Source organism: Streptomyces sp. SudanB25_2051, assembly GCF_964272635.1.
Taxonomy (GTDB): domain Bacteria; phylum Actinomycetota; class Actinomycetes; order Streptomycetales; family Streptomycetaceae; genus Streptomyces.
Genome location: NZ_OZ186787.1, coordinates 3692817 through 3746783, shown reverse-complemented (window position 1 = coordinate 3746783; position 53967 = coordinate 3692817). Strand labels below are relative to the sequence as shown.

Below are 53967 nucleotides of genomic sequence, written 5' to 3'. Positions count from 1 at the left end.
CCGGCCGTGCGGCCCTCGGCGTCGGTCAGGAGGTCCAGGACGAGCGCGTTCTCGATGGTGCGGACGGCGCGCTCGCGGACCGCGTCCACCAGGGCGCGGGAGATCTCGGCACCCGTCGCGTCGCCGCCCGCGTGCGCGATGCGGCGGCGGTGGTGGCCGCCCTCGCGGGTCAGCTCGATCGTGCCGGAGGCGTCCTTGTCGAACCGGGCACCCGTCTCGATGAGCCGCCGTACGGCGTCGGGGCCCTCCGTGACCAGCGCGCGCACCGCGGTCTCGTCGCACAGGCCGGCGCCCGCGACGAGCGTGTCGTCCATGTGCTGCTCGGGGGTGTCGCCCTCGCCGAGCGCCGCGGCGATCCCGCCCTGCGCCCAGCGGGTGGAGCCGTCGTCCAGGCGTGCCTTGGTGACGACGACCGTACGGAGCCCGGCCGCCGTGCAGCGCAGGGCGGCGGTGAGGCCCGCGACGCCGGAGCCCACGACGACCACGTCGGCGTCGATGGCCCAGCCGGGCGCCGGGGCATGCAGTCGTATGCCGGTCATGCGGGGGCTCCGAAGGTGAGGGGCAGATTGTCGATCAGCCGGGTCGTGCCGACCTTCGCGGCGACGAGCAGCACCGCGTCGCCGGTGTGGTCGTCGGGCACCTCCGTGAAGTCGGCCGGGTCCACGAGGGCGAGGTAGTCGAGTACGAGCGGCGGCTCCGCCTTGGCGGCCTCGTCCAGCACGGCACGCGCGGCCGCCCGTACGGCGTCGGCGCCCCCGGCGGGCCCGTGCTGGGCCACCTGGGCGACGGCGTGCGCGTCGGCGGCCGCCCGGGACTCGCCGAGCCTGGACAGGGCCTCGGCGCGGCTGGGCGAAGCGGGCAGGGTCTCGGCACGCGCGCGGAGCGCCTGCTGCGCGGCGAGCCGGTCGCGCGCGGCGAACAGCGCGGCGGACAGGGCGAGCGCGGTGCGGCGCTCCTGCGGCGACAGGTAGCGGTTGCGGCTGGACAGGGCCAGGCCGTCGGGCTCGCGGACGGTCGGCACGCCGACGATCTCCACGCGGAACGCCAGGTCGTGCACCATGCGCCGGATCAGCGCCAGCTGCTGGGCGTCCTTCTGGCCGAAGAACGCCACATCGGGGCGGGTGAGGTGCAGCAGCTTGGCCACGACCGTCAGCATGCCGTCGAAGTGGCCGGGGCGTGAGGCGCCTTCCAGCCGCTGCCCCATGGGGCCCGCGGAGATCCGGACCTGTGGCTCGCCGCCCGGGTACACCTCGTCCACGGAGGGCGCGAACACCGCGTCGGCGCCCGCCTCCCCGGCGACCCGCACGTCGGCGTCCAGGGTGCGGGGGTAGCGGTCGAGGTCCTCGCCCGCGCCGAACTGCAGCGGGTTGACGAAGACGGTGACGACGACGAAGCCGTCCCGCCCGACCCGCTCCCGCGCGGTCCGCACGAGCGTGGCGTGCCCCTCGTGGAGCGCGCCCATGGTCATGACGACGGCGAGCTGCGGGGCGGCGGTCGCGGGGGCTTCGGCGGTGGCGGGGGCCTCGGCTGCCGCGGGGGCTTCGGCGGTCGCGGGGGCTTCGGGGGTGGTGGCCGGGGCCGTGGGGTGGGGCGTGCGGGTGCGGACCCGGTCCACGAGCCGGTCGAGGGCCTCGCGGGTGTGGACGAGCGTGACACCAGGGCGTGCGCCGGTGGTGCCGTCGGACGTCCGGGGGGCGTGCGACGTCGGGCTCATCGGCTGGTGTCTCCTTCCGGGCCCTCGGTCTCGGGGCTTCCTTCGCCTGCCGGGCCCGCGGCGAGTACCCCGAGGAGGTCCTCCGCGAGCTCGGGCTTGAGCAGACCGTGCGCGAGAGCCCGGTCGGCCGTGGAGCGGGCCATCGCCAGGTAGCCGGCGACCGTGGCCGGGGCGTGCTTGCGCAGCTCGGCGACGTGCGCGGCGACCGTGCCGGCGTCGCCGCGCGCGACGGGGCCGGTGAGGGCGGCGTCACCGGAACGCAGCGCGTTGTCCAGCGCGGCGCCGAGCAGCGGGCCGAGCATCCGGTCGGGCGCGCCCACTCCGGCCCGGCGGAGCAGCTCCATCGACTGGGCCACCAGGGTGACGAGGTGGTTGGCGCCCAGGGCGAGGGCCGCGTGGTAGAGGGGGCGGGACTCCTCGGCGATCCACTCGGGCTCGCCGCCCATCTCGATCACGAGCGCCTCGGCGGCCAGGCGCAGCTCCTCGGGCGCGGTCACCCCGAAGGAGCACCCGGCGAGCCGCTGCACGTCGACGCTCGTACCGGTGAACGTCATGGCGGGGTGCAGGGCGAGCGGCAGCGCGCCGGCCCTGCGGGCCGGGTCGAGCACGCCGACGCCGTACCGGCCGGACGTGTGGACGAGGAGCTGCCCCGGGCGTACGGCCCCGGTGTCGGCGAGGCCCTGGACCAGTCCGGGCAGGGCGTCGTCGGGCACGGTCAGCAGGACCAGCTCGGCGCGCTCCATCACCTGGGCGGGCGGAACCACGGGCACACCGGGCAGCAGCTCGGCCGCGCGCTTCAGGGACGCGTCGGACACACCGGAAACGGCGACCGGGCGGTGTCCGGCGAGCTGCAGGGACGCGGCCAGGGCGGGTCCGACCCGGCCGGCGCCCACGACGCCGACGGTGAGCCGGGCGGGGCGGGGTTCTGGTGATGGGTTCACGTGGCGACGGCCTTCCGTTCCAGTCCTCGGCGGGTACCGGACGATTTCTGGTCATGCTACGCCAGCGTTTCGCCGCCGCTTCCGCACCGTCCACAGCCACCCACGCTCAGTCCGATAATCACACGCGCCTGTGGATAACGCCCGTGCATGATCGCGGCATGACTGGTGCGATGGACGACGACGGCAAGCCCGTCGGCCGACGGGACGAGACCGTGACGGACGACCGGGAAATGGCCGGAACGGGAGCCGGACCGCGCCCCGCGAAGGCAGCGGAGAAGGGGGTAGAGGGGCGCGCGGGCGGCGTGGGCGAAGCGGGCGGCGCGTGCGGCGCGGGCGGCGTCGGCGGGGAGGGCTCGATGAGGGCTCGGGCAGAGAGCCCGGACGATGACACGGTGGAGGAGCCGGCGGAGGAAGGGACACCGGGAGAAGGGCGAGAAGGGGGAGGAGAAGAGGAACGGGAAACCGGGGCGGGCGGCGCAAGCGGCGATGACGACGCCGGGCGGAGACGGCGGATCGCGGCATGGCGGGCGGCGGGACGGCTGCTGCACCGGACGTCGGCGGAGGCGACACCCGCCGAATGGCTGGCGCGGCTGACCGGCGAGGGACCGTCGGTGTACGACCTGGACGACAGCGTCGACACATACGGGAACGGCGTCGTCGAACACCTGGAGCGGCGGGTGGCGCAGCTGCTCGGGTTCCCGGCGGCGGCGTTCTTCCCCACGGGGACGATGGCGCAGCAGGTCGCGCTGCGGTGCTGGGCGGGACGGACCGGCAACCCGGTCGTGGCGCTGCACCCGCTCGCCCATCCCGAAGTACACGAGCGGGACGCGCTGTCGGTGGTGAGCGGGCTGCGGACGGTGCACCCGACCCACGCGGCCCGGCTGCCGACAGCGGACGAGGTACGGGAGGTGGCGGAGCCGTTCGGGACGCTGATGCTGGAGCTGCCGCTGCGCGACGCGGGGTTCGTGCTGCCGGCCTGGGAGGAACTGGAGGAGGTGGTGGAGGCCGCGCGCGAGCGCGACGCGGTGGTGCACTTCGACGGGGCGCGGCTGTGGGAGACGACCGCCCACTTCGGGCGGGACCTGCCGGAGATCGCGGGCCTGGCGGACAGCGTGTACGTGTCCTTCTACAAGTCGCTGAACGGCCTGTCGGGGGCGGCGCTCGTGGGGCCGGAGCCATTCGTGGAGGAGGCACGGGCGTGGCGCCACCGGTACGGGGGCAACGTGTTCCAGCAGCACCCCGCGGCGCTGGCCGCCCTGCTGGGCCTGGAGCGGGAGCTGCCGAGGCTGCCGTCGTACGTGGCGCACGCGCGGATGGTGGCGGGCGCGCTGCGGGACGGCTTCGAGGCGGCGGGCGTGCCGTGGTACCGGGTGCACCCGGAGGAGCCGCACACCCATGAGTTCCAGGTGTGGCTCCCGTACGGGCCCGACGTCCTGACGGAGGCCGCGGTCCGCCTGGCCGAGTCGGGGACGCTCCTGTTCCGCCGCTGGTTCGAGGGCAGCGCGGGCGGCCCGCCCGGTGTCGCGATGACCGAGGTGACGGTCACGGGACCGGGGCTCGAGTGGACGGCCGACGACGTGAAGGAGGCGGTGCGGCGCTTCATGGACCTGGTGCGGCAGGTCGCCAACGAAGGCTGAGCGGGTGGGGTGGGTGGGGCAGGGGTGGACGGGGTGGGGGGTGGATGGGGGCGGGGAGGGGCGGGGGCGGGGGGGGGAGGGGCCCCCGAGGGACGGTCGGCGCGGCGCGAGCGCCCAGGGGTGTGGTTCTCGCCCGGGCCGCACCTCACCCCGCCGGTACCGTCTCGCCAGTCAGCGCCCCGCCGGTCGCCTGCCCCTCCGTCACCGCCCGGCCGGACCATGCCCTTACGCACATCGCCCGGCCGGACCGCCCCCCGCTGGTCCCGGCCCCGCCGGTCGCCGCCCGTAGGCTGCCGGCCCCTCCGCCAACCTCGCCGGTCGCCGCCCCGTAGACGCCGCTCCCTCCGCAACCTCGCCGGTCGCCGCCCCGCCGGTCGCCGGTCGCCGGTCCGTAGGCGCCGCCCCCTCCGCCAACCTGGCTGGTCACCGCCCGCCAGTCGCCGCCCGCCGTCGCCGGCCCCTCCCTCATCGCCGTGCCCGTCCTCGGGGCGGGGGCGGGGCCGGGGTCGGGTTCGGCAGGGTGTCGTGGGGCGGGGTGGGGGTCCGGCGGGGTGGGGTGCCCGGGGCCGGGGGGAGCGGGACGCCGTGCTGGGCGGCGCGGTAGGAGTCGAGGAGGTGTTGCTGGGTCGCGTTCATGGGACCAGGCTGCGGTGGACGTCCTTCGGTCCGTGCGTCGATTGACGAGGGTCGTCAAGCGACGGTCCGGGGGTCGCGGCGCACCGCACCATAGGGGCGTGAGCGTGACGATAGACATCACCGGCCTGCCGCCCGAGCGGATCACCTTCGCGATCTCGCCCCTCGCGGAACTGGGCGTGGCCCTGCACGCGCTGGCCGAGCCGGCGCACCATCCGGGGCTGCACGGGTGGGCGACGGCCACCGCCGCGGGCCTCAAGCCCGACCTGGCCGACCGGCTCCATGAGGCGGACTTCCTGTGGACGGCGACCATGTCCGATGTGTTCCTGCCGTACGCGGGGCTGCCGGGCGGGGACGGGCGGCCCGGCGGGACGCTCGCGGAGGAGCTGGACCTGCTGGACCGGCTGGACGAGGAGCGGTTCCTGCGGGCGGCGCTGGAGTTCAACTGCTCCACGTACACGACGGGCGCGCCGGTGGTACCCGACCGGGCGCTGGAGTGGGCCGCGAACCGGGGGCCCCGGCAGCTGGACTTCACACGCCGGCTGCTGGACGACCCGAGCGGGGCGCGGGCGTGGCTGCGGCGCCTGTTCGAGGACTGCGAGGAGGCGTTCTTCGCGGACACCTGGCGGCGGGTCGGGCCGGGGCTGGTGGTGGACGCGCGGGAGAAGAGCGAGCTGCTGCGCCGCAAGGGGCTCGCCGAGGCGGTGCGCGCGGTGTCCCCGGCCGTCGCCGTCGAGGAGGACGGGGCGCGGCGGCGCCTCAGCGTGGACAAGATGGCGCACGGCGGGACCACGGCGGTGGACCCGGAGGTCGGGCCCGGTGTGACGTTCGTGCCGACCAGCTTCGGCTGGCCGCACCTGCTGGTGCTGCACGCGCCGGGCTGGCGGCCCGTGGTGCAGTACCCGGTGGGCGGCCCCACCGTGGCGGGTCCGGCGTCGGTGGACTTGCTCCAGCGGCGCATGGAGGCGCTGGCCCACCCCATGCGGATGCGCCTGTGCCGGCAGCTGGCGCGCGGTTCGTACACGACGAGCGAGCTGGCCGACACGTACGGGATCACCGCGCCCGAGGTCTCGCGGCATCTGTCGGTGCTGAAGAAGGCGGAGCTGGTGTCGGTCCGCCGCCGGGGCCGGTACGTGCTGCATCAGCTGGACGTGGCGGCGGTGGCCAGGATCGGCAGCGACTTCCTGGAGACGGTGCTGCGTTAGGGCGGTGATCGGGAAGCCGGGCATCCGGTTGCGCTGCTGTTGCTGGGCGGAGACGGCCTTTCCTCCGGAGCGGGGCGGCGGGATCGCGAGGGTGGGCGACGGGGGGCGGCTCTGCGGGGCTTCCGTCGAACCCCGCGTCCGGGTCTGCCGCCGACCGGGAGTATCTTGAACGCGTTCAAGAACGAGTTCCGGGGGCGGCCATGCGGGACACCGCGCGCGAGAGTGTTCATCCGTGGCAGATCGGCCTGGCCGTGTGCGCCGTGGTCGTCCCGCTGCCTCCCGTCATCGGCTCCGGCTACCCGTCGTTCTTCGCGCTGCCCCTCGTGGCCGCGACCACGGCGCTGACCGGCGTACCGCTGTTGCTCCACGCCCGGCCCGCCGCCTTCCGGTGGGCCGCCGGGGTCATCGCGGCGGTGCTGCTGCCGTGGTCGCTGATCGGCTCCTGGTTCGGGATGTTCGTATTCTTCCCGTCCGTCCCCCTCCTGCTCCTCTCGGTCCTCTCGGACCCGCGGCGGCGCCCCAGGGCCGCGAGATTCCTGGCGGGGGCCGGCTTCCTGCTGGTGGCGGCGCTGACGCTGCTCTGGTGAGGCGACGGGCACTGAGGTCCCCGTCTGCGGACCACCCGCTCCGTACGTGGCAGGGGCGGCGGCAGGGCACCCGCGCCGGTCGAGTGCCGTGAGCGGCCGCGCCGCCGGCCTCACGACACCACGGCACCCGTCTCAGGACAGGGAGCCTCCGCCCGCGCGGACCAGGCCCGTCTCGTACGCGAGGACGACGACCTGGACGCGGTCGCGGAGCTCCAGTTTGGTCAGGATGCGGCCGACATGGGTCTTCACCGTGGCCTCCGAGAGGACCAGCCGGGCGGCGATCTCGCCGTTCGACAGGCCCTGGGCGACGAGCAGCATCACCTCGCGCTCCCGCTCGGTGAGCCGGGCCAGGGCCTTGTGCTCGGGCTCCCGGCCGGTGCTGCTGGGCAGCATCGGGGAGAACCGGTCGAGCAGGCGGCGGGTCGTGGACGGGGCGACCACCGCGTCGCCGCTGTGGACGGCGCGGATCGCGGCGAGCAGCTCGCCGGGGGGCACGTCCTTGAGCATGAAGCCGCTGGCGCCGGCCTTCAGCCCGGAGAAGGCGTACTCGTCCAGGTCGAACGTGGTGAGGATGAGGACGCGGGGCGCGCCCGGCTGCGAGCAGATGCGGCGGGTCGCCTCCACACCGTCCAGCTTCGGCATGCGCACATCCATCAGCACGACGTCGACCTGGGTCGAGGCCAGCACCTGGAGGGCCTCCACGCCGTCGCCCGCCTCGGCGACGACCTCCATGTCCGGCTGGGCGGCCAGCACCATGCGGAAACCGGTGCGCAGCAGCACCTGGTCGTCGACGAGCATCAGACGGATGGTCATATCCGGGGTCCTGTTCCTGGCGAGGCGGGAGGGGCGAGGCGTGAGGGGCGAAGCGAGAAGGGGCGGGGAGGGGTGAGACGGGGGAAGCGGGGCGTGGGGGCGGGGGGCTGAGGCTAGTGGGCGGGTTTCAGGGGGAGCAGCGCGCTGATCCGGAAGCCGCCGCCGGGGCGCGGGCCCGCGTCCAGGGTGCCTCCGACCATGCCGACGCGCTCGCGCATGCCGATCAGGCCGTGTCCCCTGCCGTCGGCGCCGCCGTCCACGTACATCTCCTGGGCGGCGCCCCGGCCGTCGTCCTCGACCAGCAGGCCGAGGCCGTCGTCGAAGTACGTGAGCCGGACGCAGGCGCCCACGTCGGGGCCGCCGTGCTTGCGGGTGTTGGTGAGGGCCTCCTGCACGATGCGGTACGCGGTGAGCTCGACGCCGCTGGGCAGGGGCCTCGGGGTGCCCTCGATCTTGAAGTCGACGGGCAGTCCGGCGGTGCGGACCTGTTCGACGAGGTCCTCGATCTGCTGCACGTCCGGCTGCGGGACGTACTCGCCGGCCTCCTCCGGCTCGCCGGTGCGCAGGATGCCGAGCAGCCGCCGCATTTCGGCGAGGGCCTGGCGCCCGGTGGAGGAGATGGTCTCCAGCGCCTGCCGTGCCTGGTCCGGCGAGCCGTCCAGGACGTAGGCGGCGCCGTCGGCCTGGACGACCATGACGGACACGTTGTGCGCGACGACGTCGTGGAGTTCCCGCGCGATACGGGCCCGCTCGGCGGCGACCGCGACCTTCGCCTGCGCCTCCCGCTCCCGTTCCAGCCGGTCGGCGCGCTCCTCCAGCTGGGCCAGGTAGGCGCGGCGGGTGCGCATCGAGTCGCCGAGCACCCAGGCGAGGACGAACGGCACGGACATCACGACGGTGAAGAAGACCCGCCCGGCGGTGGAGACGCCCTCCAGCGGCCACCTGAGCTGCGCTATCGGGGCCGCGCACGCCCCGCCGACCAGCGCGAGCCGCGACGCCCAGCGCGGCCCGTCGTGCGCGGCGACGGTGTAGATGACGACGAGCATCGCGAAGTCGGCCGGGTTGGGCTGCAGGCCGATCAGCAGTTGGGCCAGGCCGAGGGCGACGGCCAGCAGCAGCATCGCCCCGGGCCGGCGTCGGCGCAGCGCCACGGCCAGCGCGAGCAGCCCGACGACCGCGACGCCGATCAGGTCGTTCGGCCCGCCGTGCGGGACCGTCGCCACCCACAGGGAGGAGAACCCGAACAGCATCACCGCCCAGAAGCTGTCGACGCCCGTCGGGTGCCTGCGGAGGAAGTCGTAGAGGCGCTGCACGTAGCAAGCGTAGGGAAATCCGATAGGTGCACGGGTCAACCAGGAGTGCGATCCGGGCGCCGACCTCCTACTCCGCAGGGTGGACCCCCGCGGGGGAGACTGTGCCCGTGGCGGATGAGACGACGGACGGGACCTCCGGGACGCGCGCGGAAGGCGCGGCCGACAGGCCGGTGACGGGCGGGGCCTCCGGGGCGAGCGCGGCCGACAGGGCGGTGACGGGCGGGGCCCCGGCCAGGACGCGCGCAGCCGACAGGCCGGTGGCGGGCGGCGCCCGGGAGGCGGACGCGGGGCGGGGCGGCGGCGGGGAGTGGCGGCGCTGGCGGGTGGCCGCGGAGGAGGCGCTGTACGGGCCGGGCGGCGGGTTCTACCTCCGTCCCGAGGGTCCCGCGGGTCACTTCCGTACCTCCGTGCACGCCTCCCGCCTGTACGCCGCCGCCGTCGCCCGGCTTCTGGTGCGGGTCGCCGCCGAACTGCGCGCGGCGGACGGCGCCGAGGCGGGGGCGGACGGCGTCGAGGTCGCGTTCGTCGACATGGGCGCCGGCCGGGGCGAGCTGGTGACCGGTGTGCTCGACGCGCTGGACGCGCGGGGCGCGGGCGGGTCCGAGGGGCTGCCGCCGGGCGTGCGCGTACGGGCGTACGCCGTGGAGCGAGCGCCCCGTCCCGCCGGTCTGGACCCGCGCGTGGAGTGGGTCGCCGAGCCGCCCGCCGGGGTGCGGGGCCTGCTGTTCGCGAACGAGTGGCTGGACAACGTCCCGGTGGACGTCGCCCAGGCCGACGAGGAGGGGACGCCCCGGTATGTGGAGGTGCGGCGGGACGGCGCCGAGCGGCTCGGCACTCCGGTGACCGGGGCGGACGCGCGGTGGCTGGACCGCTGGTGGCCGCTGCGCGAGCCGGGTGGGCGCGCCGAGATCGGCCGTCCGCGGGACGAGGCGTGGGCGGCGGCGGCCGGCACCGTGGAGGCGGGGCTGGCCGTCGCGGTGGACTACGCGCACTCGGCGGGGGCGCGGCCCCCGTTCGGTACGCTCACCGGTTTCCGCGCGGGCCGGGAGGTGCCGCCCGTGCCCGACGGGACCTGCGACATCACGGCGCACGTGGCGCTGGACGCGTGCGCGGCCGCCGCGCCGGGGGCGGCGGAGCTGCTGTCCCAGCGGGACGCGCTGCGGGGGCTCGGGGTGTCCGGGGAGCGCCCGCCGCTCGCGCTGGCCTCCAGCGATCCGGCGGCGTACGTGCGGGGCCTCGCCGCCGCCGGGGAGGCCGCCGAGCTGACCGCCCGGGGCGGGCTCGGCGACTTCACCTGGCTCCTGCAGCGGCGGCCCGGCGGGGGATACTGAGCGGCATGACGGAGACCACCCAGTCCAGGGAGACCACGGTCGGCATCGGCGGTGCCGCCGAGAGCACCGACATGGTGCTGAACATCGGCCCCCAGCACCCCTCCACCCACGGTGTGCTCCGCCTGCGCCTGGTCCTGGACGGCGAGGTGATCCAGCACGCCGAGCCGGTGATCGGGTACATGCACCGCGGCGCGGAGAAGCTGTTCGAGGCCCGTGACTACCGGCAGATCATCATGCTGGCCAACCGCCATGACTGGCTGTCGGCGTTCTCGAACGAGCTGGGCGTCGTCCTCGCCGTCGAGCGGATGCTGGGCATGGAGGTCCCGGAGCGGGCCGTGTGGACCCGGACCCTGCTCGCGGAGCTGAACCGGGTGCTGAACCATCTGATGTTCCTCGGCTCGTACCCGCTGGAGCTGGGCGGGATCACGCCGATCTTCCACGCGTTCCGGGAGCGGGAGGACCTCCAGCACATCCTGGAGGAGGTCTCCGGCGGCCGCATCCACTACATGTTCAACCGGGTCGGCGGGCTGAAGGAGGACCTGCCGGCGGGGTGGCTGGGCCGCACCCGCGAGGCCGTCGCGGCCGTCCGTTCGCGGATGGACGTGTACGACCGGCTGGTCCTCGGCAACGAGATCTTCCGCGGCCGGACCCGCGGCGTCGGCGTCCTGTCCCCCGAGGCCGTGCACGCGTACGGGGTGAGCGGCCCGATCGCCCGCGCGTCCGGCGTCGACTTCGACCTGCGCCGGGACGAGCCGTACCTCGCGTACGGGGAGCTCCAGGACACGCTGAAGGTCGTCACCCGGCAGGAGGGCGACTGCCTCGCGCGGTTCGAGTGCCTGCTGGAGCAGACCCACAACGCGCTGGACCTGGCCGACGCGTGCCTGGACCGGATCGCGGAGCTGCCGCCCGGCCCGATCAACCAGCGGCTGCCGAAGGTCCTCAAGGCCCCGGAGGGCCACACGTACGCCTGGACGGAGAACCCACTCGGCGTCAACGGCTACTACCTGGTGTCCAAGGGCGACAAGACCCCGTACCGGCTGAAGCTGCGCTCCGCCTCGTACAACAACATCCAGGTGCTGTCGGAGCTGCTGCCGGGGACGCTGGTCGCCGACATGGTCGCGATCCTGGGGTCGTTCTTCTTCGTCGTGGGCGACATCGACAAGTAGGCGCCACGCCGTCGGCACACGGGCGCCCGCCCGCGGCGCCGGTACGTCCGCGCCGGGGAGACGGCGGTACGTCGGTACGGCGAGGCGGCGTACGGCGAGGCGGCGGTACGGCGAAGCGGTGGCGGTACGGCGAAACGGCGGCCGGGATGTGCTCCCGGCCGCCGTTTCACGTGTCGTCCGCCTCCCGTCGCCCCGTCCCGCGACCTGCCGGGGCGCCCTGCGCCCTGTGGGGCCGTCCTGCGGGTGACGGGTCGTCCTACGAGCTGACGGCGTCGCGCAGTTGCGCCACGTCGAGCTGCTCGGTCTCGTCGTGCGCGGTGAGGTCGATGACCTCGCCGACGGCCTGCTGGCCGTCGCTCCCGGCCGTCGCCGGGCGGGCCTCGGCGAGCGCCTCCTCGCCGACGACGTCCGCCAGGTCCTCGTCCTGCACGGCCGCCTCGATCGCCGCGGGCTTCTTGCCGGTGCCCTGCGCGCGGGTGCCCTTCTGCGTGCCGAAGAAGTCGAAGCTGCCCGCCGGGCGCGGGACGGGGCGGCGCCGGGCGGCGTACGGGACGATGGTCGCCGCGGCGGGGACGGGCCGCATCGCCAGGGCGGACGTGCCGGTTCCGCCGGCGGTGGCGCCGGAGGGGCGGGCCGCGGCCCCGGCGGCGCGGCGGGCCTCCTGGGCGGCGGCGTTGCGGGTGAGGCCGGCCAGGGCCTGCGCGGCGCGGAGGTAGTCGGCGCGGGTGGGCGCGGTGGACGTGGTCGCCAGTTCCCTGCCGCCGCCCGCCGGGGCGCCCTTGCCCTCGGCGTGCGCCGGGGCGTTGGTGCCGAGGGCGAGCCGGCGGCGGCCCTCCAGGGCGCTGGCGCGCTCGGTCTCGGCGGTGGCGTACCGGCGCAGCAGCTCGGCGTGCTCGTTGCGGAGGCCGGCCAGCTCGACCCGCTTGGCGCGCAGCTTCGCGTCGAGCTTGGCGCGCAGTTCGCGGGCCTCCTCCAGGTCGGCCTCCAGCTCGGCTATGCGCTCCTCGGTCTTCCACTGGTCGCTGGCGCGGGCGCGGGTGAGTTCGGCGACGCGGCGGCCCGCCGTGCGGTCCCAGGCGCGCATGAGGACCGCGCCCGTGACGGCGGCGGCCGCCGCCGCGGCGACGAGCAGGCGCAGTCCGAGCGGATCGGCCAGGAGCCAGGCGCCCGCGGCGCAGAGGATGGACGCGCCGGCCACCGCGGAGGGCGGCAGCAGCCGGTGCAGGGGTGGGGAATGGCGGTGGCGTCCACGTGGCATGGCCTGAAATTTACCGTGCGTACGGGAACTTTGGGGTGTCGGCCCGGCAATGTTTTGACCACCGGATCGCCGGGCCGGCCGCTCCACTTACCGTACCGGCGGAACGTCAGCCGCCGATCAGTCCCTTCTCCCGCAGGTAAGCCTTGGCCACGTCGGCGGGCTTTGCGCGCTCGGCGTCGACCTTCCGGTTCAACTCGACCAGATCTGCGGTCGACAGCACCTTGGTGATCTTGCCGAGGGCGGCGGCGATCTCGGGTGAACCGGCGTCCTTCGCATTGACGACGGGCAGGACGTTGTCGGCGTTCTGGAGCTTTTTGTCGTCCTTCAGCAGCACCAGTCCGAACGCGTCGAGGGTGGCGTCCGTGGTCGTGGTGAGGACGAGCTGGTCGACGCCGTCCTTCACGGCCTGCTTGGCCTGCGGCGTGCCCACGCCCTTGGGATCGACACCCGCCACGTCGATTCCGTAGACGGACTTCAGACCGGGTGCGCAGAACGGCCGCACGGTGCACTCGTCGCCCGCCGCGATCTTCACCCTCACCTTCGAACGGCCCAGATCCGAAAGGGTCTTCAGCTTGTGCCGGGCGGCGAATTCCTCGGTGACCGCGAATGCGTTCTGGTCGACGGCCTCACCGGCCGGAAGGACCTTCAGTCCGCGCGGCGCCGCGAGCTTCTCCAGGGCGGCCACGGTGGCGTTCACATCGCTGGACGCGACGGGCTTCTCCTCGGGGGCCTTGGGGCCGTTCGCCTTCGCGTTGAGGAATTCGGCAAGCGTAGCGGCGTATTCCGGTACGACGTCGATCTCGCCCTTCTCCAGGGACGGTTCGTACAGTTCGCGGTTCTCCACCGTCCGGATGGAGGTGCGGTATCCGGCGTCGGTGAGGACGCCCGCGTACAGCTCCGCGAGGACCTGCGACTCGGTGAAGCCGGCCGAGCCGACGACCAGCGCGCCCTTGCCGGCCGCGCCGGACGGGTCGCCCGTGGACCCGCCGCGCTCCTCCAGGCTGCTGCCGCCGCATGCGGTGAGGCCGCCGGTCAGGGCGAGCGCGCCCAGGACCGCCCCGGCCAGGCGGGTGCTTGTGCTCATCACGATTGAGGTCTCCGTCCGTTCGGTCCATGGCCCGCGAGCACCCTGCCCGCCGCCACCAGTACGCCCTCGACCAGCAGGGCGAGCGCGCCGACGAGCAGCGCCCCCGCGAACACCTGCGCCGTGTCGTAGGTGTGGAAACCGGCGGTGATGATCCGTCCGAGGCCGCCCTCGCCGGCCATCGCGGCGAGCGTGGCCGTCGCGATCACCTGCACCGCGGCCAGCCGCAGGCCGGTCATCACCATCGGGAACGCCAGGGGCAGTTCGACCGTGCGGAACAGCTGCCCGCCCGACATCCCCATGCCGCGCGCCGCCTCCACCACCGCCCGGTCCACTTCCCGCATCCCCAGATACGTGTTGGTGAGCAGCGGCGGCACGGCGAACAGGACCAGCGCGACCACCGTCGGTATGCCGCCGTGCCGGCCCAGCGGGGTGAGCGTCAGCAGCACCAGCACCGCCAGTGTGGGAACGGCCCGCCCGACGTTCGACACGTTCACCGCGAGGGCGCCGCCCCGGCCGATGTGCCCCAGCCAGAAGGCCAGGGGCAGCGCGATCAAGCAGGAGAGCAGCAGCGAGACGCCGCTGAACCACAGGTGCTCGCCGAGCCGGTGCCACACCCCCGCCTCGCCCTGCCAGTTGGCCCCGGTCGTCAGCCACGCCCAGGCGTCGCCCACCACGCCCATCGCTCAGCCCGCCTTCCCGACGCCACCCGGCGCCCCGCCGCCCGGGCCCCCGCCACCCGGCGCCCCGTCACCCCGGCTCCCGCCACCCGGCGCCCCGCCGCCGGCAGCGCCCGTCCCGCCCGCCCTCGCAGCGCCCGGCCCCACGCCGGCGGGCACCGGCTGCTGCTCCGACACCGGCGGCGGCACGCGCCCGCGCGAGGCGCGCGTCCACGGCGTCAGCAGCCGCTGGAGGCCCAGCAGCAGCACATCGGCGGTCACCGCGAGCAGCACGCACAGCACCGAGGCGGTCAGCACCTGGGCCTTGAAGAAGCTCTTGAGGCCGCTGGTGATCAGCGTGCCCAGACCGCCGTAGTCGACGAGCGCGCCGACCGTCGTCAGGGCGACCGTCGAGACCGTCGCCATCCGCACCCCGGCGAGCAGGGCGGGCAGCGCCAGCGGCAGCTCGACCTCCCACAGCAGCCGCCCCGGCCCGTATCCCATCCCCAGCGCGGCCTCCCGCGTCTCGGCGGGCACGGCGGCGAGCCCGGCCAGGATGTTCCGCACGAGGATCGTCAGCGAGTACAGCACCAGCCCCGTCACCACCAGCGCCGCCGACAGCCCGAAGAGCGGGAGCAGCAGCGAGAACATCGCCAGTGACGGGATCGCGTAGAGCACGGTGGTCAGCCCCAGCACCGGTCCCGACCACGCCGGCCGGGCCCGGACGAGGAGGGCCAGCGGCAGGGCGACGGCGATCCCGATGAGCACCGAGACGCCCGTGATCCACACATGCTGCACGGTCGCGTCCACGAGCTCCTGGGCGCGGGAGCGCACGTACTCGGGGCAGACCCAGTCGTTGGCCGCCAGGCAACCGCTCATCGCTCCCCACCTCCCCCGCTTGCCGGACGGGGCGTCAGTCCCCTGCCGTCGCTGTGGTGTTCGATGGAATCGACCCTAACGCCCGGCACCGACAATCGCCCGGAGGACGCTCCGGCCCGGCACCATGGGCCCCAACGCCACCACGCGCCACAAGGGGGAGCAGTGATCCGCTTCGAACACGTCACCAAGCGGTACGCGGACGGCCGGGCGGCCGTCGACGATCTGTCGTTCGATGTGGCGAGGGGCGAGCTGGTCACCCTCGTCGGCCCGTCCGGCTGCGGCAAGACGACGACCATGAAGATGGTCAACCGGCTGGTGGAGCCCACCTCGGGCCGGGTCCTGGTGGACGGCCGGGACGTCGCGGAGGCCGACCCGGTCGAGCTGCGCCGGGGCATCGGGTACGTGATCCAGCAGGTCGGCCTCTTCCCGCACCGCACGGTGCTGGAGAACACCGCGACCGTGCCGCGCCTCCTGGGCACCCGCCGGGCCGCTGCCGACGCGCGCGCGGCGGAGCTGCTCGACCTGGTGGGCCTCGACCCGCGGGTCTTCGGCGACCGGTACCCGGACCAGCTGTCGGGCGGCCAGCGGCAGCGGGTGGGCGTCGCCCGCGCCCTCGCCGCCGATCCGCCGGTCCTGCTGATGGACGAGCCGTTCGGCGCGGTCGACCCGGTCGTGCGGGAGCGCCTGCAGAGCGAGTTCCTGAAGCTCCAGGCGCGGATGCGCAAGACGGTCCTGTTCGTCACGCACGACCTGGAGGAGGCGGTCCGCCTCGGCGACCGGATGGCCGTGTACGGGCAGGGGACGATCGAGCAGCTGGACACGCCGGCCACGGTCCTGGGCGCCCCGGCCACCCCGTACGTCGCGGACTTCGTGGGCGCCGACCGGGCGCTGCGGCGGCTGTCGGTCACCCCCGTCGAGGAGGGCCACCTCGACCGCCCGCCGGTCCTCCGGCTGGACGACCCGCTCCCCCGCGCGTGGGACGGGGCCCGGGCGGTGGTCCTCGACGCCGACGGGCGCCCCTACGGCTGGCTGCCGGCCGCCGGTGAGCCGGGCGGCGGTCCCGGGGCCGTACGGGAGGAGCCGCCGGGCCCCGGAGCCGTGCGGGAGCGGGCGCGGCCGATGGAGGCGCGGGTGGAGCTCGGCGGGTCGCTGAAGGACGCGTTCTCGGCGATGCTGCGGTACGACGCGGGATGGGTCGCCGTCGTGGACCCGGCGGACGGCGGCCGCTACCTGGGCGTCCTCACGCCCGAGCGGCTGCACGAGGCGCTGCGACGCTCCCTGGGCGGCGGGGGCGGGGTCACGCCGCGCTGAGGCGGGCGCCCAGCCACACCAGGGCGGGCGGTATCTCGCGGTTCCAGGTGCCGAAGTTGTGGCCCCCGCTGTCGAGCGTGATGGACGACACGCGCGCGGGGGCCTTCACCTTGGCGATGAACTCCCGCGTCCCCTTCAGGTTCCCCTCGCCCTGCCGGGACGTGGTCACCAGGAACGACGTACGGCCCTGCGGCAGGTGGTCCAGGCTCCACAGCAGGTCGGCGCGGTTGCGCAGCTTCGCGTCGCCGCGGAACAGGTCTCCGGTCGTCACGTCCTCCGCCGCCTTGTAGTACGCCGAGAGGCCCGCGCCCGCCGCGAACCGGTCCGGGTGGTGCAGGGCGATCTTCAGCGCGCAGTAGCCGCCGGTCGAGTTGCCGATGAAGCCCCAGTTCCGCGCGGCACCGCCCACGCGGTACGTCTCCGAGACGGCCTTCGGCAGGTCCTCGGCGAAGTACGTCTCCGTGCGCGGACCGCCCGGCACGTCCACGCACTCCGTGTCGCGGGGCGGCGCGACCGTCGGGCGGAGCATCACGAGGACCATCGGCTGCATCCTGCCGGCCTTGGCCTGCTCGTACGCGGTGCGCGGGTAGCGCAGGCCCTTCAGCAGGTTCTCGGCGGTGCCCGGGTAGCCGGTGAGGACGACGGCGGCGGGGAAGGTGCGGCGCGCGTGGGCGGGCTGGAAGTACTCCGGGGGCAGGTAGACGTAGGCGGGGCTGTCGATGCCGGACTTCTCGCCGGAGATGACGACCTTCTGGATCTGCCCGCCGATGTGCGGGTGGTGGCCGCCCGGCACGTCCATCGGGCGCTTCTCCACCACCTTCACGTGCTGGCCGCCCGCCGAGTGGTCGACCACCACGCCGAGCTCCTGCTCCTGGCCCAGGAGGTCCGCCCAGGAGCCGTAGAAGAGGAAGTAGTTGTTCGCGGCCAGGCCGACCGCCGAGAACAGCGACAGCTGGGTCGCCAGCAGCAGGCCGACGCGTCCCAGGACGGCGCGCCAGGACCGCCGGGCGAGCCGCGGCCACAGCCAGACCGTGACCGCGAACAGCGCGACGGCCGCGAGGACCGCCAGCGCGAGGACCTTGTTGCTGGTGAGACCCATGCGTCGTCCAAGCCTTCTTCGATGTCGGTGCGCCGAGAATTTCCGGGCCGCGAATGAACCCGCCGCGCGGACGTGTCGTCCTAGAGGGCGCACATCGTCCGCCTGTCCGGCCCCGACCCTGAGGGCCGAAGGGACGCGTCAATCGTTCGCGAAGCCACGGGAAGCCATGTCTGTCACGGTAGATGGGGATAAGTCGGCATCGGTTCCGACTCGGGTGCGCCGGATCCTGCGCGGGCCGCGGCCCGAGAAGGTGCCCTCGCTCGTCGGCGCCGCCTGCACGTTCATCGGACTCGTCGACATCGCGGCCGGGGTGTTCCCCCGCTTCCGGGCGAGCCGGTTCCACGACTTCGTGGAGGTGCTGCCGGGCACGCTCGGACCGCTGTCCGCCGCGCTGTCCCTCAGCGCCGGCGTCCTGCTGCTGCTGCTCGCGCACGGGCTGAAGCGCCACAAGCGCCGCGCCTGGCGGGCCGCGGTGGTGCTGCTGCCCGCCGGCGCGGTGGCGCAGTTCCTGTACCGCCACTCGGTCGTCGGGGTACTGCTGTCGCTTGCCCTGCTGGCGCTGCTGCTGCGGCACCGCAAGGAGTTCGCCGCCCTGCCGGACCCGCGCAGCCGCTGGCGGGCGCTGGCCAACTTCGTCCTCATGGGCGCCGGGTCGCTGGGCCTCGGTCTGGTCATCGTGAACGCCCACCCCGGCAAGGTCGTCGGCGACCCGAGCCTCAGCGACCGCCTGGAGCACGTGCTGCTGGGCCTGGTCGGCGTGGAGGGGCCCGTCGCGTACGGCGGCAGCGTGTCCTGGACGGTCGGCTACTCGCTCGGCGCGCTGGGCCTGCTCACCGCGGTCACCACCGTCTACCTGGCGTTCCGTCCCGAGCACCCGGTGGCCCGGCTCACCGAGGACGACGAGGCGCGGCTGCGGGAGCTGCTCGCCAGGCACGGCGGGCGGGACTCGCTGGGCCACTTCGCGCTGCGCCGCGACAAGGCCGTCGTGTTCTCGCCGAGCGGCAAGGCGGCGGTCACCTACCGGGTCGTCTCCGGGGTCATGCTGGCCAGCGGCGACCCGATCGGCGACGTCGAGGCGTGGCCGGGGGCCATCGAGCGGTTCATGGACGAGGCCAAGGCGCACTCCTGGACGCCGGCCGTCATGGGCTGCTCGGAGACCGGCGGCCAGGTGTGGACCCGCGAGACCGGGCTGGACGCGCTGGAGCTGGGCGACGAGGCGGTGGTGGACGTCGCGGATTTCTCGCTGTCCGGGCGCGCCATGCGCAACGTGCGCCAGATGGTGAAGCGCATCGAGCGCAACGGCTACGAGACCCGGGTGCGGCGCGCCCGTGACCTGTCGGACGGCGAGCTGGAGCGCATCCGGCGGGCCGCGGCGGACTGGCGGGGCACCGACACGGAGCGGGGCTTCTCCATGGCGCTGGGCCGCATCGGGGACCCGGCGGACGGCGACGCGGTCATCGCGACCGCCCACAAGGCCGACGAGTCGGCGGACTCGTCCCCGTACGGCGACCTGAAGGCGATCATCCACTTCGTGCCGTGGGGGACGGACGGCATGTCGCTGGAGCTGATGCGGCGCGACCGGTCCGCCGACCCCGGTATGAACGAGCTGCTGATCGTCGCCGCGCTCCAGGCGTCCCCGAAGCTGGGCGTGGCGCGGGTGTCGCTGAACTTCGCGATGTTCCGCTCGGCGCTGGCGCGCGGCGAGAAGCTGGGCGCGGGCCCGGTCCTGCGGGTGTGGCGCGGGCTGCTGGTGTTCCTCTCCCGCTGGTTCCAGATCGAGTCGCTGTACAAGTTCAACGCGAAGTTCCAGCCGCGCTGGGAGCCGCGTTTCGTCGTGTACCGCAACGCGCGCGACCTGCCGCGCATCGGGTTCGCCGCGATGCAGGCGGAGGGCTTCGTGAACGTGGCGCCGCCCCGCCCGTTCCGCCGCAAGGAGCGCCCGGCCCGGCCGTGCGCCCACATCACCCCGCCGCCGGCCGCGCCGGAGCAGGGCATGCGCGCGGCCTGAGCCCGCCGACCTCGGTCCTGGGGCGCCACCCGGCCGGACCCGCCCGTCCGGCCCGGTCGGCGCCCCCTCGCACGTACGGGCCTAGGCTGGGGGCATGAGTACGTTGCGCGGGCGGGGCACGGTCCAGGGGCTGCCGGAGTGGGACCGCTGTGCGGTCATGGGGGTCGTCAATGTGACGCCCGACTCCTTCTCCGACGGCGGGCGCTGGTTCGACACCACCGCCGCCGTCAAGCACGGCCTGGAGCTGGTCGCCCAGGGCGCCGACCTGGTGGACGTCGGCGGCGAGTCGACGCGGCCGGGCGCGACGCGGGTGGACGAGGACGAGGAGCTGCGGCGGGTCGTCCCGGTCGTGCGGGGCCTGGCGTCCGAGGGTGTCGTGGTGTCCGTGGACACGATGCGCGCCTCGGTGGCGCGCAGGGCCGTGGAGGCGGGCGCGGTACTCGTCAACGACGTCAGCGGCGGACTCGCCGACCCGGAGATGGTGCCGTCCGTGGCCGCGGCCGAGGTGCCGTTCGTCGTGATGCACTGGCGCGGCTTCAGCGCGGACATGAACAGCCTCGCCGTGTACGACGACGTGGTCGCCGAGGTGGTGGCGGAGCTGCGCGCGCGCGTGGAGGCCGTCGTCGAGGGCGGTGTGGCCCCGGAGCGGCTGGTCGTGGACCCGGGGCTGGGCTTCGCCAAGCAGGCCGAGCACGACCTGGCCCTGGTGGCGCGCCTGGACGCGCTGCGGGCCCTGGGGCGGCCCCTGCTGGTCGCCGCGTCGCGCAAGCGGTTCCTGGGCCGCGTACTGGCGGGTGAGGGCCATGCCCCGCCGCCGGCGCGGGAGCGGGACGCCGCGACCGCCGCGGTCTCCGCGATCGCCGCGCACGAGGGCGCCTGGGCGGTGCGCGTCCACGAGGTGCGGGCGACGGCGGACGCGGTCCGGGTGGCCCGTGCCGTCGAGGGCGCCGCCTCGTGAGCGGGGCGGGCACGGACACCGAGGCGGTGGAGCTGGCCAACACGGCCTTCTACGAGGCGGTGGAGCGCGGCGACTTCGAGGCGGTCGCCGACCTGTGGCTGGACGAGCGGGACGGCGCCGTCTCCTGCGTCCATCCGGGCTGGCCGGTGCTGTCGGGGCGGGGCGAGGTGCTCCGCTCGTACGCGCTGATCATGGCGAACACCGAGTACATCCAGTTCTTCCTGACCGATGTGAAGGTGGCGGTCGCCGGGGACACGGCGCTGGTGACCTGCACGGAGAACATCCTCAGCGGCGGCCCCGCCGAGGACGGCGCCGAGCTGGGCCCACTGGTCGGGCAGCTGGTCGTCGCGACGAACGTGTTCCGCCGCACCCCGGACGGCTGGAAGGTGTGGTCCCACCACGGTTCACCCGTCCTGGCGGAATCCGACGACGACGAGGGCGACGACGGCGCGGTGTGATCGCCGTGAGTGGGTAGACGAGCGGTGGGGAGACCGCCGGAGGGACCGTGCGCGGCCGTGTCAGAGGGCGCGGGTAGATTCGGGGGGTGGCGTCCGGACCGACCGCACCCGGCCGGGAGCCGCCCAGACCTACGAAAGCAGGAGTGATTCGCGTGGATCGTGTCGCGCTGCGCGGCCTCAAGGCCCGCGGGCACCATGGCGTCTTCCCCAAGGAGCGGGAGGAGGGCCAGACGTTCATCGTGGACGTCGTGCTGGGCCTCGACACCCGGCCCGCCGCCGCGGAGGACGACCTCGCGAAGACCGTCCACTACGGCATCGTCGCCGAGGAGGTCGTCGACGTGGTGCGCGGAGAGCCGGTCGACCTGATCGAGACGCTGGCCGAGCGCATCGCGCAGAGCTGCCTCAAGCACGAGGGTGTCCAGGAGGTCGAGGTGTGCGTGCACAAGCCGGACGCCCCGATCACCGTCCCGTTCGACGACGTGACCATCACGATCACCCGGAGCCGCGTATGAACCGCACGCCCAGCGACCCGACGGTACAGCCGGTGCCCGCCTCCGTGACGGAGCAGGTCGACGCCGCCGACACGACCCTGTCCAATCCGAAGCTGGCCGTCCTCTCCCTCGGCGGCAACCTCGGCAACCGTCTGGAGAACCTGCAGGGCGCCATCGACGCCCTGGAGGACACGCCCGGTGTCCGCGTCAAGGCCGTGTCGCCGGTCTACGAGACCGAGCCGTGGGGCGTGGACCCGGACACCCAGCCGTCGTATCTGAACGCCGTGGTGGTGGTGAAGACCACGCTGCCGCCCGCGTCGCTGCTGGAGCGGGCGCACGCCGTCGAGGAGGCCTTCGACCGCGTCCGTACGGAGCGGTGGGGCGCCCGCACGGTCGACGTCGACATCGTGACGTACGCCGACGAGATCTCCGACGACCCCGTCCTCACCCTGCCGCACCCGCGCGCCCGCGAGCGGGCCTTCGTGCTGCGCCCGTGGCTGGACGTGGATCCGGAGGCGCAGCTTCCGGGCACCGGGCGGGTCGCGGACCTGCTGGCGGGCGTCGGCCAGGAGGGCGTCTCCGTCCGCCACGACCTGGAACTCCGCCTGCCCGACTGACCGTTGCCCCTACGGGCACGGCAAGCGACGGCACCGACAGACGCGAAGGACACCGGTGAAGCAACTGAGGGTCAAGGTACTGGCCGGAATCTTCGTGGTGGCCGGCGTCCTGTCCTGGGGCGGCGCGCAGCTGTGGAACGCGCTGGGCACGCTGCCGAGCGTCCCGCTGGCCGCGCCGATCGTGCTGGGCGCCATCGCTGCGGTCCTGGCGGCGACGGCGCTGTCCCTGCGCGCGCGGCTGAAGGCGCAGCGGGAGCGCCGCCCCGGCGCCAAGGGCGTGGAGCCGCTGATGGCGGCCCGCGCGGTGGTGTTCGGCCAGGCCAGTGCGCTGGTCACGGCCGCGGTGAGCGGGATGTACGCCGGTACGGGCGTGTTCCTGCTGGGCTCGCTGGATGTGCCGGCCCGCCGTGACCAGGCGATCTACGCGGGCTTCGCCGTGCTGGCGGGCTTCGCGGTGATCGCGGCGGCGCTGTTCCTGGAGCGGGTCTGCCGCCTCCCGGAGGACGACGAGCCGCCGGGCGCCTCCCCCACGACCGCGTAGCCCTCGCGCCGCCCGGCCGGCGGCTGATGGACGAATACGGGCACGGGGGCCGCACCGCGGCCCACGTGCCCGTACCGGAGCTGTCGGGCGGGTCAGTTCGCCATGATGAGGCTCATCGCCTCGGCGCGGGTCGCCATGTCCCGCAGCTGTCCGCGGACGGCGGAGGTGATGGTCTTCGCGCCGGGCTTGCGGATGCCGCGCATCGACATGCACATGTGCTCGCACTCGATGACCACGATCACGCCGCGCGGTTCGAGGATCTTCATCAGCGAGTCCGCGATCTGGGTGGTCAGCCGCTCCTGCACCTGCGGGCGGCGGGCGTACACGTCCACCAGGCGGGCCAGCTTCGACAGGCCGGTGATCTTGCCGGTCGTCGAGGGGATGTAGCCGACGTGGGCGACGCCGCGGAACGGCACCAGGTGGTGCTCGCAGGTGGAGAACACCTCGATGTCCTTGACCAGCACCATCTCGTCGTGGCCGAGGTCGAAGGTCGTCGTCAGGACGTCCTCCGGCTCCTGCCACAGGCCGGCGAATATCTCCTTGTAGGCCCGCGCCACCCGCGCCGGGGTCTCCCGCAGGCCCTCTCGGTCCGGGTCCTCACCGACGGCGATGAGGAGTTCGCGCACGGCGTTCTCGGCGCGCTTCTCGTCGAACTCGCCGATCGTGCCCTCGCCGTCCAGCGTCACCGCGTCGGTCATGTGTGCCTCGTTCCGTCTTGCCTGGGTGCGCGCCTGCCCTGAGATGCGCGAATGCCGGGGATACGCGAATGCCGCGCCCCCACAGGCTAGAACCTGGGGGGCGCGGCATCCATTCCGGGTGGGGTCCCGCGTCAGGACTCCGGACGATCCTCCGGGACCGCCTCGGCGGTCTTCGTGGTCTCCACCGAGGTGACCGTGGTCGCCGTCGACGGGGTGGCGCCGTTGGTCAGCGCCAGCTCCTTCGGGGAGAGCACCGGCGGCCGCGTCGACGGCGTGCGCCGCGAGGAGCCGGTCCACGCCGGGCGCGGCGGGCGCTTGACGATCGGGGCGAAGATCTCCGCGATCTCCTCCTTGCCGAGCGTCTCCTTCTCCAGGAGCTGCAGGACGAGGTTGTCGAGGACGTCGCGGTTCTCGACCAGGATCTCCCAGGCCTCGTTGTGCGCCGTCTCGATGAGCTTCTTGACCTCCTCGTCGACCAGCGCGGCGACCTCCTCGGAGTAGTCGCGCTGGTGCGCCATCTCACGGCCGAGGAAGGGCTCGGTGTTGTCGCCGCCGAACTTGATCGCGCCGAGGCGCTCGGTCATGCCGTACTGGGTGACCATCGCGCGGGCCGTGGCGGTGGCCTTCTCGATGTCGTTGGCCGCGCCCGTGGTCGGGTCGTGGAAGACCAGTTCCTCGGCGGCGCGTCCGCCCAGCATGTAGGCGAGCTGGTCGAGCATCTCGTTGCGCGTGGTCGAGTACTTGTCCTCGTCCGGCAGGACCATCGTGTAGCCCAGGGCGCGGCCGCGGGACAGGATGGTGATCTTGTGGACGGGGTCGGAGTTGGGGGACGCCGCGGCGACGAGGGCGTGACCGGCCTCGTGGTACGCGGTGATCTTCTTCTCCTTGTCCGACATGATCCGGGTCCGCTTCTGCGGGCCCGCGACCACGCGGTCGATCGCCTCGTCCAGCATCTCGTTGTCGATGAGCTTCTTGTCGCTGCGCGCCGTGAGGAGCGCCGCTTCGTTCAGCACGTTCGACAGGTCGGCGCCGGTGAAGCCCGGCGTGCGGCGGGCGACGGCGGCCAGGTCGACGTCGGGCGCGACCGGCTTGCCCTTCTGGTGGACCTTGAGGATCTCCAGACGGCCCTGCATGTCGGGGCGGTCGACGGCGATCTGGCGGTCGAAGCGACCGGGGCGCAGCAGGGCCGGGTCGAGGATGTCGGGGCGGTTCGTGGCGGCGATCAGGATGACGCCGCCCTTCACGTCGAAGCCGTCCATCTCGACCAGCAGCTGGTTGAGGGTCTGCTCGCGCTCGTCGTGGCCGCCGCCGAGGCCCGCGCCGCGGTGCCGGCCGACGGCGTCGATCTCGTCGACGAAGACGATCGCCGGGGCGTTCGCCTTGGCCTGCTCGAAGAGGTCGCGGACGCGGGACGCGCCGACACCGACGAACATCTCCACGAAGTCGGAACCGGAGATCGAGTAGAACGGCACCCCCGCCTCGCCGGCGACGGCGCGCGCGAGGAGGGTCTTGCCCGTGCCGGGCGGGCCGTAGAGCAGCACACCCTTGGGGATCTTGGCGCCGACGGCCTGGAACTTGGCCGGCTCCTGCAGGAACTCCTTGATCTCGTGGAGCTCCTCGACGGCCTCGTCGGACCCGGCGACGTCGGCGAACGTCGTCTTGGGGGTGTCCTTGGTGATCAGCTTGGCCTTGGACTTCCCGAAGTTCATGACGCGGGAGCCGCCGCCCTGCATCTGGTTCATCAGGAAGAGGAAGACCAGGACGATCAGGACGAAGGGCAGCAGCGAGAGCAGCACGGAGACGAAGGCGCTCTGCTTCGTCGGGGAGACCGTGTAGCCCTTGTCGATCTCACCGGCCTCGTACTTCTGCTGCAGCGTCGTGGCGAGGTCGGCACCCTGGGTCCCGATGTAGCTCGCCTGCACCTTGTCGCTGCCGTCGATCTTCTGGCCGCCCTTGAGGTCGACCTTGATCATCTGTTCGTCGCCGGTGGTCAGCTTGACCTGGTCGACCTGGTTCTGGGCGATCGCCTTGACGACCTTGCCGGTGTCCACCGTCTTGTAGCCGCCCGACGAGCCGACGACCTTCATCAACACGACCACGGCGAGGACGGCCAGCACGATCCACATGACCGGCCCACGGAAGTATCGCTTCACGTCCATCCATACGGAGCGATGCCGCCCCGTCCCTCCTGCCCGTAGGTAAATGCTGCTGTGAGAGTGTGAGACTACGTGCTGGCTTCTGGGTCAGCACGGGTGTGAGAAAAGCTGTTCTTCGGACGGTACCCCAGCAATGCCGCCGGTGGCCGCCTTCCCCACGTCCAACGCGAAGAAGGCGGCCAGGGTTCCCGGACCGCTCCGGTCCGGTGCGTCAGCCGCCGTAGACGTGGGGTGCGAGCGTCCCGACGAACGGCAGGTTCCGGTACTTCTCGGCGTAGTCCAGCCCGTATCCCACGACGAACTCGTTGGGGATGTCGAAGCCGATCCACTTCACGTCGATCGCCACCTTGGCCGCCTCGGGCTTGCGCAGCAGCGTGCAGACCTCCAGGGAGGCCGGCTCGCGCGAGCCGAGGTTGGACAGCAGCCAGGACAGGGTCAGCCCGGAGTCGATGATGTCCTCGACGATCAGGACGTGCTTGCCCTTGATGTCGGTGTCCAGGTCCTTGAGGATCCGGACGACGCCCGAGGACTGGGTGCCGGCCCCGTACGAGGAGACGGCCATCCAGTCCATGGTGACGGGGGTGGACAGGGCGCGCGCCAGGTCCGCCATCACCATCACGGCGCCCTTGAGGACCCCGACGATGAGCAGGTCCTTGCCCGCGTACTCCGCGTCGATCTTCGACGCCAGCTCGGCCAGCTTGGCGTCGATCTCTTCCTTGGTGATGAGCACCGACTTGAGGTCGGCACCCATGTCGTTCTGGTTCACCCGGGTCACTTTCGTTGCAGCCTGCGTCAGCCTGGATACGGCCTGGACGGCCTCCTGACCGACGCTTCGGCCGGTTTCGGTCAGCCTTGCCGGATGACCAGTCTGCCACCCTGGCGCCGGGCGACAACGCGGCCGGGCAGATTGATGGCGCCCTGGCCCCGCCAGCCGGTGATCAGCCGGTCGACTTCCTCGATGTGCCGGGCGAACAGCGAGCCGGCCGGGGCGCCCTCGGCGATGGCCGCCCGGCGCAGGACGCGGCGGCGCACGGCGGGCGGCAGCGCGTACAGCTTGGCGCAGTCCAGCAGGCCGGCCTCGTCGCGGACGGTGGCGTCGGCGTCGGCGGCCCAGCGGTCCAGGGCGTCGGCGTCGTCGCGGCACAGCTGGGCGGTACGGGCGAGGGCCTCGACGACGCCCTTGCCGAGCGACTTCTCCAGCGCGGGCAGGCCCTCGTGGCGCAGCCGGGACCGGGTGTAGGCCGGGTCGGCGTTCATCGGGTCGTCCCAGACGGGCAGGGACTGGACCAGGCACGCCTTGCGGGCGGTCTGCCGGTCGAGGTGCAGGAAGGGGCGGCGGTAGCGGCCGGCGGCGCCGGAGACGGCGGCCATGCCGGACAGGGACCGGATGCCGGAGCCGCGGGCGAGGCCCAGCAGCACGGTCTCGGCCTGGTCGTCGCGGGTGTGGCCGAGCAGGACGGCGGCGGCGCCGAGGCGCTCGGCCGCCTCGTCCAGGGCGGCGTACCGGGCGTCGCGGGCGGCGGCCTCGGGTCCGCCCTCGCGGCCGACGGTCACGGCGATGGCCTCGACGGGGTCGAGCCGCAGGGCGGTGAGCCGGGCGGCGACCTCGGCGGCGCGCAGGTCGGAGCCGGCCTGGAGGCCGTGGTCGACGGTGACGGCGCCGGCGCGGACGGGCAGCTTGCGCGCCTCGAAGGCGAGGGCGGAGGCGAGCGCCATGGAGTCGGCGCCGCCGGAGCAGGCGACCAGCACGAGCGGGGGCTCGCCCGCGCGGGCGGGGCCCTCCGGGCCGTCGTGGGGGGCGCCCGCCGGGTGGGCGGTGGTGGTGCGGGAGACCTCGTTGAGTACGTCGTGGAGTACGCGGCGAACCGCCAGGCGTATCGCCGCGACCGCAGGATGGGGACCCATGTCCGGTGCCCTTCGTGGAAGTTGGGGGTGCCTCGGTCGGAGTCTTAACGGTCGGAACGGGGGGTTCGGTCACTCAGGCCGTCACTGAGGCCGCCCACTCGGGTCGTCACTCAGAGTGCGTCGATGGTGACAGAACACGGCCGCTACCCGAGCATCGCACGCCTATCCCTCGCCCACGGTCCCTCGGATGGGTGAATAGGCGACGCCGTTCGGAACCGGAAGCTCCGAATCCTCAGTCTGCCTTGCGGTGCACCCTCCCCACCCAGTCGGCGGGCTTGGCGATCTCGGCCTTGGTGGGCAGGGTGTTCGGCGAGGTCCACACCCGGTTGAAGCCGTCCATGCCGACCTGCTCGACCACGGCGCGGACGAACCGCTCGCCGTCGCGGTACTGGCGCAGCTTGGCGTCGAGCCCGAGCAGCCTGCGCAGCGCCATGTCGAGGCGGGACGCCCCGCGGGCGCGGCGCTGCTGGAACTTCTCGCGGATCTCCGCGACGGACGGCACGACCTGCGGGCCCACGCCGTCCATGACGTAGTCGGCGTGGCCTTCCAGCAGCGACATGACGGCCGTGAGGCGGCCGAGGATCTCCCGCTGCTCCGGCGTCTGGACCAGTTCCACCAGGGAGCGGCCGCCCTCGTCCTCCTCGGCCTCCGGGCGGGCGCCGGTGAAGGTCTGGACGGCGTCGCGGAGACGTTCCAGCACGGTCATCGGGTCCATGTCGGTCGCGCCGAGGAACGCCTGGATCTCGCCCCGGAGGTGGTCGCGCAGCCAGGGGACGGCGGTGAACTGGGTGCGGTGGGTCTCCTCGTGGAGGCTCACCCACAGCCGGAAGTCGTGCGGGTCGACGGCGAGCTCCCGCTCGACGTGGACGATGTTCGGCGCGACGAGGAGGAGCCGGCCGCCGCCGTTCTCCCCCGCGGGCAGCTCGCGGGTGGCGGGGGCGAAGGTCTCGTACTGGCCGAGGACGCGGGAGGCCAGGAAGGACAGCAGCATGCCCAGCTCCACGCCGGTCACCTTGCCGCCGACCGCGCCCAGGACCGCGCCGCCGGGGCCCCCGGAGCGGCGCTCGGCCATCTTGTCCAGCAGCGGCCCCAGCAGCTCGCGGAAGCCCGCCACGTTCGCCTTGATCCAGCCGGCCCGGTCGACGACGAGGACCGGGGTGTCCTCCGGCTCATGGCCCTCCGGGACCATCCGGGTGAACCCGCGGACGTGCTCCTCGGACGCCTTGGCGTGCCGCCGCAGCTCGGCGACGACCTCCCGCGCCTCGTCGCGGCTGACCTCCGGCCCCGGCCGCACGAACCGCGTCGCGGTCGCCACCGCGAGGTTCCAGTCGACCATCTCCGCACCACCGATGCTCGTCATGCGTCAACCGTACGTGCTCCACGCCACAAGGGAGACCCCGCGGACGGCGGGCTCCCTGCGGACCCGGTGGCCCGTCACTTCGCGGTGAGGGCGGTCGCCAGCGCGTCGAGGGCCGGCTGCGCCTCGTACGGGGACGGGGTGCCGGACGCCAGGAAGGCGAACGCCAGGAGGCGGCCGTCGCGGGTCACCGCCGTGCCGGCCAGGGCGTTCACGCCGGTCAGGGTGCCCGTCTTGGCGCGGACGAGCCCGGCCGCCGGGGAGCCGTCCGCGTAGCGGTCCTCCAGGGTGCCGCTGAAGCCGCCGACGGGCAGCCCGGTCAGGACGGGCCGCAGCTCCGGGTGGGCGGGGTCGGCGGCGCGGGCCAGCAGGGCGGTGAGGAGGCGCGCGGAGACGCGTGCGCGGCGGTCCAGGCCGCTGCCGTCGCGCAGGGCGGCCCCGTCGAGCGGTACGCCGAGCTTCCGCAGCCGCTCCCGCACCGCCGCGCCGGCGCCGTCGAAGGAGGCCGGGTGCCCGGTGGCGCGGGCGGTGGCGCGGGCCAGGGCCTCCGCGAGGTCGTTGTCGCTGTCCGTCAGGGTGCGCTCGACCAGCGAGGACAGCGGGGCGGAGCGTGTCGTGGCGAGGTGCGGGCCCCCCTTCGGGGCGCGGCCGGGCGCGGGGGCCGCCGCGAGCTTCACGCCCTGGCCGGCGAGCAGCCGCGCGAAGGTCCGCGCCGTCTCGGCGGCCGGGTCGAGCGCGCGGGGGGCGGGGCCGCGCGTGGAGCCGTCGAGGCGGCCCGCCGCGGTCATGAGGGACGTGACGGGGGCGATGTTGTCGTTGACGCCGATGCGGTGCCGTACGGGCCCCTTGTAGAGGCTCGTGTCGTACCTCAGGGCCGTGGGGGCGGCGCCTCGCGCGCGCAGGGCCTTCGCGGTGTCCGCCGCCAGCGCCTTGAGGCGCGTCGGGTCCAGCGTCGGGTCGCCGCCGCCGACGAGGGTGAGCGTCCTGCCGTCGGGGGTGGCGACGACGGTGGTGGCGAGGCGGTGGTCGGGGCCGAGGGCCGAGAGGGCGGCCGCCGCGGTGGCGATCTTGACGGTGGAGGCGGGCGCCATGGGGGTGGCGGCACCGTGGCCGTACAGCGGGCGTCCGGTGGCCACGTCCACGACGGAGGCGGTACGCGCGCTGCCGAGGCCGGGGGCGCGCAGCAGCGGATCCAGCGCCCCGGCGAGCGCGGGCGCGGCGGCGGCCTGGGCGCGGGCGGGCGCCGCCAGGGGCGCGAGGACGGCGGGGGCGCTCGGCGCGGGCGCCGGGGCGGCCGGGCGGGGCGCGGGGGCGCCCGGAGCGGGGCCGCGGCCGTGATGTGCGCCACCTGTCGCCGCCGGGGCAGCGGCGTGGCGGCGTTCGGCCGTACGCTGGCCCCCGTCCCAGGGACCGGCGAGACCCGCCGCCGTGGCGGCCAGGGCGAGACCGGCGACGGCGGAGCCCGCGGCCAGCCGCAGCACGTTCGGCTCCAGCACGGCTGACCAGCCCCTTTCGCGAGCACTCGGTTGCGTGAGGGACACTTAACCACTGAGCTGGGCCACGAGCACGGCACCCCGGTGATCACGGCGGTCCAGTGACCCGACATTGTGATTGATCTTGGAGGAGCCACCCGTGGAGTTCGACGTCTGCATCGAGATTCCGAAGGGTTCGCGGAACAAGTACGAGGTGGACCACGAGACCGGTCGCATCCGGCTCGACCGCCACCTGTTCACCTCGACCGTGTACCCGGCGGACTACGGCTTCGTCGAGGGCACCCTGGGTGAGGACGGCGACCCGCTGGACGCGCTGGTCATCCTGGACGAGCCGACCTTCCCCGGTGTCCTGGTCAAGTGCCGCGCCATCGGCATGTTCCGCATGACCGACGAGGCCGGCGGCGACGACAAGCTGCTGTGCGTCCCGGCGTCGGACCCGCGCATGGAGCACCTGCGCGACATCCACCACGTCTCCGAGTTCGACCGCCTGGAGATCCAGCACTTCTTCGAGGTCTACAAGGACCTGGAGCCCGGCAAGTCCGTCGAGGGCGCCGACTGGGTCGGCCGCGCCGAGGCCGAGGCCGAGATCGAGGCGTCCATCAAGCGCCTGAAGGACCAGGGCGGCGCCCACTGAGGCAGCCCCTCACCGCGTTCCGCCGGCGGGCGGCGCACCCGGATCTCTCCGGGGTGCGCCGCCCGCCGTGCTGTGCGGACCGCGCCGCGTGCCCATACTGGGCGGGACGGGCGCGCACGCGCGCGTAGGGGCGTACGGCCGGAAGCCGGGCCCGCGGTGGTGCGCGGTCCGGGAGTACGGGGCGGCGCGCCGGGCAGGCGGACACGACGCGACGCGACGACCAGTCAGGAGTGGGCAGCAAGTGGTGGCGGAGCCGCACGGTCCGGAAGAGGACCGCAAACCGCAGTCGGACGAGGCGCACAGCGCCTTCACCCCGCCTGCCGGTGTGGAGCCGCCGGCCCCGCCGGAGGACGACCACCCCAGCTCGGAGTTCGCCATCCCGGAGGGACTGGCGACGGAGCCGTCGGAGGAGCCCGAGGGCTCCGCGTTCGCGCGGCCCTCCACGTTCGACGCGCGGCTGGCGCATCCGGCGTACACGCCCGCGCCGGGCGTCCCCGCGGTCCGGCTGTCGAAGGACGCGCCGTGGCAGGACCGGATGCGGACCATGCTGCGGATGCCGGTCAGCGAACGGCCGCTGACCGAGCCGGCGCAGCGGCACGAGGAGGGCGGCGGCCCGGCCGTCCCGCGCGTCCTCGACCTGACGCTGCGCATCGGGGAGCTGCTGCTGGCGGGCGGCGAGGGCGCCGAGGACGTCGAGGCGGCCATGTTCGCGATCTGCCGGTCGTACGGGATGGACCGCTGCGAGCCGACGGTCACCTTCACCCTCCTGTCTGTCACCTACCAGCCCTCGCTGGTCGACGACCCGGTGACGGCGAGCCGGATCGTGCGGCGGCGCGGCACGGACTACACGCGGCTGACGGCCGTGTACCAGCTGGTCACCGACATCAACACCGAGGGCGTCGACGTCACCCTGGAGGAGGCGTACCGGCGTCTCGCGCTGATACGGCGCAACCGGCACCCGTACCCCGGATGGGCGCTCACCCTCGCGGCGGGCGGTCTCGCCGGGGCCGCGTCGGTGCTGCTGGGCGGCGGCTGGGCGGTCTTCCTGATCGCGGCCGCCGGGGCGATGCTCGGCGACCGGCTGGCGTGGCTGGCGGCGGGGCGCGGACTGCCGGAGTTCTACCAGTTCGCCGTGGCCGCGGTGCCGCCCGCGGCGCTGGGCGTCGCGGTGAGCCTGCTGCACGCGGGGCTGCGGCCGTCGGCGGTGATCACCGGTGGGCTGTTCGCGCTGATCCCGGGGCGGGCGCTGGTCGCGGCGGTGCAGGACGGCCTGACGGGTTTCTACATCACCGCGTCGGCGCGGCTGCTGGAGGTCGTGTACTTCTTCGTCGCGATCGTGGTGGGCGTGCTGACGACGCTGTACGTGGGCGTGCAGCTGGGCGCCGAACTGAGCCCGGAGGGGACGGCCGTGCCGGTGGAGCGGCCGGTCGTGTCGATCCTGGCGGCGATGGCGCTGTCGCTGACCTTCGGCGTACTGCTCCAGCAGGAACGTTCCACGGTGGTGTTCGTGATGCTGAACGGCGCCGTGGCCTGGGTGGTCTTCGGGGCGGTCGCGGTGACCGCGGAGGGTTCGGCGGTGCTGGCGACGGCCCTGGCGGCCGGCCTGGTCGGCCTGTTCGGGCAGCTGATGGCCCGGTACGAGCGGTCGACGTCGCTGCCGTACGTGACGGCGGCGATCGGGCCGCTGCTGCCCGGTTCCGCCATGTACTACGGCGTCCTGAACATCGCGCAGAACAACATGGACGCCGGTTTCGCGTCCCTGGCGCGGGCGGCGGCGCTGGCGCTGGCCATCGCGATCGGGGTGAACCTGGGCGGCGAGCTGGCCCGGATGTTCCTGCGCGCCCCGGCGACGGCGGCGACCCGCCGCGCGGCCAAGCGGACCCGGGGCTTCTGAGGGGCTGTCCGAAGCGCTCTGCGCGACGGTCCTTCGCGAGGTCTCCGGGGCTCCGGGGCTCCGGCGGGCTCTGCGACGCGGCCCTTTGGGGCCCGGAAAACGGCTGCGGCCGGCCGGGGAGTCCCGGCCGGCCGTCGTGGTGCCGTCGTACGGCGCCCGCGTGGGCGCCGGGGGCTCAGCGCCTGGCGTGGCGGCCGCGCTGGACCGGCGCGGCCGGGTCGACGGGGGCGGCCGGGTCGAACGGGGCGGCGGCGTTGAGCGCGGCCTCCTTCTTCGCCTGCGAGCGGCCGCGCACGAACTCGATGATGATCGGGACCACCGAGAGCACGACGATCAGGACGAGGATCGCCTCGATGTTCTCCTTGATGAAGCCGATCTGGCCGAGGAAGTACCCGGCGACCGTGATGCCGGCGCCCCACAGCACACCGCCGACGATGTTGTACGCGATGAACGTCCGGTACTTCATCCGGCCGGCGCCCGCGACGATCGGCGCGAACGTCCGCACGATCGGCACGAAGCGGGCCAGCACGATGGCCTTCGGGCCGTACTTCTCGACGAAGTCGTGCGCCTTGTCCAGGTTCTCCTGCTTGAAGACCTTGGAGTTCGGCCGGTTGAACAGCTTCGGGCCGAAGAACCGGCCTATGGCGTAACCGACCTGGTCTCCGGTGATGGCGGCGATCACGATCAACGTGCAGACCAGCCACAGCGGCTGATCGATGTAATTGCCCTCCGCGACCAGCAGACCCGCTGTGAACAGCAGCGAGTCACCCGGAAGGAAGGCGAAGAAGCCCGATTCGGCGAAGACGATCAGAAGGATGCCGGGCAGGCCGTACTCGGAGATCAGGTAGTCCGGGCTGAGCCACTCCGGGCCAAGCGCAAGGGTCATCACGGGTTCCGGGCTCCTGGGTCGATGGGCGGGGAGGCTGCCCAAAAGTATCAACGCCGCCGACGCCTCCTCGGTTCCACCGGGCTTTCCGGGTGCGGACGGCCCGCTCCGCCGTGAAGCTGGGGCCATGGGCATCGAGGAGTACGGAGGCGGCCAGGCGCCGCACTCCGATGTGCTGGTGGTCACCACGAACGACGTCCCCGGGCACGTGGTGCGGCAGGTCGTGGGCGAGGTGTTCGGCCTGACCGTGCGCTCCCGGCACCTGGGCAGCCAGATCGGCGCGGGTCTGAAGTCCCTGGTCGGCGGTGAACTGCGGGGCCTGACGAAGACGCTGGTGGAGACGCGGAACCAGGCGATGGAGCGGCTCGTGGAGCAGGCCCGCGCACGCGGTGCCAACGCCGTGCTCGCCTTCCGCTTCGACGTGACGGAGGCGGCGGACGTGGGCACGGAGGTGTGCGCGTACGGCACGGCGGTGGTCGTCTCCCGCGCGTAGGGCGGCGTACGGGTGTACGTACGCCGGCATGCGCGCGTGGAGCGGCGTACGGGTGCACGCGCGCGTAGGGCGGCGTACGGGTGTACGCACGTCGGCACGCGCGCGTAGGGCGGCGTACGGGTGCACGCGCGCGTGGAGCGGCGTACGCGGCACGGGTGGGCGGAGGGGCGGGAGGCGCACGCGCACCCGGGCACCCGGATGCACGTGCGCGGACGGTCCGGCCGGCGGGTGCCGTGAACCGGACGACCGGTTTCCGCCCCCGTCCGTCACAGCGGGTCACCCCCGCGCGGGGCCGGGGAGCCGCACGGGCCCGGTGGGGCGCCGGGCGGCCGCCACCGTGACGGGGGCCGGCCGGGTCGGAGGCGCTGGTACGCCCCCGCGGTCCCGGCCCGCCGGCCGCGCCGCCCCGGGGCGTCCCCTGTGCGTCCCGGGGCGGTGCGGCCGGCCTTGTGCGCGGGCCGGAGGCCCTACGCCTCGTGGCGGGCGGCGTTCGCGTGGATCGCGTCCCGCAGGTGCTCCGCGAGACCGGGGCGCATGGCGTCGTAGAACGCCTTGAAGCGCTCGTCGTCGACGTACATGGCGCCCAGGCAGCGGTGCATCTCGTAGGGGCACTCGTAGAACCAGCGGCAGATGTGCTGCCGGTGCTCCTCCGCCATGTCCATGGCCCGCTCGCCGGAGGGCTCCTCGCCGTCCTCCATGAGCGCCTGGTAGCGGACGCCCCACTCCTTCGCCTCGTCCTGGATGCGCTGCCAGTCCGCCTTGGTGTAGCGGGCGGTGCGGCGCTGGGACTCGCGGTAGGCGTCGGTGTCGCCCCACCGCTGCTCGACCTCGTCGTTGTACTTCTCCGGGTCGTCCCCGAAGACCTCGAACTTCTCCTCGGGGGTGAGGTTGATACCCATCTTCTTGGCCTCCATGGCGTGTTCGACGGCCTCGGCCATCTTCTGCAGTTCGGCGATCCGGGTGGTCAGCAGGTGGTGCTGGCGCCGCAGGTGCTCCTGCGGGTCCGTGTCCGGGTCGTCGAGCAGGACCGCGACCTCGTCGAGCGGGAAGCCGAGCTCCCGGTAGAACAGGATCTGCTGCAGCCGGTCGAGGTCGTCGTCCCCGTAGCGCCGGTGTCCGGCGTGGCTGCGGCCGCTCGGGCTGAGCAGCCCGATCTCGTCGTAGTGGTGCAGGGTGCGCACCGTGATCCCGGCGAGGCGGGCGACCTGTCCGACGGAGTAGCCCATGTGGCTCACCGCTCCTTCCTTCGGTACGCCCCTCAGCCTGGGTCCTCACGCGACGTGAGGTGCAAGCCGCTTTTCCCCGGGGTTTTTCGCGAAGGCGTCAGCCCCGGTCGCCCGGGTGCGGCGTGCCGGTCGCGTACGGGTTCTCCTGGCCCTCCGCGAGGACGCCGACGAAGGGCTCGCCCTCGCCCGCGAAGGTGTACGCCCCGGCCTCGATCCGCTCGATCAGGCCGCGGGTCCAGGCGGCGCCCGCGTCGGCCTGGTGGATCCACAGGTTCATGATCTCCCCGATGTGGCCGAGCTGCCCGGGGCCGTCCTCGGGCGTGTAGTGCCCGGTGACGGTCGCCCGCCAGTGCTCCAGGCCCGCGACGCGCTCGCGGAGCAGCCGGGCGGCCTCGTCGCGCGGCAGGTCCACGATGAAGCCGAGCGCGGCGCTGAGGCTGTCGGGCTTCTGGTCGTGCGCCGTGAGGGCCTCGCGCAGCAGGGCGAAGTACTCCTCGGTGCCGCGCTCGGTGATCTCGTACTCGGTGCGGGGCGGCCCGCCGGCGGTGCTGGGCGCGGTCTCGTGGGCCCGCAGCAGGCCCTGCTTCGCCATCTGCTTCAGGGCGTGGTAGATCGAGCCGGGCTTGGCGTTGGACCACTCGTGGGCGCCCCAGTACTCCAGGTCGTTGCGCACCTGGTAGCCGTGTGCCCGCCCGTGCTGACGGACCGCGCCGAGCACCAGCAACCGGATCGCTGACATCCGCTTCCCGCCCTCCGTACCATGACGTCAATTTTGACTAGGGTACGGGCAGCAGGGAGGGCACATTCCGGCGCCCCGCGCTACCCCTCCCCCTCGGCCTCCATCGCGATCAGCTCGTACGAGGTCTTGCCGTCCAGGGTCTCGCGGATGATGTCGGCGTGCCCGGCGTGCCGGGCGAACTCCTGGACCAGGTGGAGGGCCAGCCACCGCATGGAGACCCGGCCGTCCTTGGGGAACCACGGCGCCTCCGGCAGCGGGAACGTGTCGTCCAGGCTCGGCACCGTACGGATGAGTTCCTCCGTCTCCTTGACGATGCCGTCCCAGGCGGCGAGCACGCTCACGATGGTCTCGTCGCCGGTCAGGCGGAAGCCGTCGGCATAGGAGGAGTCGCGGAGGTACTCCTCCTTCAGGGCGCCCTGCCGGGCGTAGCGGAGCCAGGTGAGCTCGGCCCGCGCCGCGTGCTTGAGCAGCCCGGACAGCGACAGTTCGCCGGCGGTGGGGCGGCTCGCCGCCTGTTCCTCGGTCAGTCCGAGGACGGTGCGGCGCAGAGCGGCGCGCTGCGCCTCGATGAAGTTGAGCAGCGCGCCGCGCTCATCGCCGTGTGCCTCCGGGGGAACGAGAGCGACCATGTCGGGTCCGCCTTCCGGTGGGGTGTGCTCCGATCTGACGCCCCCACGCTACGGACCCTCGCGGTCGGCTTCCGTCCGCGAGGCCGCCGGCCGGTCAGATCGGGAAGGTGCTCCGCCCGTGCTGGACGGAGATCCACTTCTGGGTGGTGAACGCGTCGACGGTCGCGTCGCCGTTGAGCCGCCCCACACCGGACTGCTTCTCGCCGCCGAAGGGCACGATCGGCTCGTCGTGGATGATGCCGTCGTTGACGTGGATCATGCCCGTGTGGACGCGCTGGGCGAACCGCACGCCGCGCTCGATGTCGCGGGTGTGGACGCCGCCGCTCAGGCCGTACGGGGTGTCGTTGGCGATGCGGATCGCCTCCTCCTCGCCGTCGACCGGGATGATCAGCGCGACGGGCCCGAAGATCTCCTGGCCGAGGACCGGGGCGTCGGCCGGGATGTCCGTGAGGACGGTCGGGGCGACGACATTGCCCTCGGACGTGCCGCCGGTCAGCACCCTGGCGCCGGCCTCCACCGTCTGCTGGACGGCCGCCATGACGGACTCGACCTGCGAGGAGTTGATCAGCGGGCCCACATGGGTCTCGGGCTGGGACGGGTCGCCCGTCTTCAGCGTCCGCACCTTCGCGACGAACTTCTCCGTGAACTCCTCCACCACGGACCGGTCGACCAGCAGGCGGTTGGCCGCCATGCACGCCTGGCCCTGGTGGATGAAGCGGCTGAACACGGCCGCGTCGACGGCGTAGTCGATGTCAGCGTCGTCCAGGACGACGAGCGCGCTGTTGCCGCCGCACTCCAGAACGGCCCGCTTGAAGTGCTTGGCGCACACCGTGGCGACGTGCCGGCCGACGCGGTCGGAGCCGGTGAAGGAGATGACCCGCGGGACGGGGTGCTCCAGGAGCGCGTCGCCGATCTCGGCGATGTCGGTGACGACGACGTTGAGCACGCCCGGCGGCAGACCGGCGTCCTCGAAGACCTTGGCGACCATGGTGCCGCCGAGGATCGGGGTGTTCTGGTGCGGCTTGAGCACCACGGCGTTGCCGAGCGCCAGCGCCGGGGCGACGGACTTCAGCGAGAGCAGGAACGGGAAGTTGAACGGGCTGATCACCCCGACGACGCCGACCGGCAGCCGGTACAGCCGGTTCTCCTTGCCGTTGATGGGCGACGGGAGGATCCGCCCCTCGGGCCGCAGCGACAGGTGGATCGCCTCGCGCATGAACTCGCGCGCGAGGTGGAGCTCGAAGGCCGCCTTGCCGCGCGTGCCGCCGAGCTCCGCGACGATCGCCTCGATCAGTTCGGGCTCGCGGTCCTCGATGATCCGCAGGGCCCGCTCGAAGACGCCGCGCCGCGTGTACGGGTTGGTCGCGGCCCAGCCAGGCTGCGCCCGCTCGGCGGCGCGATACGCCTGGTCCACCTCGTCGACGGTCGCCACCGTTATGGAGGCCAGCTTCTCGTCGTTGTACGGGTTGAAGTCGATGATGTCCCACGAGCCGCCGCCGGCCCGCCACTCACCATCGATGTACTGCAGGGCCAGATCTCTGAAGTAGGACATGGCATCCCTTCGGAAGGCCGTGTGGCCCCGCAGAGCCACGCACGGGCAGTCACTGACGGGACGTCATCCTACTTACGCACTAGATAAGTTGGAGGAGTCCTCTGAGCAGATCCCGACTCTCCTCCGGCCCCGGGCTCTCCTCCTGGAGCCGCTCCATGGCCCGCTCGTACTGGGTCACCTCGTCGCGCTTGTCGATGTACAGCGCGCCCGTCAGCTGCTCCAGGTAGACGATGTCGGAGAGGTCCGACTCGGGAAAGCGCAGCATGGTGAAGGCGCCGCTCTCCCCGGAGTGGCCACCGAAGCTGAACGGCATCACCTGCAGCGTGATGTTGGGCCGCTCCGACATCTCGATCAGGTGCTTCAGCTGTTCCCGCATGACGGCGCGGTCGCCGTACGGGCGGCGCAGCGCCGCCTCGTCGAGAACGGCGTGAAATCGCGGGGCGCGCTCGGAGACGAGGACCTTCTGCCGTTCCAGGCGCAGGGCCACGCGGCGGTCGATCTCGGCGGACGACGCCGTGGGGCACGCCCCGCGGGCGACGACCGCGTGCGCGTACGCCTCGGTCTGGAGCAGCCCGTGCACGAACTGCACCTCGTAGATGCGGATGAGCGAGGCGGCGCCCTCCAGCCCGATGTACGTCTGGAACCATCCGGGCAGCACATCGCCGTAACTGTGCCACCAGCCCGCCAGGTTGGCCTCCCGGACGAGGCCCAGCAGCGCCTCCCGCTCCTTTTCGTCGGTGACTCCGTAGAGCGTGAGCAGATCCTCCACGTCCCGTGCCTTGAAGCTCACCCTTCCCAACTCCAGCCGGCTGATCTTGGATTCGGACGCCCGGATCGAGTAGCCGGCGGCCTCCCGGGTGATGCCGCGCGATTCGCGCAGCCGCCTCAGCTGTGAGCCCAGCAGGATGCGCCGCACCACGGAACCGCCCGCTTCAGTCGCGGTCACGTCTCCAACCCTCCCCATCGCTGATGTGTACGACGGAGCGCCCCCAAGCCCCGAGTTGCGGATTCTGCCACCAAAACGCTTCACCCCGTACGCGAACGATTACAGAACGGCGAACACTTCGGCCACCGCCACCCGAACCACCCGGGGAAGATATGGCCAAGAACCATCACGGGGCGGGACAGCTCGGGCGCGTGCACGTGCATCTGCCCTTGCATCTGCCCCTGCCTTTCGGAACCATGGTCCCCGCGCACCTGCGTAGTCGTTCGTGTTGTAGCACCACAGCCGCGAATCCGGGGAGTGCCTCGCATGGGGACGAATGGATCGACCATGCTCGAGCCGTTAAGGCAGGGGCTTCCTCCGATCGACGCCGCGTCCGTGTCGAGTTCGGCCTCGTGCGCTCTGCCCGCCCGGTACGAGGCGGTGCGCGGGGCCCGCCAGTTCACCAGCACCACCCTCTCCCAGTGGAACCTCAGCGACCGGTTCGACGACGTGGCACTCGTCGTCTCCGAGCTGGTCACCAACGCGCTGCGGCACGCGCTGCCCGCGGACACCCCGCGCGACCACCCGCTCGACCCGCCCGTCCGGCTGCACCTGATGCGCTGGGCGGGACGGCTCGTGTGCGCGGTGCGCGACCCCAGCCCGGAGACGCCGGCGGCCCGTACGTCCGGCGAGGACTTCGCCGCCGAGTCGGGGCGCGGGCTATTCCTGGTGGAGTCGTTCAGCGACAGCTGGGGGTGGCACCCGCTCGCCGGCGCGCTGCACGGGAAGGTCGTGTGGGCGCTGTTCCGGCTCGCGGACCATCCGTAGGCCGGTACGCGCGTACCGGAAGAGACGTCGGCCCGAGGCCACGGGGGACTCGCCGCCGATGAAAAGGGGCTCCGTTCGCGGAGCCCCTTTTTCCGTGCGGCGGGGCGGCACACCGCGCCCGCGGGCGCGCGCGGAGCCGTGGACCCGCGCCGCCGGACGGGCGCGGCGTCGGCCTTCGTGTTCCCGCCCGGCGCCGGCCGTGCCGTTCAGCCGCCGACGAGGTGGTCGAATTCCCCGTCCTTCACGCCCAGCAGCATCGCCTCGATCTCCGCGCGCGTGTAGACCAGGGCGGGCCCGTCCGGGAAGCGCGAGTTGCGCACCGCCACCTCTCCCCCGGGCAGCTTGGCGAACTCCACGCAGGAGCCCTGCGAGTTGCTGTGCCGGCTCTTCTGCCAGACGACCCCGTGAAGCTCCGTGGCCGCCATGCCGTTGTACACGTTCAACACGTGGTGCACAGGACGCTCCCCGAGTCACATGAGTTGCATGAGTGAGTGATGTTGCCGGTGTCAACTATCCCGGATCATAGCTGCGTTCACCTGCGGATGCATGAGCAGATGCACGTGCACGGGGGGTGTCCCTTCGACTACTGAGACGCGCGCCGGACGTCCGAGGCTCCCTTTCGCCGGCGGGAATACGAAAAAAGAGGGCTCCCCACGCGCGCGCGGCGCGGGAGAGCCCCCTGCGGGCGGGGCCGCGGCCTCAGCGGGAGGAGGACGCGTACGGCAGCAGCGCCATCTCGCGGGCGTTCTTCACCGCGCGGGCCAGCTGCCGCTGCTGCTGGGCGGAGACGCGGGTCACCCTGCGGCTGCGGATCTTGCCCCGGTCGGAGATGAACTTCCGCAGCAGGTCGGTGTCCTTGTAGTCGATGTACGTGATCCCGGCCCGGTCCAGCGGGTTGGGGCGGGCCTTCGGGGGCTTGCGGTCGGCGGCGCGGCGCGGGGACATGGGGTCAGACCTCCAGGAGGGTGTCGAAGTCGGAAGCGAGCCGCTGCCAGGCCGTACGGCCCGCCGCGTACTCGGCGTCGGTCAGCAGGCAGGAGCCGAGCAGCTCGGCGAGGCCCTCGCGGTCCAGTCCGGGCGAGGTGAAGACCAGGTGCTGGCACCGGTCGCCGAGCTCCGGGTCCCAGTCCAGCGCGGCGGCGGCCCGGCGTACCGGCGGGACCATCTCCCAGGCCGCGTCGGGCAGCGACGCCAGCCACGGGCCGGCGCTCTCGACGCACAGCGCGCCGCCCGCCGCGTCCCACGCCAGCAGCGTGTCGGGCCGGTCGGCGAGCCAGAAGCGGCCGCGGCTGCGGGCGGCGGCGCAGGTCAGGTCCTCCAGCGCCGCGTACAGCCGCCCCGGGTGGAAGGGGCGCCGGGCGCGCCAGACGTACGTGCCCACGCCGGCCGCGTCGGCGTCCTGCGGCAGCAGCGCGCAGGCCGGGTGCTGGGCGGCGGCCGCGGCCTCCACGTCGAACCCCTCCAGTACGGCCGCGGCCAGGTCCCCGTCCGGTACGGGGACGTGGCGGGCGGTGGGGTGGAGCTGGGCGAGCAGCGCCCGGTCCTCGTCGTCGGCCTCCGGGCTGTCCACGACCGCGAGCACGGGCGCGTACTCCAGCTGGCGGGCCCACGTGTCGGCGATGGTGCGCTGGTCGGTGGCGGCGGCCGCGAGTCCGGCCTCGGCGAGGTCGTCGCCGTTGCCCAGGTACGGCAGGACCAGCGCCGGGTCCACGGCGGTGACGACACCGGTCAGGTCGAGCCCGGCGGCGGCCACCACCTCGGCCATGGCCTTGGGTTCGACCGAGTCCCACAGCTCCACGACGGCGAGCCGGGTCAGGCCGGCGTCCGCCAGCCGCTCCAGCTCGGGCACGAGGTCCTCGCGCAGCGCGCAGCAGGCGCAGTCGTTGACGAGCGGGGTCTCACCGGTGGACAGGACGCCGGTCGCGTCGCGGACCGTCCGGACGACCGTTCCCCGCCCGGCGGCGGTGGACAGGTCGTGGTGGAGCGCCACGCTGCCCGGCACGGACGCGAGAAGCCGGTCGACGGCGGCGCGCCGGGCGTCGGAGTGCAGCCCGCCGACGATCGCGACGGAGAGCGGGACGGACGGCATCAGCGCACCCCGCGCCGCCCGGCGGCACCCGCGGCGCTCTCGGCACCGCCCGCGGCCGCGGTCCCGGAAGCCCCGGTGGCCTCACGGGCCGCGGTGGCCCCGCGTGCGGCGGCGCCCTTCGCGCCGCCGTAGCGGCGCTCGAAGCGCTCCACGCGCCCCGCCGTGTCGAGGACGCGCGCCTGACCGGTGTAGAAGGGGTGGCTCGCCGAGGAGATCTCGACGTCGACGACGGGGTAGGTGTTGCCGTCCTCCCACTCGACCGTCTTGTCGCTGGTCATCGTGGAGCGGGTGAGGAAGGCGAAGCCGCCGGCCTTGTCGCGGAAGACGACGGGTTCGTACGCGGGGTGGATTCCGGGCTGCACGGCGGTCAGCGCTCCTCTCGGAAGTCGACGTGCCGGCCGACGACCGGGTCGTACTTGCGCAGGGTGAGGCGGTCGGGGTCGTTCCGGCGGTTCTTGCGGGTCACGTAGGTGTAGCCGGTGCCGGCGGTGGACCGGAGCTTGATGATCGGGCGTAGTTCGTCACGGGCCATGCCGGGTACAGTAGGTGAAAATGGTTTCCATTACCAAGCTCGCCCCATGAGAGGCAGGTCACCCTTGTCCGCCCACTGCCAGCTGACCGGCGCCCAGCCGGGCTTCGGCAACCGCATCTCGCACTCCCACCGGCGCACCTCCCGCCGCTTCGACCCGAACATCCAGCGCAAGCGCTACTGGCTGCCCAGCGAAGGCCGCTACGTGCGGCTCACCCTGAGCGCCCGCGCCATCAAGACGGTCGACGTGATCGGCGTCGAGGCGGCCGTGGCCCGCATCCGCGCGCGGGGAGGGAAGGTCTGATGGCGAAGAAGAGCAAGATCGCGCGCAACGAGCAGCGCCGGACGGTCGTGGAGCGGTACGCCGCCCGCCGCGCCGAGCTCAAGGAGCTGATCCGCCGCCCTTCCACGCCGGAGGCGGAACGGCTCGCCGCGCAGGCGGAGTTGCGCCGCCAGCCGCGCGACGCGAGCGCGACGCGCGTCCGCAACCGGGACGCCGTGGACGGCCGACCCCGCGGCCACCTGCGGAAGTTCGGCATCTCGCGGGTGCGGCTGAGGGAGCAGGCGCACGCCGGCTTCCTGCCCGGCGTGCGCAAGTCGTCCTGGTAGCCGGGTGCGGCCGTCCTGGTAGCTTGGCGCGGTCTGATCAACCGACAAGGGGGACTTGATCGTGCGGAAGCTGGTACGGAAGGGCGCGGCGGTCACCGCCGTGCTGGTCGCGGCCGTCGCGCTGAGCGCCTGCGGCTCGGACGACAAGAGCGCGAAGCCGCAGCACAAGGGCGGCGCCACGCCGTCCGCGGCCGACCCGCAGCCCGCCGAAGCCGTGGCGCTCGCCGACGCCGTGGGCACCTGGCTCGGCAAGGCGGACGACAAGTCGGTGACCCTGACCATCAGCAAGGGCGGTCAGACCGTGGTCATCAGCGACGCCCACGTCTGCCAGGGCACGGCGAAGGAGGGCGACGCCCTGACCCTCGCCCTCACCTGCAAGGACGGCAACACCGACCGCTCCTCGGGCAAGGTCACCTCGGCGGACGGCAAGCAGCTGGTCGTGGCCTGGGAGTCCGGCAGGACGGACACGCTGACCAAGCTGGACGTCAGCGGCCTGCCGACGAACATGCCCTCCATCCCGTCGCTCCCCTCGCTGCCGCCGCAGTCGTAGCACCGCTCTGCCGCACGGCGTACGGCCGTACCGCCTCGCTGCACGGCCGCACGGGTGGCCACTGCCGCTGTGCGGCCGTACGGCGGTACGGCCTTGCTGCACGGCCGTACGGCGGTACCGCTCCGCTGTGCGGCCGTACGGGACCGGGTGCCGCTGTGCGGTCGTACGGCCCTGGCCACCGCCCCGGTGCCGCGCGGCGCCGGGGCGCCGCTGTGCGCGACGGCACCGCTGCGCCCCCGTACGGACCGCCGGGCGGACCGGGGCGCGCCGCCGCGCGGACGCGCCACCGCTGAGGCCCTGACGCGGCACCGCTGAGGCCCTTGACGCCGTGGGACGCGCCCGCGCGGGCGGTTACGCCGTCCGTCCGCCCGCGTCGCGGCCCCGTACGGCGCGGTGCGCCGAGCGGCCCGTGTCGGCGCGGTCGGCGGCCGCCCTGCCGTGGTCCCAGCCCTCCCGGTCGGTGGCGCCCCGCACCCGGGTCGTCGTGGCGCCGGGGAACATCCGGTCTGTACGGGCCGTCACCGCCACGTCCCGCGCCGCCAGGACCGGCAGCAGGGTCGGCTCCTCGGCGGCGACCCGCCGTGAGGTGGCCGCCAGGCGGTCGCCGAGCCGCTGCGCGTACGCCAGCAGGAACGACTGGCGGAACGTCTTCGTGCGCTTGCGGCCGCCCGCCCGCTGCGCCGCCTCCGCCCCGGCCATCGCGGTCTGCCCCTGCACCAGCAGGGAGGTGTACAGCAGCTCCACCGCCTCCAGGTCCGCCTCGTAGCCGACGACCGTCGAGAAGGCGAACTCCTCGTTCCACACCGCCCGGCAGCGGTTCGCGCCGGCGACCGCGTCCAGCAGGATCGCCTTCGCCGTCTCGTACGGCGGCTCCACACCGATCCGCGCCGCCGAGGGCTCGTCCGGGGCGGGCCCGCCGTGCGCGCGGGCGGCGAGGGCCGCCTCGTCCAGGCTGTGGCGGGCCATCAGCTCCTGGGCCTTCGCCGTGAGGGCCTCCGCCTCCTCCGGGTAGTCGGTCGCCTCCGCCTTGGCCAGCAAGGCGCGGATCCGGGCCAGCATGCGCGGCTCGCCCTCGACCGGGGCGGTCGTCACGGCGGCGCCCGGCGGCGGCGCGACCGGCTCCAGGGCGGGCAGCCGGACGAGGAGCCGGTACAGCTCCAGCACGGCCGTCGCGTACGAGAACCGGTCGGCGCGCCACGGCCCGGCGTCCAGCGCGGCGAGCTGGTCCCGCCAGCGCGGCGGCAGGTGGGCGTACCCGGCGGACTCGGCGGCGATCAGCGCGGACGCGAGCCGCACATGGTGGGCCTCCAGGTCCCGGCGGACGAGCCGTACCACGTCGGCGGGCTGCCAGCCGCGCGCCCAGGCCCGCCGCAGCAGCTCCTCGCCCCGCCGGGCCAGCTCCGCGTCGGCGGAGGGGTCGGCGGCGAGCAGCGAGGCGGCGGTGTCCAGGGCCGCGGTCCCGTCCGCGTACAGGGCCGTGCCGAGGGCCCGCTCCACGGTGCCGGCGCCGTCCGCGTCGCGGCGGTCGCTCACGGCTGCCGCCGGGCGTCGTAGGCGCTGCGGGCCTCGGCGATGGCCGCCCGGTGCTCGAGGGACCAGTCGACGAGCGCCTTGACCAGACCGGTCAGGTCGCGGCCCGTCGGCGTCAGCTCGTACTCGACCTGCGGCGGCACGGTGGGGTGCACGGTCCGCGTGACGAGGCCGTCCCGCTCCAGGCGGCGCAGGGTCACGGTGAGCATGCGCTGCGAGATGCCCGGGACGAGGCGCTGCAGCTCCCTGTAGCGCCGGACGCCTCCCGCGAGCTCCACGACGACGTGGACGGTCCACTTGTCGCCGAGCCGGTCCTGTACGTCGCGTACGCCGCAGTCCTCCGCGCAGCTCAGATCCGCTGGCGGCGACCCGCCGGTTACCTCCGTGTGCGCCACGGACATCAAAGTGCCTCCTTACGCCGCTCCGCCACCACACCCACCATGGTCGCAGCGCACACGACCAAGGAACGGGGGGCATTCCCATGCTGCTGATCACCGGTGTCTCGGGCGGACTCGGCGGGCTCGCCGCCGGGCACGCGGCGGGCCGGTCCGACGTCCTGCTCGGCACCCGCTCGCCGGACGGCCGGCCCGGCACCCGCCGGGTGGACTTCGACGATCCCGCTTCGCTGCCCGGCGCGTTCGCGGGCGTGAGGACCCTGCTGCTGGTCTCCGCCGGGTACGGCGAGGACGACGTCGTCACCGCCCGCCACGAGGCGGCGATCGGCGCGGCGGAGGCCGCCGGGGTGCGGCACATCGTCTACACGAGCCTCTCGGGCGACGGCGACCACCTGCCGTACGCCCTCCCGCACCGCTGGACCGAGCGGCGGTTGCGCGCTTCCACGGCGGCCTGGACCGTCCTGCGCAACGGCCTGTACGCCGAGCTGATGGCGGCGCTCGCCCCGCCGGACGCCCGCGGCCGGATCACGGCACCGCTCGGCACGGGCGCCGTGGCGGCGGTGGCCCGGGCCGACCTGGCGGAGGCGGCGTTCCGGGTGGCCGCAGACCCGGCGCCGCACGCGGGCCGCGTGTACGAGCTGGTCGGCGAGGTCCCCCTGGGCGGCGCCGACCTGGCGGCCGCCGTGTCGGGCAGCTACGAGCCGGAGAGCGGGCTCGGCGCGGTGCGGGCGGCGATCGCCGCATCGGGGGCGGCGCCGTTCCAGGTGCCGATGCTCACCGGCACGTACTCGGCGATCGCCCACGGCTTCATGGACGGCACCGGTGTGCCGCGCGGCCATCTGCGCCGGCTCCTCGGCCGGGATCCGCTGCCCGCGCCGGAGGTGTACGCGCGCGCGGTGGGGTAGGGCTCCCCCGACATCGGGTGCCACGCGCGCGGAGGGAGCGGCCCGTGGGTGAGAACAAGCGACGGATGCTGGCCGGGGAGTGGTACCTGCCGGACGACCCGGAGCTCGCCGCCGACACCGAGCGGCGGGTGGCGCTGTGTGCCGCCTACAACGCGCTGCCGCCCGCCCCGCCTGAGGAGCGGGACCGCGTCCTGCGGGAGCTGCTGGGCGCCGTCGGCGAGGGCGTGCGGATCAGGCCGCCGTTCCACTGCGACTTCGGGTACCACGTCAGCGTCGGCGACCGCGTGTTCGTCAACTTCAACGCGGTGTTCCTGGACTGCGCCCCCATCACGATCGGCGCCGACACGCAGATCGGCCCGAACGTCCAGCTGCTGACGCCCCTCCACGAGCTGGACGCCGGACGGCGGAGGGCGGGCTGGGAGCGGGCCGCGCCGGTCACGATCGGCGACAACGTCTGGCTCGGCGGCGGCGTGATCGTCTGCCCCGGTGTGACGATCGGCGCCGACACGGTGGTCGGCGCCGGTTCCGTCGTCACCCGCGACCTCCCGCCGGGTGTGCTCGCGGTCGGCAACCCGGCGCGGGTGGTCCGCTCCCTCAGAGCGTGAGGACGAGCTTGCCGCGCACGTGCCCGCCCTCGCTGAGCCGCTGCGCCTCGGCGGCGTCGGCGAGCGGGAACGTCGCCACCACCGGCAGGGCGAGGCGGCCGTCGGCGACCAGCCGGGCGTGCTCGGCGGTCCAGGCGCGCACCACCTCGGACGGCGTGCCGGCCGCCGAGAAGGGCACGCCGTACTCGGCGGCGTCCGTCGCGGCGATCGTGACGATCCGGTCGGCGGTGCCGCCCCGCAGCTCCACGGAGGGCCGCAGCGTCCCGTGCCCGGCCGCGTCGAACACGGCGTCCACGCCCTGCGGGGCGGCGGCCCTGACGCGGTCGGCGAGCCCCTCGCCGTACGCGACGGGCACCGCGCCCAGGCGCCGCAGGAACGCGTGGTTGGCGGGGGACGCCGTGCCGACGACGGTCGCCCCGAGTGCCGCGGCCAGCTGGACGGCGACCTGCCCGACCGCACCGGCGGCGCCGTGCAGCAGCAGCGTCTCACCGGCGGTCAGGCCCAGTTCCGTCAGGACGCGGCGGGCCGTCTCGGCCGCGACCGGGACAGCGGCCGCCTGCTCGAAGGAGAGCGCGGCCGGCTTGGCGACCACGTCCCCCGCGATGGCGTACTCGGCATACGCTCCGGTGCGGGTCCAGCCCATCACCTCGTCGCCCGGCGCGAACCCCTCCGCGCCCTCGCCCAGCGCGTCCACGACCCCGGAGAACTCCAGCCCCGGCACGGCGGGGAACGTCGTCGGGTAGTACTGCTCCACCCAGCCGTAACGCCGCTTGTAGTCCACCGGGTTGACCCCGGCGGCCCGCACCCGGACGCGGATCTCCCCCGGCCCCGGCTCGGGCACCGCGGCCGTCCCCCACGTCAGCACCTCGGGCCCGCCGAACTCCCGGTACACGACGGCCCGCATGACGGCCTTCCCCGCCGCGGGCCCGGTGTGCGCGCTGCTCATCCCGTACTCCCCCTCTGCTGTGCGGTGTTCGCGATGCCACCCTCCGCCGCGCCCCGCCCGCCGTGCCCCCGTCCGACGGCCGGTCGGACCTGTCCGAAAGGACGGGCGCCCCGGCACGCGCGCGTGCCTAGGCTGAACCGCATGGAAGCCGTGCCCGCCCTCACCACCGCGTACGAGGTGATCCGCCGGCCGCTGGGACGCGTCCTGCCCCGGCTGTCCGCCGCGCTGGCCGACCTGGTGCCGCACCGGGCGGCCGCCGAACTGTCCACGCACTGCGCCCACTCGCCGCTCAAGACCCACGGTGACCTCGGACCGCGCATCACCGACGCCGATCTGGCCCCGCTCCTCGCCGCCGGTGTCCCCGGCCGCCCCTGGCAGGGCACCCTGACCCTCGACGGCGCCCGGTGGCCCGTCCTCGCCGTCACCAGCCACGCCACGCCCCGCGGCGCGGTGCTGCTGCTCGTACGGCACGACGCCGCGCCCCTCGGCGACGACGTGCTCGCCGTGGCGCAGGCCCTGTGGGACCTGGTCACCTGCCACTTCGACCGGTTCGCGAAGGAGGCGCTGCCGGGCGCCCTGGCCCGGTCCCGCGCCGCCGCCGGCACCCGCGCGCGGCTGCTCGCCGAGCTGGGCGAGGCCCACTCCGCGACGCTGACCGGCATCCTGGGCGTGCTGCGCGGCCGCGCACTGGACGACGCCGCGGCGCGGGCCGCCGCGACGGAGCTGGCGGTGGACGCGCTGGTGGAGCTGCGGGCCCGCGCGGAGCGGGACCGGGAGATCGCGGAGGAGCCGGCGGACCAGGCGTTCGACCGGCTCGCCGATTCGCTGCGCCCGCTCGTACGGCACAGTCCGGTGCGGCTCGTGTTCGGCGGCCCGGGTGTGAGCCGCACGGTGCCCGCCGATGTGGCGCACACGGCGAGGGCGGTGGTGCGGGCCGTGCTCCCGGCCGTGCTGGAGCAGGAGCGGCTGAGCCGGGTGCACGTGGGCTGGCGCCTCGCGGGCGACGAACTGCACGCGGCGGTACGGGACGACGGGCCGGGCACGCTGACGGAGCGGGAGCTGGCGGGCGCCCGCGTGGCGGAGCGGTTGGAGGTCCTGCGGGGCCGCCTCGACGTGGACGCCGTGCCCGGCTGGGGCACCACGGTGACGGCGGTGCTCCCGCTCCGGGCGACGCCGGCCGAGCCCGCGGCCGATCCGCTGACGGCCCTCGGCGAGCGGGAACTCCAGGTGCTGGAGCACCTCGCGCGCGGGCACCGCAACCGCGTGATCGCGCAGGAGCTGCACATCAGCGAGTCGACGGTGAAGTTCCATGTCGCGAACATCCTCACGAAGCTGGGCGTCGCCTCCCGCGGCGAGGCGGCGGCCCTCTTCCACGCCGCGGCCTGACGTCCCCGCGCCCCGGCCCCGTCGCGGCCCCGGCCCCGTCCCGGCACCCTCTGCCGGGCGCGGCCCCCGGCCCGTACCGCCCCGGTTCCGGGGGACTGTCAGTGGCGGGTGCGAGACTCGCGAAGGTGAGCGAGCGGTGGCTGCTGGACGAGGTCGAGGGGGGCGGGGCGAGGCTGGTCCCCCTCGGCCGCGACGGCATGCCCGCCGGGCCCGTCGTCACCGAGCCCGACCTGGTGGCGGCGGTGCGTTCGCGCCCGGAGGTCGGCCGGTGGGTGTGGCGGTCCACGGCCGGCCTCTATCCGCGGCTCCTCGCCGCGGGGGTGCCCGTGGAGCGGTGCTACGACATCGAGGCCGCCGAGCAGCTCCTCCTCGGCCACGAGGGGCGGCTCGGTGAGCCCCGGTCCGCCGCGGCCGCCTGGGCGCGGCTGCACGACCGTCCCGTACCCCCCGACCTTCCGCAGCGGGCGGCCGAGCCGGGCGCCCAGTCGCCGCTGTTCGACACGGCGCCCGGTGGCCCTGAGGTGCCGTTCGACGGCCTGCTGGAGGTGTACGCCGAGCAGCAGCGCCGGCACGCGGCGGCCGAGCACCCGGACCGGATGCGGCTGCTGACGGCCGCCGAGTCCGCGGGGATGCTGGTCTCCGCCGAGATGCATCGGGCGGGCGTGCCGTGGCGCGCGGACGTGCACCGCGCGGTGCTGCACGAACTGCTGGGCGAGCGGTACGCGGGCGGCGGCGAGCCGCGGCGGCTGGCGGAGCTCGCGGCGCGCGTTTCCGCGGCGTTCGGGCGGCCCGTGCGCCCCGACCTGCCAGCGGACGTGGTGCGGGCGTTCGCCGAGGCCGGGATCAGGATCAGGTCGACGCGCCGCTGGGAGCTGGCGGAGGTGGACCACCCGGCGGTCGAGCCGCTCCTCGCGTACAAGACGCTGTACCGGATCTGGACGGCGCACGGCTGGAGCTGGCTGCAGGACTGGGTCCGCGACGGCAGGTTCCGCCCCGAGTACGTGCCGGGCGGCACGGTCAGCGGACGCTGGACGACCAACGGCGGCGGGGCGCTGCAGATCCCGAAGGTCATCCGGCGGGCGGTCGTCGCCGACGACGGCTGGCGGCTGGTCGTCGCCGACGCCGACCAGCTGGAGCCGCGCGTCCTGGCGGCGATCTCCCGCGATCCGGGCCTCATGGAGGTGGCGGGACACGACGGTGATCTGTACACGCGGTTGTCGGACCGGGCGTTCTCGGGCAGCCGCGACCACGCCAAGCTGGCGCTGCTGGGCGCGATCTACGGGCAGACCAGCGGGGACGGTCTGAAGAACCTGGCGGCGCTGCGGCGTCGGTTCCCGCGCGCGGTGGCGTACGTGGACGACGCGGCGCGCGCGGGCGAGGAGGGCCGGCTCGTCCGGACCTGGCTGGGCCGGACCAGCCCGCGCGCGGTGGGCGCGGGCGAGGCGGAGGAGGCGGGCATCCCGCAGGACGAGGAGCGGGTCCCGGCCGGTACGGGCGCGGACGCCCGCGCGCGGGGCCGGTTCACACGGAACTTCGTGGTGCAGGGCAGCGCCGCCGACTGGGCGCTGCTGATGCTGGCCGCGCTGCGGCGGGCGACCGCCGGGATGCGGGCCGAGCTGGTGTTCTTCCAGCACGACGAGGTGATCGTGCACTGCCCGGCGCAGGAGGCGGAGGCGGTCGTCGAGGCGATCCGCGCGGCGGGCGACCTGGCCGGGCGGATCGCCTTCGGCGACACGCCGGTGCGCTTCCCCTTCACGACGGCGGTGGTGGAGCGCTACTCGGACGCGAAGTGACGGCGCCCCCGCGGACGGACCGGCCGACGAACGCGGTGCGGCGGCCGGTGAAGGCCGCGCCCCGGCCTGCGAACGCCGTGCGGCGGCCTGCGGAGGCCGTGCGGCGGCCGGAGCGACGGCGGGCCCATGCGGGGTGCACCACTGTCGGCCCCCGATTCGCCGCAGGGGTGCACCGCCGCCGGGTCCGCGCCGGGCGCTACTTCTTGAGCCTGAGCCACCGCTCGCTGGTGGCGATCTCCCTCAGCTGGTCGATGGAGAACGCCGGCTCCGCGCGCGTGGCCGGTTCGTGCTGCGCCCCGGTGTTGAACGCGGACACGACGACCCGGTAGCCGCCGGGGCGGATCGTGTCGACCGTCCACATGACGACGCCCTCGCCGCCCTTCTCGCCGGGCTGCTGCCGTACGACGACCTTGGTGCCGTCCGGCAGCGCCTCGTACGTGCCGTCGGGGAACAGCTCACCCTCGACATCCGTCATGTCGGGCTGGGCGTTGACCTGGATGAGGCTCTTGCCCTTGCCGTCGTCGACGACGGCGTACCCGTACCCGTCCTCCCCGCCCTTGGCGGACACCGACAGCTCCTCGGGCAGCAGCGACAGCAGCGTGGGCCGCACGGCGGCGCCGTTGAAGGCGCTCTGTGCGGCACCGCCGGGGTCCGGCCTCACGGGCTTGGCGGGCTTCGCCGGGACGGACGCACCGGGCGACGGCGTGGCCGCCGGGGCGCGCAGGGCCTGCAGGACGGGCGCCCACGCCGTGTGGGTGACGATGCGCTTCATCTCGGCGGGACCGAAGGGCGGGTCGGTACGGGAGACGGCGGAGTCCTTCTGGGTGGGCGCGTTCCAGGTGCCGAGGTCGACGATCAGGCCGTCCTCGGTCTGGAGGGTGGCCCGCCAGTGCTTCGTGTCCACACGCCGGTCCGGGTACTCGTACCCCTGGAAGACCACGAGCCGGCCACCGGGCACGTCCTCGGCGGTGCAGGCGTCGTACGCGGTGAAGACCTTGTCGGGGCACTCGGAGAAGCCGTTCTCACCGGGGGGCGCCTGGAAGAAGCCGATCCCCACGGCGGCCTTGCCCCCGCCGTCGTCGTAGACGCCGCTCACCATGGGCCCCGGCTCGTCGTGGGTGCCCCGCGCCACGGTGTCGGTCAGCCGCCCGTCCTGCGGGAGGACCCGGCGGAACGTCTCCAGGAGGACGTCCGCGTCCACGGGGGGCGCCTCGGGGTTGCCCAGGACGGGCCGCGGCGCCGCCGCCACCGATGCCTGCCGGTCCCCGCCGCCGAGCGCGCCCGTCGCGTACGCGCCGCCGACACCGGCGAGGGCGAGGGCCAGGACGCTGCCGGTGACCGCGCCGGCCCGGCGGCGCACGACCCGCCGGCGGCCGCGCGCCAGCCCGCCGGCGACCAGGTCGTCCCGGTCGTCGGCGGTGAAGCCGTCACCCGCGCGGCGCAGGGCGAAGGAGAGGTCGTGCTCGAAGTTCGTGTCGTTCTCGTCTGCGGGCATGCGTGAATCACCGACTCCTGTCCGAAGGGGTGCGAGGTGGTGGGTGAACCGGTCGACGGGCGTGTACGGGTCAGCGGGCGGCGTACTCGGCGATGCCGCCGCCGAGCCGTTCCCTGAGCCGGGCCAGGGCGCGTACGGACCGTGTGCGGACGGCGGCGGAGCTGACCTGCATGGCGCGGGCGGTCTCCTCGATGCTGCGGTCCTCCCAGTACCGCAGCACGACGACCGCCCGGTCCTTGGGTGCCAGCTCGGCGAGGGCGTCCAGCAGCGCGACCCGGAGCGCCGGGTCGTCCCCGGCCGTGCGGGTGTGCGCGCTGTCGGGCAGTTCTCCGAGCGGGCGCTCGTCGGCGGAGCGGCGCCGCCGGTGGCTGAGGAAGGCCCGTACGAGGACGGTCTGGGCGTACGCGGCCGGGTTGTCGATCCGCGCGGCGCGGCCGATCAGGCCGGTGCGCCCCCACAGGGCGTACATCCGGCCCAGCGTCTCCTGCACCAGGTCCTCGGCGAGGTGGGTGTCCCCGCTGGTGAGCAGGCAGGCCGAGCGGAACAGATGCCCGGACCGCCCGGCGGCGAACTCCAGGAACTCGTCCGTACGGGACCGTCTCATGCCCTCCCCTTCGCACCGCTGTCGTCGTCACCCCACTGACGCGGTGGACACGGGGGAATGTTTCACCCTCGTACGGAATCGTTTCGGCAGGGGCGGGCGCAGACGCGCGGCGACCGGAGGGGCGCTCCACACGTATGGACCGGCCGCCCGCGTGCGCGTGACCGGCCTCCTGGGCGTACATGGCGCGCCGGGAGCGCCACGCACGCGGGCGGGCCCCGCTTCCGTGGCTACGGATGCGGGGCCCGCCCGGACACTCACCGGTCACATGAGGCGTCAGCCGATGGCGGCGGCACCGTTCTCGGAGATGACGTTCTCCAGGATGTGCGACAGGGCGGCGTCGCCCTTGACCGCGGTGGAGTTCTCCACGCACTGCTGGTTCTGCGTGTCGTTCAGCAGGTCCTGGACACCGATGT

The 53967-nt window shown here is 74.0% G+C and carries 55 protein-coding genes and 2 pseudogenes (2 of these 57 running past the window's edge); 24 read left to right on the top strand and 33 right to left on the bottom strand.

Translation table 11 applies throughout. The features are described from left to right. The 3 genes and pseudogenes from ACSUPT_RS16855 to ACSUPT_RS16845 form a co-directional block, all read right to left on the bottom strand. Nucleotides 1-539, bottom strand: a pseudogene (locus tag ACSUPT_RS16855) (L-aspartate oxidase); its annotated part reaches 1165 nt to the left of the window's first position; the annotation flags it as partial. Further along, entirely contained in the window at nt 536-1714 is a 1179-nt protein-coding gene (gene panC, locus ACSUPT_RS16850; protein ID WP_436944814.1) for a pantoate--beta-alanine ligase, read from the bottom strand. The pseudogene ACSUPT_RS16855 and the gene panC, both read right to left, overlap by 4 nt. Beyond that, complete coding sequence (locus tag ACSUPT_RS16845; RefSeq protein ID WP_436944812.1) at nt 1711-2655, bottom strand: Rossmann-like and DUF2520 domain-containing protein; 945 nt, start codon at nt 2653-2655, stop codon at nt 1711-1713. The genes panC and ACSUPT_RS16845 overlap by 4 nt, the downstream gene beginning before the upstream one ends. Nucleotides 2656-3011: 356 nt before the next feature. Here ACSUPT_RS16845 and ACSUPT_RS16840 point away from each other — a divergent pair, with 356 nt between their 5' ends. From ACSUPT_RS16840 to ACSUPT_RS16830, 3 genes are all read left to right on the top strand, one after another. After that, nucleotides 3012-4292 carry a threonine aldolase family protein gene (locus ACSUPT_RS16840; protein ID WP_436946225.1) on the top strand — a complete coding sequence of 427 codons (1281 nt, stop codon included), beginning with the start codon at nt 3012-3014 and terminating at the stop codon, nt 4290-4292. 740 nt (nt 4293-5032) lie between these two features. After that, nucleotides 5033-6130, top strand: coding sequence for a DUF5937 family protein (locus ACSUPT_RS16835; protein ID WP_351964082.1), 1098 nt, complete (start codon nt 5033-5035; stop codon nt 6128-6130). A 200-nt stretch (nt 6131-6330) separates the two neighbouring features. After that, nucleotides 6331-6717 carry a hypothetical protein gene (locus ACSUPT_RS16830; protein WP_436944811.1) on the top strand — a complete coding sequence of 129 codons (387 nt, stop codon included), beginning with the start codon at nt 6331-6333 and terminating at the stop codon, nt 6715-6717. Nucleotides 6718-6849: 132 nt separating this feature from the next. On the opposite strand, the gene ACSUPT_RS16825 is transcribed toward ACSUPT_RS16830, so the two are convergent. Continuing rightward, nucleotides 6850-7530 (bottom strand): response regulator transcription factor, encoded by a 681-nt coding sequence (locus ACSUPT_RS16825; protein ID WP_351964032.1) that lies wholly within the window; start codon nt 7528-7530, stop codon nt 6850-6852. A gap of 113 nt (nt 7531-7643) precedes the next feature. Continuing rightward, the gene (locus ACSUPT_RS16820) at nt 7644-8843 is read right to left on the bottom strand and encodes a sensor histidine kinase (RefSeq protein ID WP_436944810.1); all 1200 of its coding nucleotides are present in this window, start codon (nt 8841-8843) and stop codon (nt 7644-7646) included. A 257-nt stretch (nt 8844-9100) separates the two neighbouring features. Between ACSUPT_RS16820 and ACSUPT_RS16815 the strand changes: the two genes are divergently transcribed. Together ACSUPT_RS16815 and ACSUPT_RS16810 are read left to right on the top strand one after the other, a co-directional pair. Continuing rightward, nucleotides 9101-10174 carry an SAM-dependent methyltransferase gene (locus tag ACSUPT_RS16815; RefSeq protein ID WP_436946224.1) on the top strand — a complete coding sequence of 358 codons (1074 nt, stop codon included), beginning with the start codon at nt 9101-9103 and terminating at the stop codon, nt 10172-10174. A gap of 5 nt (nt 10175-10179) precedes the next feature. Then, nucleotides 10180-11340: an NADH-quinone oxidoreductase subunit D gene (locus tag ACSUPT_RS16810; protein ID WP_351964030.1), complete on the top strand. Its 1161-nt coding sequence runs from the start codon at nt 10180-10182 to the stop codon at nt 11338-11340. Nucleotides 11341-11596: 256 nt separating this feature from the next. Here ACSUPT_RS16810 and ACSUPT_RS16805 read toward each other — a convergent pair whose 3' ends face one another. The 4 genes from ACSUPT_RS16805 to ACSUPT_RS16790 form a co-directional block, all read right to left on the bottom strand. After that, nucleotides 11597-12598, bottom strand: coding sequence for a hypothetical protein (locus ACSUPT_RS16805; protein WP_436944808.1), 1002 nt, complete (start codon nt 12596-12598; stop codon nt 11597-11599). Nucleotides 12599-12704: 106 nt separating this feature from the next. Next, entirely contained in the window at nt 12705-13682 is a 978-nt protein-coding gene (locus ACSUPT_RS16800) for an ABC transporter substrate-binding protein (RefSeq protein WP_436944807.1), read from the bottom strand. Continuing rightward, nucleotides 13682-14365 (bottom strand): ABC transporter permease, encoded by a 684-nt coding sequence (locus tag ACSUPT_RS16795; RefSeq protein WP_436944806.1) that lies wholly within the window; start codon nt 14363-14365, stop codon nt 13682-13684. Before ACSUPT_RS16795 ends, ACSUPT_RS16800 begins: the two co-directional genes overlap by 1 nt. 3 nt (nt 14366-14368) lie before the next feature. Then, nucleotides 14369-15220: an ABC transporter permease gene (locus tag ACSUPT_RS16790; RefSeq protein WP_436944804.1), complete on the bottom strand. Its 852-nt coding sequence runs from the start codon at nt 15218-15220 to the stop codon at nt 14369-14371. A gap of 162 nt (nt 15221-15382) precedes the next feature. Between ACSUPT_RS16790 and ACSUPT_RS16785 the strand changes: the two genes are divergently transcribed. After that, a complete protein-coding gene (locus ACSUPT_RS16785) occupies nt 15383-16531 on the top strand; it encodes an ABC transporter ATP-binding protein (RefSeq protein ID WP_436944802.1) in 1149 nt (382 codons plus the stop codon). Here ACSUPT_RS16785 and ACSUPT_RS16780 read toward each other — a convergent pair. Beyond that, a complete protein-coding gene (locus ACSUPT_RS16780) occupies nt 16518-17630 on the bottom strand; it encodes an alpha/beta hydrolase (protein ID WP_436944801.1) in 1113 nt (370 codons plus the stop codon). The two genes, ACSUPT_RS16785 and ACSUPT_RS16780, sit on opposite strands and share 14 nt — an antisense overlap. Before the next feature lie 166 nt (nt 17631-17796). On the opposite strand from ACSUPT_RS16780, the gene ACSUPT_RS16775 reads away from it, so the two are divergent. From ACSUPT_RS16775 to ACSUPT_RS16750, 6 genes are all read left to right on the top strand, one after another. Then, nucleotides 17797-19638, top strand: a complete 1842-nt coding sequence (locus ACSUPT_RS16775; protein WP_361656221.1) for a phosphatidylglycerol lysyltransferase domain-containing protein — start codon at nt 17797-17799, stop codon at nt 19636-19638. Nucleotides 19639-19732: 94 nt separating this feature from the next. Further along, complete coding sequence (gene folP / locus ACSUPT_RS16770) at nt 19733-20596, top strand: dihydropteroate synthase (RefSeq protein WP_351964023.1); 864 nt, start codon at nt 19733-19735, stop codon at nt 20594-20596. After that, the gene (locus ACSUPT_RS16765; RefSeq protein WP_351964022.1) at nt 20593-21054 is read left to right on the top strand and encodes a nuclear transport factor 2 family protein; all 462 of its coding nucleotides are present in this window, start codon (nt 20593-20595) and stop codon (nt 21052-21054) included. The genes folP and ACSUPT_RS16765 overlap by 4 nt, the downstream gene beginning before the upstream one ends. A gap of 152 nt (nt 21055-21206) precedes the next feature. Further along, complete coding sequence (folB, locus tag ACSUPT_RS16760; protein WP_351964021.1) at nt 21207-21566, top strand: dihydroneopterin aldolase; 360 nt, start codon at nt 21207-21209, stop codon at nt 21564-21566. Continuing rightward, nucleotides 21563-22162 (top strand): 2-amino-4-hydroxy-6-hydroxymethyldihydropteridine diphosphokinase, encoded by a 600-nt coding sequence (folK, locus tag ACSUPT_RS16755; protein ID WP_351964020.1) that lies wholly within the window; start codon nt 21563-21565, stop codon nt 22160-22162. Before folB ends, folK begins: the two co-directional genes overlap by 4 nt. Before the next feature lie 55 nt (nt 22163-22217). Continuing rightward, nucleotides 22218-22703, top strand: coding sequence for a DUF3180 domain-containing protein (locus ACSUPT_RS16750; protein ID WP_351964019.1), 486 nt, complete (start codon nt 22218-22220; stop codon nt 22701-22703). Nucleotides 22704-22795: 92 nt separating this feature from the next. Here ACSUPT_RS16750 and folE read toward each other — a convergent pair whose 3' ends face one another. The 6 genes from folE to dacB all read right to left on the bottom strand — a co-directional run bounded on the left by folE (nt 22796) and on the right by dacB (nt 30315). After that, on the bottom strand, nt 22796-23401 hold the full coding sequence (gene folE / locus ACSUPT_RS16745) for a GTP cyclohydrolase I FolE (RefSeq protein WP_351964018.1): 606 nt from the start codon (nt 23399-23401) through the stop codon (nt 22796-22798). 131 nt (nt 23402-23532) lie between these two features. Next, a complete protein-coding gene (ftsH, locus tag ACSUPT_RS16740) occupies nt 23533-25560 on the bottom strand; it encodes an ATP-dependent zinc metalloprotease FtsH (protein ID WP_361656214.1) in 2028 nt (675 codons plus the stop codon). Nucleotides 25561-25768: 208 nt separating this feature from the next. Next, entirely contained in the window at nt 25769-26308 is a 540-nt protein-coding gene (gene hpt / locus ACSUPT_RS16735) for a hypoxanthine phosphoribosyltransferase (RefSeq protein ID WP_037947448.1), read from the bottom strand. A gap of 95 nt (nt 26309-26403) precedes the next feature. Beyond that, a complete protein-coding gene (tilS, locus tag ACSUPT_RS16730) occupies nt 26404-27462 on the bottom strand; it encodes a tRNA lysidine(34) synthetase TilS (protein ID WP_361656211.1) in 1059 nt (352 codons plus the stop codon). A gap of 232 nt (nt 27463-27694) precedes the next feature. Beyond that, entirely contained in the window at nt 27695-28822 is a 1128-nt protein-coding gene (locus tag ACSUPT_RS16725; RefSeq protein WP_436944798.1) for a zinc-dependent metalloprotease, read from the bottom strand. Nucleotides 28823-28896: 74 nt separating this feature from the next. Next, the gene (gene dacB / locus ACSUPT_RS16720) at nt 28897-30315 is read right to left on the bottom strand and encodes a D-alanyl-D-alanine carboxypeptidase/D-alanyl-D-alanine endopeptidase (RefSeq protein ID WP_436944797.1); all 1419 of its coding nucleotides are present in this window, start codon (nt 30313-30315) and stop codon (nt 28897-28899) included. Between the two features lie 136 nt (nt 30316-30451). Here dacB and ACSUPT_RS16715 point away from each other — a divergent pair, with 136 nt between their 5' ends. Next, the gene (locus ACSUPT_RS16715; protein WP_023587271.1) at nt 30452-30946 is read left to right on the top strand and encodes an inorganic diphosphatase; all 495 of its coding nucleotides are present in this window, start codon (nt 30452-30454) and stop codon (nt 30944-30946) included. Between the two features lie 241 nt (nt 30947-31187). Then, nucleotides 31188-32840, top strand: coding sequence for a threonine/serine ThrE exporter family protein (locus ACSUPT_RS16710; protein ID WP_351964013.1), 1653 nt, complete (start codon nt 31188-31190; stop codon nt 32838-32840). 175 nt (nt 32841-33015) lie between these two features. Here the strand turns inward: ACSUPT_RS16710 and ACSUPT_RS16705 are convergent, their stop codons facing one another. Beyond that, nucleotides 33016-33726, bottom strand: a complete 711-nt coding sequence (locus tag ACSUPT_RS16705) for a VTT domain-containing protein (protein WP_351964012.1) — start codon at nt 33724-33726, stop codon at nt 33016-33018. A 127-nt stretch (nt 33727-33853) separates the two neighbouring features. On the opposite strand from ACSUPT_RS16705, the gene ACSUPT_RS16700 reads away from it, so the two are divergent. Continuing rightward, nucleotides 33854-34219, top strand: coding sequence for a YbjQ family protein (locus tag ACSUPT_RS16700; RefSeq protein WP_351964011.1), 366 nt, complete (start codon nt 33854-33856; stop codon nt 34217-34219). A 467-nt stretch (nt 34220-34686) separates the two neighbouring features. Here the strand turns inward: ACSUPT_RS16700 and ACSUPT_RS16695 are convergent, their stop codons facing one another. From ACSUPT_RS16695 to ACSUPT_RS16675, 5 genes are all read right to left on the bottom strand, one after another. After that, nucleotides 34687-35445 carry a MerR family transcriptional regulator gene (locus ACSUPT_RS16695; RefSeq protein ID WP_351964010.1) on the bottom strand — a complete coding sequence of 253 codons (759 nt, stop codon included), beginning with the start codon at nt 35443-35445 and terminating at the stop codon, nt 34687-34689. Nucleotides 35446-35542: 97 nt separating this feature from the next. Next, complete coding sequence (locus tag ACSUPT_RS16690; RefSeq protein ID WP_351964009.1) at nt 35543-36184, bottom strand: PadR family transcriptional regulator; 642 nt, start codon at nt 36182-36184, stop codon at nt 35543-35545. An 80-nt stretch (nt 36185-36264) separates the two neighbouring features. Further along, nucleotides 36265-36813 carry a DinB family protein gene (locus ACSUPT_RS16685; RefSeq protein WP_351964008.1) on the bottom strand — a complete coding sequence of 183 codons (549 nt, stop codon included), beginning with the start codon at nt 36811-36813 and terminating at the stop codon, nt 36265-36267. A gap of 94 nt (nt 36814-36907) precedes the next feature. Next, nucleotides 36908-38365 (bottom strand): aldehyde dehydrogenase family protein, encoded by a 1458-nt coding sequence (locus ACSUPT_RS16680; RefSeq protein WP_399219594.1) that lies wholly within the window; start codon nt 38363-38365, stop codon nt 36908-36910. 79 nt (nt 38366-38444) lie between these two features. Beyond that, nucleotides 38445-39329, bottom strand: coding sequence for a helix-turn-helix domain-containing protein (locus ACSUPT_RS16675; RefSeq protein WP_351964006.1), 885 nt, complete (start codon nt 39327-39329; stop codon nt 38445-38447). 288 nt (nt 39330-39617) lie between these two features. Here ACSUPT_RS16675 and ACSUPT_RS16670 point away from each other — a divergent pair, with 288 nt between their 5' ends. After that, nucleotides 39618-40118, top strand: coding sequence for an ATP-binding protein (locus ACSUPT_RS16670; protein WP_351964005.1), 501 nt, complete (start codon nt 39618-39620; stop codon nt 40116-40118). 206 nt (nt 40119-40324) lie between these two features. Here ACSUPT_RS16670 and ACSUPT_RS16665 read toward each other — a convergent pair whose 3' ends face one another. The 5 genes and pseudogenes from ACSUPT_RS16665 to rpmG form a co-directional block, all read right to left on the bottom strand. After that, nucleotides 40325-40543: a DUF397 domain-containing protein gene (locus ACSUPT_RS16665; RefSeq protein ID WP_351964079.1), complete on the bottom strand. Its 219-nt coding sequence runs from the start codon at nt 40541-40543 to the stop codon at nt 40325-40327. Between the two features lie 274 nt (nt 40544-40817). Beyond that, entirely contained in the window at nt 40818-41063 is a 246-nt protein-coding gene (gene rpsR, locus ACSUPT_RS16660; protein WP_023587281.1) for a 30S ribosomal protein S18, read from the bottom strand. A 4-nt stretch (nt 41064-41067) separates the two neighbouring features. Further along, nucleotides 41068-42207 carry a CobW family GTP-binding protein gene (locus tag ACSUPT_RS16655; RefSeq protein ID WP_436944794.1) on the bottom strand — a complete coding sequence of 380 codons (1140 nt, stop codon included), beginning with the start codon at nt 42205-42207 and terminating at the stop codon, nt 41068-41070. Nucleotides 42208-42323: 116 nt separating this feature from the next. Then, nucleotides 42324-42569 (bottom strand): annotated as a pseudogene (locus ACSUPT_RS16650) (type B 50S ribosomal protein L31); the annotation flags it as partial. 5 nt (nt 42570-42574) lie between these two features. Then, nucleotides 42575-42739: a 50S ribosomal protein L33 gene (gene rpmG / locus ACSUPT_RS16645; protein WP_010470368.1), complete on the bottom strand. Its 165-nt coding sequence runs from the start codon at nt 42737-42739 to the stop codon at nt 42575-42577. A 64-nt stretch (nt 42740-42803) separates the two neighbouring features. Here rpmG and rpmB point away from each other — a divergent pair, with 64 nt between their 5' ends. The 4 genes from rpmB to ACSUPT_RS16625 all read left to right on the top strand — a co-directional run bounded on the left by rpmB (nt 42804) and on the right by ACSUPT_RS16625 (nt 44210). Further along, the gene (rpmB, locus tag ACSUPT_RS16640) at nt 42804-43040 is read left to right on the top strand and encodes a 50S ribosomal protein L28 (protein WP_023587285.1); all 237 of its coding nucleotides are present in this window, start codon (nt 42804-42806) and stop codon (nt 43038-43040) included. Continuing rightward, complete coding sequence (gene rpsN / locus ACSUPT_RS16635) at nt 43040-43345, top strand: 30S ribosomal protein S14 (protein WP_351964003.1); 306 nt, start codon at nt 43040-43042, stop codon at nt 43343-43345. The genes rpmB and rpsN overlap by 1 nt, the downstream gene beginning before the upstream one ends. Nucleotides 43346-43406: 61 nt before the next feature. Beyond that, nucleotides 43407-43895 (top strand): hypothetical protein, encoded by a 489-nt coding sequence (locus tag ACSUPT_RS16630; RefSeq protein WP_436944792.1) that lies wholly within the window; start codon nt 43407-43409, stop codon nt 43893-43895. 54 nt (nt 43896-43949) lie between these two features. Further along, nucleotides 43950-44210, top strand: a complete 261-nt coding sequence (locus ACSUPT_RS16625; RefSeq protein WP_436944790.1) for a hypothetical protein — start codon at nt 43950-43952, stop codon at nt 44208-44210. A gap of 36 nt (nt 44211-44246) precedes the next feature. On the opposite strand, the gene ACSUPT_RS16620 is transcribed toward ACSUPT_RS16625, so the two are convergent. Both ACSUPT_RS16620 and ACSUPT_RS16615 read right to left on the bottom strand, forming a co-directional pair. Then, nucleotides 44247-45428: a DUF2786 domain-containing protein gene (locus ACSUPT_RS16620; RefSeq protein ID WP_403498208.1), complete on the bottom strand. Its 1182-nt coding sequence runs from the start codon at nt 45426-45428 to the stop codon at nt 44247-44249. Continuing rightward, nucleotides 45425-45826, bottom strand: coding sequence for a winged helix-turn-helix transcriptional regulator (locus ACSUPT_RS16615; protein ID WP_351964000.1), 402 nt, complete (start codon nt 45824-45826; stop codon nt 45425-45427). Before ACSUPT_RS16615 ends, ACSUPT_RS16620 begins: the two co-directional genes overlap by 4 nt. 80 nt (nt 45827-45906) lie before the next feature. On the opposite strand from ACSUPT_RS16615, the gene ACSUPT_RS16610 reads away from it, so the two are divergent. Both ACSUPT_RS16610 and ACSUPT_RS16605 read left to right on the top strand, forming a co-directional pair. Beyond that, nucleotides 45907-46725, top strand: coding sequence for an NAD(P)H-binding protein (locus ACSUPT_RS16610; RefSeq protein ID WP_351963999.1), 819 nt, complete (start codon nt 45907-45909; stop codon nt 46723-46725). 44 nt (nt 46726-46769) lie between these two features. Continuing rightward, a complete protein-coding gene (locus ACSUPT_RS16605) occupies nt 46770-47330 on the top strand; it encodes a sugar O-acetyltransferase (protein ID WP_365727872.1) in 561 nt (186 codons plus the stop codon). Here ACSUPT_RS16605 and ACSUPT_RS16600 read toward each other — a convergent pair. Next, nucleotides 47320-48234: an NADP-dependent oxidoreductase gene (locus tag ACSUPT_RS16600; protein ID WP_399219627.1), complete on the bottom strand. Its 915-nt coding sequence runs from the start codon at nt 48232-48234 to the stop codon at nt 47320-47322. The genes ACSUPT_RS16605 and ACSUPT_RS16600 overlap by 11 nt on opposite strands. Nucleotides 48235-48417: 183 nt before the next feature. Here ACSUPT_RS16600 and ACSUPT_RS16595 point away from each other — a divergent pair, with 183 nt between their 5' ends. Continuing rightward, nucleotides 48418-49662: a LuxR C-terminal-related transcriptional regulator gene (locus tag ACSUPT_RS16595; RefSeq protein WP_436944788.1), complete on the top strand. Its 1245-nt coding sequence runs from the start codon at nt 48418-48420 to the stop codon at nt 49660-49662. 125 nt (nt 49663-49787) lie between these two features. Beyond that, a complete protein-coding gene (locus tag ACSUPT_RS16590) occupies nt 49788-51455 on the top strand; it encodes a bifunctional 3'-5' exonuclease/DNA polymerase (protein ID WP_436944787.1) in 1668 nt (555 codons plus the stop codon). 196 nt (nt 51456-51651) lie between these two features. On the opposite strand, the gene ACSUPT_RS16585 is transcribed toward ACSUPT_RS16590, so the two are convergent. The 3 genes from ACSUPT_RS16585 to ACSUPT_RS16575 form a co-directional block, all read right to left on the bottom strand. Further along, entirely contained in the window at nt 51652-52950 is a 1299-nt protein-coding gene (locus tag ACSUPT_RS16585) for a hypothetical protein (RefSeq protein WP_365727867.1), read from the bottom strand. 70 nt (nt 52951-53020) lie between these two features. After that, on the bottom strand, nt 53021-53554 hold the full coding sequence (locus tag ACSUPT_RS16580; protein ID WP_351963994.1) for a SigE family RNA polymerase sigma factor: 534 nt from the start codon (nt 53552-53554) through the stop codon (nt 53021-53023). A gap of 273 nt (nt 53555-53827) precedes the next feature. After that, nucleotides 53828-53967 carry the 3' end of a rodlin gene (locus tag ACSUPT_RS16575; RefSeq protein WP_351963993.1) on the bottom strand. Its footprint extends 250 nt past the window's final position, so the window shows 140 of its 390 coding nt (coding positions 251-390); the start codon falls outside the window, past its right edge; its stop codon occupies nt 53828-53830.

What these genes read in the sequence shown, in the direction of transcription:
- ACSUPT_RS16805 (WP_436944808.1), bottom strand. Translation starts at nt 12,598, where the DNA reads ATGCCACGTGGACGCCACCGCCATTCCCCACCCCTGCACCGGCTGCTG.
- folP (WP_351964023.1), top strand. Translation starts at nt 19,733, where the DNA reads ATGAGTACGTTGCGCGGGCGGGGCACGGTCCAGGGGCTGCCGGAGTGG.
- ACSUPT_RS16825 (WP_351964032.1), bottom strand. Translation starts at nt 7,530, where the DNA reads ATGACCATCCGTCTGATGCTCGTCGACGACCAGGTGCTGCTGCGCACC.
- ACSUPT_RS16800 (WP_436944807.1), bottom strand. Translation starts at nt 13,682, where the DNA reads ATGAGCACAAGCACCCGCCTGGCCGGGGCGGTCCTGGGCGCGCTCGCC.
- rpsN (WP_351964003.1), top strand. Translation starts at nt 43,040, where the DNA reads ATGGCGAAGAAGAGCAAGATCGCGCGCAACGAGCAGCGCCGGACGGTC.
- ACSUPT_RS16690 (WP_351964009.1), bottom strand. Translation starts at nt 36,184, where the DNA reads ATGTCAGCGATCCGGTTGCTGGTGCTCGGCGCGGTCCGTCAGCACGGG.
- ACSUPT_RS16810 (WP_351964030.1), top strand. Translation starts at nt 10,180, where the DNA reads ATGACGGAGACCACCCAGTCCAGGGAGACCACGGTCGGCATCGGCGGT.
- ACSUPT_RS16695 (WP_351964010.1), bottom strand. Translation starts at nt 35,445, where the DNA reads ATGGGCTACTCCGTCGGACAGGTCGCCCGCCTCGCCGGGATCACGGTG.
- ACSUPT_RS16780 (WP_436944801.1), bottom strand. Translation starts at nt 17,630, where the DNA reads ATGGGTCTCACCAGCAACAAGGTCCTCGCGCTGGCGGTCCTCGCGGCC.
- ACSUPT_RS16840 (WP_436946225.1), top strand. Translation starts at nt 3,012, where the DNA reads ATGAGGGCTCGGGCAGAGAGCCCGGACGATGACACGGTGGAGGAGCCG.
- ACSUPT_RS16775 (WP_361656221.1), top strand. Translation starts at nt 17,797, where the DNA reads ATGTCTGTCACGGTAGATGGGGATAAGTCGGCATCGGTTCCGACTCGG.
- ACSUPT_RS16790 (WP_436944804.1), bottom strand. Translation starts at nt 15,220, where the DNA reads ATGAGCGGTTGCCTGGCGGCCAACGACTGGGTCTGCCCCGAGTACGTG.
- ftsH (WP_361656214.1), bottom strand. Translation starts at nt 25,560, where the DNA reads ATGGACGTGAAGCGATACTTCCGTGGGCCGGTCATGTGGATCGTGCTG.
- ACSUPT_RS16610 (WP_351963999.1), top strand. Translation starts at nt 45,907, where the DNA reads ATGCTGCTGATCACCGGTGTCTCGGGCGGACTCGGCGGGCTCGCCGCC.
- ACSUPT_RS16675 (WP_351964006.1), bottom strand. Translation starts at nt 39,329, where the DNA reads ATGGGGAGGGTTGGAGACGTGACCGCGACTGAAGCGGGCGGTTCCGTG.
- hpt (WP_037947448.1), bottom strand. Translation starts at nt 26,308, where the DNA reads ATGGGTGCCGACCTCAAGTCGGTGCTCATCACCAAGGAAGAGATCGAC.
- ACSUPT_RS16665 (WP_351964079.1), bottom strand. Translation starts at nt 40,543, where the DNA reads ATGGCGGCCACGGAGCTTCACGGGGTCGTCTGGCAGAAGAGCCGGCAC.
- rpsR (WP_023587281.1), bottom strand. Translation starts at nt 41,063, where the DNA reads ATGTCCCCGCGCCGCGCCGCCGACCGCAAGCCCCCGAAGGCCCGCCCC.
- ACSUPT_RS16600 (WP_399219627.1), bottom strand. Translation starts at nt 48,234, where the DNA reads ATGCGGGCCGTCGTGTACCGGGAGTTCGGCGGGCCCGAGGTGCTGACG.
- tilS (WP_361656211.1), bottom strand. Translation starts at nt 27,462, where the DNA reads ATGGGTCCCCATCCTGCGGTCGCGGCGATACGCCTGGCGGTTCGCCGC.
- ACSUPT_RS16725 (WP_436944798.1), bottom strand. Translation starts at nt 28,822, where the DNA reads ATGACGAGCATCGGTGGTGCGGAGATGGTCGACTGGAACCTCGCGGTG.
- folE (WP_351964018.1), bottom strand. Translation starts at nt 23,401, where the DNA reads ATGACCGACGCGGTGACGCTGGACGGCGAGGGCACGATCGGCGAGTTC.
- ACSUPT_RS16670 (WP_351964005.1), top strand. Translation starts at nt 39,618, where the DNA reads ATGGGGACGAATGGATCGACCATGCTCGAGCCGTTAAGGCAGGGGCTT.
- ACSUPT_RS16615 (WP_351964000.1), bottom strand. Translation starts at nt 45,826, where the DNA reads ATGTCCGTGGCGCACACGGAGGTAACCGGCGGGTCGCCGCCAGCGGAT.
- ACSUPT_RS16700 (WP_351964011.1), top strand. Translation starts at nt 33,854, where the DNA reads ATGGGCATCGAGGAGTACGGAGGCGGCCAGGCGCCGCACTCCGATGTG.
- ACSUPT_RS16685 (WP_351964008.1), bottom strand. Translation starts at nt 36,813, where the DNA reads ATGGTCGCTCTCGTTCCCCCGGAGGCACACGGCGATGAGCGCGGCGCG.
- ACSUPT_RS16585 (WP_365727867.1), bottom strand. Translation starts at nt 52,950, where the DNA reads ATGCCCGCAGACGAGAACGACACGAACTTCGAGCACGACCTCTCCTTC.
- rpmG (WP_010470368.1), bottom strand. Translation starts at nt 42,739, where the DNA reads ATGGCCCGTGACGAACTACGCCCGATCATCAAGCTCCGGTCCACCGCC.
- ACSUPT_RS16705 (WP_351964012.1), bottom strand. Translation starts at nt 33,726, where the DNA reads ATGACCCTTGCGCTTGGCCCGGAGTGGCTCAGCCCGGACTACCTGATC.
- panC (WP_436944814.1), bottom strand. Translation starts at nt 1,714, where the DNA reads ATGAGCCCGACGTCGCACGCCCCCCGGACGTCCGACGGCACCACCGGC.
- ACSUPT_RS16795 (WP_436944806.1), bottom strand. Translation starts at nt 14,365, where the DNA reads ATGGGCGTGGTGGGCGACGCCTGGGCGTGGCTGACGACCGGGGCCAAC.
- ACSUPT_RS16830 (WP_436944811.1), top strand. Translation starts at nt 6,331, where the DNA reads ATGCGGGACACCGCGCGCGAGAGTGTTCATCCGTGGCAGATCGGCCTG.
- ACSUPT_RS16580 (WP_351963994.1), bottom strand. Translation starts at nt 53,554, where the DNA reads ATGAGACGGTCCCGTACGGACGAGTTCCTGGAGTTCGCCGCCGGGCGG.
- ACSUPT_RS16680 (WP_399219594.1), bottom strand. Translation starts at nt 38,365, where the DNA reads ATGTCCTACTTCAGAGATCTGGCCCTGCAGTACATCGATGGTGAGTGG.
- ACSUPT_RS16655 (WP_436944794.1), bottom strand. Translation starts at nt 42,207, where the DNA reads ATGCCGTCCGTCCCGCTCTCCGTCGCGATCGTCGGCGGGCTGCACTCC.
- ACSUPT_RS16595 (WP_436944788.1), top strand. Translation starts at nt 48,418, where the DNA reads ATGGAAGCCGTGCCCGCCCTCACCACCGCGTACGAGGTGATCCGCCGG.
- folK (WP_351964020.1), top strand. Translation starts at nt 21,563, where the DNA reads ATGAACCGCACGCCCAGCGACCCGACGGTACAGCCGGTGCCCGCCTCC.